Annotated in this window: 41 protein-coding genes (1 of these 41 cut by a window edge); 20 read left to right on the top strand and 21 right to left on the bottom strand. The window is 73.9% G+C overall.

Going from position 1 to position 43669, the window contains the following annotated elements:
* Nucleotides 1–249: 249 nt before the first annotated feature.
* Complete coding sequence (locus ACFY1P_RS18740; protein ID WP_361530123.1) at nt 250–960, bottom strand: 3'-5' exonuclease; 711 nt, start codon at nt 958–960, stop codon at nt 250–252.
* Nucleotides 961–1087: 127 nt separating this feature from the next.
* A complete protein-coding gene (locus ACFY1P_RS18735; RefSeq protein WP_361530126.1) occupies nt 1088–2326 on the bottom strand; it encodes an SAV2148 family HEPN domain-containing protein in 1239 nt (412 codons plus the stop codon).
* 469 nt (nt 2327–2795) lie between these two features.
* Here ACFY1P_RS18735 and glgX point away from each other — a divergent pair, with 469 nt between their 5' ends.
* From glgX to ACFY1P_RS18710, 5 genes are all read left to right on the top strand, one after another.
* Nucleotides 2796–4922: a glycogen debranching protein GlgX gene (gene glgX, locus ACFY1P_RS18730; protein WP_390751164.1), complete on the top strand. Its 2127-nt coding sequence runs from the start codon at nt 2796–2798 to the stop codon at nt 4920–4922.
* 77 nt (nt 4923–4999) lie between these two features.
* Nucleotides 5000–7369 carry a malto-oligosyltrehalose synthase gene (gene treY / locus ACFY1P_RS18725; RefSeq protein WP_390751163.1) on the top strand — a complete coding sequence of 790 codons (2370 nt, stop codon included), beginning with the start codon at nt 5000–5002 and terminating at the stop codon, nt 7367–7369.
* Between the two features lie 158 nt (nt 7370–7527).
* Nucleotides 7528–8439 carry a GNAT family N-acetyltransferase gene (locus ACFY1P_RS18720; protein ID WP_390751162.1) on the top strand — a complete coding sequence of 304 codons (912 nt, stop codon included), beginning with the start codon at nt 7528–7530 and terminating at the stop codon, nt 8437–8439.
* Nucleotides 8440–8539: 100 nt separating this feature from the next.
* Nucleotides 8540–10291: a malto-oligosyltrehalose trehalohydrolase gene (gene treZ, locus ACFY1P_RS18715; protein WP_390751161.1), complete on the top strand. Its 1752-nt coding sequence runs from the start codon at nt 8540–8542 to the stop codon at nt 10289–10291.
* A 122-nt stretch (nt 10292–10413) separates the two neighbouring features.
* Nucleotides 10414–10710, top strand: coding sequence for a DUF3303 family protein (locus ACFY1P_RS18710; protein ID WP_361530141.1), 297 nt, complete (start codon nt 10414–10416; stop codon nt 10708–10710).
* A 58-nt stretch (nt 10711–10768) separates the two neighbouring features.
* On the opposite strand, the gene msrB is transcribed toward ACFY1P_RS18710, so the two are convergent.
* The 4 genes from msrB to ACFY1P_RS18690 form a co-directional block, all read right to left on the bottom strand.
* A complete protein-coding gene (gene msrB / locus ACFY1P_RS18705) occupies nt 10769–11179 on the bottom strand; it encodes a peptide-methionine (R)-S-oxide reductase MsrB (protein WP_361530144.1) in 411 nt (136 codons plus the stop codon).
* Between the two features lie 23 nt (nt 11180–11202).
* The gene (gene murC / locus ACFY1P_RS18700; protein WP_390751160.1) at nt 11203–12597 is read right to left on the bottom strand and encodes a UDP-N-acetylmuramate--L-alanine ligase; all 1395 of its coding nucleotides are present in this window, start codon (nt 12595–12597) and stop codon (nt 11203–11205) included.
* Nucleotides 12598–12685: 88 nt separating this feature from the next.
* Nucleotides 12686–13315: a response regulator transcription factor gene (locus ACFY1P_RS18695; RefSeq protein WP_361530150.1), complete on the bottom strand. Its 630-nt coding sequence runs from the start codon at nt 13313–13315 to the stop codon at nt 12686–12688.
* A complete protein-coding gene (locus ACFY1P_RS18690; RefSeq protein ID WP_390751159.1) occupies nt 13312–14622 on the bottom strand; it encodes a sensor histidine kinase in 1311 nt (436 codons plus the stop codon). Before ACFY1P_RS18690 ends, ACFY1P_RS18695 begins: the two co-directional genes overlap by 4 nt.
* A gap of 173 nt (nt 14623–14795) precedes the next feature.
* On the opposite strand from ACFY1P_RS18690, the gene ACFY1P_RS18685 reads away from it, so the two are divergent.
* Together ACFY1P_RS18685 and ACFY1P_RS18680 are read left to right on the top strand one after the other, a co-directional pair.
* Nucleotides 14796–15860 (top strand): ABC transporter permease, encoded by a 1065-nt coding sequence (locus tag ACFY1P_RS18685; protein WP_390751158.1) that lies wholly within the window; start codon nt 14796–14798, stop codon nt 15858–15860.
* Between the two features lie 32 nt (nt 15861–15892).
* On the top strand, nt 15893–16603 hold the full coding sequence (locus ACFY1P_RS18680; protein WP_390751174.1) for an ABC transporter ATP-binding protein: 711 nt from the start codon (nt 15893–15895) through the stop codon (nt 16601–16603).
* A 15-nt stretch (nt 16604–16618) separates the two neighbouring features.
* On the opposite strand, the gene ACFY1P_RS18675 is transcribed toward ACFY1P_RS18680, so the two are convergent.
* Together ACFY1P_RS18675 and ACFY1P_RS18670 are read right to left on the bottom strand one after the other, a co-directional pair.
* The gene (locus ACFY1P_RS18675; protein WP_361531558.1) at nt 16619–17161 is read right to left on the bottom strand and encodes an indole-3-glycerol phosphate synthase; all 543 of its coding nucleotides are present in this window, start codon (nt 17159–17161) and stop codon (nt 16619–16621) included.
* Between the two features lie 158 nt (nt 17162–17319).
* Nucleotides 17320–18090 (bottom strand): pyrimidine reductase family protein, encoded by a 771-nt coding sequence (locus ACFY1P_RS18670; RefSeq protein ID WP_390751157.1) that lies wholly within the window; start codon nt 18088–18090, stop codon nt 17320–17322.
* Between the two features lie 155 nt (nt 18091–18245).
* On the opposite strand from ACFY1P_RS18670, the gene zapE reads away from it, so the two are divergent.
* Nucleotides 18246–19319: a cell division protein ZapE gene (gene zapE / locus ACFY1P_RS18665; RefSeq protein WP_361531570.1), complete on the top strand. Its 1074-nt coding sequence runs from the start codon at nt 18246–18248 to the stop codon at nt 19317–19319.
* Nucleotides 19320–19338: 19 nt separating this feature from the next.
* Here zapE and ACFY1P_RS18660 read toward each other — a convergent pair whose 3' ends face one another.
* A complete protein-coding gene (locus tag ACFY1P_RS18660; RefSeq protein ID WP_390751175.1) occupies nt 19339–19488 on the bottom strand; it encodes a hypothetical protein in 150 nt (49 codons plus the stop codon).
* A gap of 21 nt (nt 19489–19509) precedes the next feature.
* The gene (locus tag ACFY1P_RS18655) at nt 19510–19638 is read right to left on the bottom strand and encodes a hypothetical protein (RefSeq protein WP_361531552.1); all 129 of its coding nucleotides are present in this window, start codon (nt 19636–19638) and stop codon (nt 19510–19512) included.
* A 162-nt stretch (nt 19639–19800) separates the two neighbouring features.
* Here ACFY1P_RS18655 and ACFY1P_RS18650 point away from each other — a divergent pair, with 162 nt between their 5' ends.
* A complete protein-coding gene (locus ACFY1P_RS18650; RefSeq protein WP_390751156.1) occupies nt 19801–20541 on the top strand; it encodes an aminoacyl-tRNA hydrolase in 741 nt (246 codons plus the stop codon).
* Nucleotides 20542–20556: 15 nt separating this feature from the next.
* On the opposite strand, the gene ACFY1P_RS18645 is transcribed toward ACFY1P_RS18650, so the two are convergent.
* Entirely contained in the window at nt 20557–20757 is a 201-nt protein-coding gene (locus ACFY1P_RS18645) for a hypothetical protein (RefSeq protein ID WP_361531546.1), read from the bottom strand.
* 299 nt (nt 20758–21056) lie between these two features.
* Nucleotides 21057–21269: a hypothetical protein gene (locus ACFY1P_RS18640; RefSeq protein ID WP_361531543.1), complete on the bottom strand. Its 213-nt coding sequence runs from the start codon at nt 21267–21269 to the stop codon at nt 21057–21059.
* 62 nt (nt 21270–21331) lie between these two features.
* Between ACFY1P_RS18640 and ACFY1P_RS18635 the strand changes: the two genes are divergently transcribed.
* Complete coding sequence (locus ACFY1P_RS18635; RefSeq protein ID WP_390751155.1) at nt 21332–21490, top strand: hypothetical protein; 159 nt, start codon at nt 21332–21334, stop codon at nt 21488–21490.
* A 49-nt stretch (nt 21491–21539) separates the two neighbouring features.
* Here ACFY1P_RS18635 and ACFY1P_RS18630 read toward each other — a convergent pair whose 3' ends face one another.
* Both ACFY1P_RS18630 and ACFY1P_RS18625 read right to left on the bottom strand, forming a co-directional pair.
* Nucleotides 21540–22340 (bottom strand): hypothetical protein, encoded by an 801-nt coding sequence (locus tag ACFY1P_RS18630; protein ID WP_390751154.1) that lies wholly within the window; start codon nt 22338–22340, stop codon nt 21540–21542.
* A 53-nt stretch (nt 22341–22393) separates the two neighbouring features.
* On the bottom strand, nt 22394–22915 hold the full coding sequence (locus ACFY1P_RS18625) for a hypothetical protein (protein WP_390751153.1): 522 nt from the start codon (nt 22913–22915) through the stop codon (nt 22394–22396).
* Nucleotides 22916–23051: 136 nt separating this feature from the next.
* Here ACFY1P_RS18625 and ACFY1P_RS18620 point away from each other — a divergent pair, with 136 nt between their 5' ends.
* The 3 genes from ACFY1P_RS18620 (at nt 23052) to ACFY1P_RS18610 (ending at nt 26598) form a co-directional block, all read left to right on the top strand.
* Nucleotides 23052–23729 carry a response regulator transcription factor gene (locus ACFY1P_RS18620; protein WP_361531537.1) on the top strand — a complete coding sequence of 226 codons (678 nt, stop codon included), beginning with the start codon at nt 23052–23054 and terminating at the stop codon, nt 23727–23729.
* A complete protein-coding gene (locus ACFY1P_RS18615) occupies nt 23722–25191 on the top strand; it encodes an ATP-binding protein (protein WP_390751152.1) in 1470 nt (489 codons plus the stop codon). The genes ACFY1P_RS18620 and ACFY1P_RS18615 overlap by 8 nt, the downstream gene beginning before the upstream one ends.
* Nucleotides 25192–25320: 129 nt before the next feature.
* Entirely contained in the window at nt 25321–26598 is a 1278-nt protein-coding gene (locus ACFY1P_RS18610) for a hypothetical protein (RefSeq protein WP_390751151.1), read from the top strand.
* 61 nt (nt 26599–26659) lie between these two features.
* Here the strand turns inward: ACFY1P_RS18610 and ACFY1P_RS18605 are convergent, their stop codons facing one another.
* The gene (locus tag ACFY1P_RS18605) at nt 26660–28684 is read right to left on the bottom strand and encodes a transglycosylase domain-containing protein (protein WP_390751150.1); all 2025 of its coding nucleotides are present in this window, start codon (nt 28682–28684) and stop codon (nt 26660–26662) included.
* 216 nt (nt 28685–28900) lie between these two features.
* On the opposite strand from ACFY1P_RS18605, the gene ACFY1P_RS18600 reads away from it, so the two are divergent.
* Entirely contained in the window at nt 28901–29302 is a 402-nt protein-coding gene (locus tag ACFY1P_RS18600; protein ID WP_361531525.1) for a BlaI/MecI/CopY family transcriptional regulator, read from the top strand.
* Between the two features lie 4 nt (nt 29303–29306).
* Here ACFY1P_RS18600 and ACFY1P_RS18595 read toward each other — a convergent pair whose 3' ends face one another.
* The 4 genes from ACFY1P_RS18595 to ACFY1P_RS18580 all read right to left on the bottom strand — a co-directional run bounded on the left by ACFY1P_RS18595 (nt 29307) and on the right by ACFY1P_RS18580 (nt 34972).
* Complete coding sequence (locus ACFY1P_RS18595) at nt 29307–31112, bottom strand: phospholipase C (protein WP_390751149.1); 1806 nt, start codon at nt 31110–31112, stop codon at nt 29307–29309.
* The gene (gene efeB / locus ACFY1P_RS18590) at nt 31102–32367 is read right to left on the bottom strand and encodes an iron uptake transporter deferrochelatase/peroxidase subunit (protein ID WP_390751148.1); all 1266 of its coding nucleotides are present in this window, start codon (nt 32365–32367) and stop codon (nt 31102–31104) included. Before efeB ends, ACFY1P_RS18595 begins: the two co-directional genes overlap by 11 nt.
* A complete protein-coding gene (locus ACFY1P_RS18585; RefSeq protein ID WP_390751147.1) occupies nt 32364–33506 on the bottom strand; it encodes an imelysin family protein in 1143 nt (380 codons plus the stop codon). The genes efeB and ACFY1P_RS18585 overlap by 4 nt, the downstream gene beginning before the upstream one ends.
* 776 nt (nt 33507–34282) lie before the next feature.
* Complete coding sequence (locus ACFY1P_RS18580) at nt 34283–34972, bottom strand: nuclease-related domain-containing protein (RefSeq protein ID WP_390751146.1); 690 nt, start codon at nt 34970–34972, stop codon at nt 34283–34285.
* Nucleotides 34973–35324: 352 nt separating this feature from the next.
* Between ACFY1P_RS18580 and ACFY1P_RS18575 the strand changes: the two genes are divergently transcribed.
* The 4 genes from ACFY1P_RS18575 (at nt 35325) to ACFY1P_RS18560 (ending at nt 39756) form a co-directional block, all read left to right on the top strand.
* Complete coding sequence (locus ACFY1P_RS18575; protein WP_390751145.1) at nt 35325–36083, top strand: DUF4142 domain-containing protein; 759 nt, start codon at nt 35325–35327, stop codon at nt 36081–36083.
* 6 nt (nt 36084–36089) lie between these two features.
* Nucleotides 36090–37106: a DUF1996 domain-containing protein gene (locus ACFY1P_RS18570; RefSeq protein ID WP_390751144.1), complete on the top strand. Its 1017-nt coding sequence runs from the start codon at nt 36090–36092 to the stop codon at nt 37104–37106.
* Nucleotides 37107–37207: 101 nt separating this feature from the next.
* Nucleotides 37208–38023 carry a TIGR04222 domain-containing membrane protein gene (locus ACFY1P_RS18565; protein ID WP_361530446.1) on the top strand — a complete coding sequence of 272 codons (816 nt, stop codon included), beginning with the start codon at nt 37208–37210 and terminating at the stop codon, nt 38021–38023.
* A gap of 134 nt (nt 38024–38157) precedes the next feature.
* Nucleotides 38158–39756, top strand: a complete 1599-nt coding sequence (locus ACFY1P_RS18560) for an alpha/beta hydrolase (RefSeq protein WP_390751143.1) — start codon at nt 38158–38160, stop codon at nt 39754–39756.
* A gap of 43 nt (nt 39757–39799) precedes the next feature.
* Here the strand turns inward: ACFY1P_RS18560 and hemQ are convergent, their stop codons facing one another.
* Together hemQ and hemG are read right to left on the bottom strand one after the other, a co-directional pair.
* On the bottom strand, nt 39800–40516 hold the full coding sequence (hemQ, locus tag ACFY1P_RS18555; RefSeq protein WP_361530452.1) for a hydrogen peroxide-dependent heme synthase: 717 nt from the start codon (nt 40514–40516) through the stop codon (nt 39800–39802).
* Nucleotides 40517–40526: 10 nt separating this feature from the next.
* Nucleotides 40527–41963, bottom strand: coding sequence for a protoporphyrinogen oxidase (gene hemG, locus ACFY1P_RS18550; RefSeq protein ID WP_361530455.1), 1437 nt, complete (start codon nt 41961–41963; stop codon nt 40527–40529).
* A 164-nt stretch (nt 41964–42127) separates the two neighbouring features.
* Between hemG and ACFY1P_RS18545 the strand changes: the two genes are divergently transcribed.
* The gene (locus ACFY1P_RS18545) at nt 42128–43321 is read left to right on the top strand and encodes a thiolase family protein (protein ID WP_390751142.1); all 1194 of its coding nucleotides are present in this window, start codon (nt 42128–42130) and stop codon (nt 43319–43321) included.
* Between the two features lie 86 nt (nt 43322–43407).
* Nucleotides 43408–43669, top strand: the 5' portion of a protein-coding gene (gene pcaH / locus ACFY1P_RS18540; RefSeq protein WP_390751141.1) for a protocatechuate 3,4-dioxygenase subunit beta. 470 nt of this gene lie beyond the right edge of the window; only the first 262 of its 732 coding nucleotides appear in the window; its start codon is at nt 43408–43410; its stop codon lies beyond the right edge, outside the window.

The raw sequence follows: 43669 nt of genomic DNA, 5'->3' as shown, positions 1-43669 counted from the left end.
GTGCGGGGGCGTTCCCGGGGGCGGGCCCGTGGCCGCCGGCGGCGGGCGGCCCCACGCGCCGGCCGGGCTGGGGTGGGGGGGGGGGCCGGGGGGGGGGCCTCCGGGCTGGGAACCTGGAACGCGGTGCGGGCACCCTTCCGCGTATTGGGTGCCGTCAAGACGCACCGCGTTCCAGAACCCCACCCTCCGACCCCACCCCCTCCCGCCGGAGAGTGAGTGCTGCGACATTCTTTCAGCCCGCCCGGGGCGCTACCCCAGGCGCAAAGGCCAGCGCGGGTCGACGACCGCCTCGGGGTCGCCCTTGCGGCGGAGCCACTTCTCGTAGCCCGTGGCCCACTCCGCGTACCAGCGCACCTGGTCGGCGTGGAGGGACCACGGCGAGGCCTCCGCTATGTGCGGATACCGCTCGGCGACCGCGCAGGCCACCCGCACCGCCGCGAGCGCGTCCGCGCCCGCCTCGTGCGCGCCGTCGAGCACGACGCCGTACTCCCCGCAGACCGCTTCGAGGGTGCGCTTGCCCTTGCGGTAGCGGTCGACGGCGCGGTCCATCGTGTACGGGTCGACGACCGGGCCGGTCTCACGGCCCTCCTCCCCCAGCCGCTCGCCGAGCGGGCGCAGCCCGTACCGCCGCAACTCGGCGGCCAGCAGGGAGAGGTCGAAGCAGGCGTTGTAGGCGACGACCGGGGCACCGGCCGACCAGTGCGTGGCGAGGGTGTCGGCTATCTCCTCGACCACCTCGCGCGCCGGCCTGCCCAGCGCCGCGCGCTCGGTGGTGATGCCGTGCACGGCCGCGGCCTCGGCCGGGACGGGGACGCCGGGATCGGCGAGCCACTCCCGGCGGCCGATCGGCTCACCGCCCTTGGTCTCGACGACGGCCGCTGTGACGATCCTCGCCTCGGCCGGATCCGTGCCCGTGGTCTCCAGGTCGAAACCGATCAGCAGCTCCTGGTGCCACCCCATCGCGGTCCCCCTTCGTGGTGCTTCCCCCGACTGGTTCCCAGCGTCGCACGCACCACTGACAACGCCCCACCGGGCCCGTAGGCCCCACGGGGCGTCATATCCCTTACGGCGTGCCTTTTATTAACAATCAGGACACAGGGCGCGAATCCACCCAGATGCTGTCGAATTCCTCGCGGTAGGTCTCGAAGAGTCCCTGCTCGGGTTCCCGCCCCTCGCGCACCACGTTGCCGCCGCCGCGCAGCACCAGCACCGGCGCCTCCATGCCGCGCGCCTTGCGGAGGTAGGACTGGACCACGGCGAGCCCGTCGGAGCCGTCGCCGTTGACGAGGTAGGCGGTGAAGCGCGGGGTCTCGTCGAAGACCCGGATCTCGAAGGCCGCGGTGTCCCGGAGCCGGTCGCGGACCCTGCGCATGTGCATGATGTTCATCTCGACGGACCGGCTCATCTCGCCCTTCTTGATGCCCAGTTCCCGCTCCCGGCGGCGCACGGCGCTGCTGGCGGGGTTGAGGAAGAGCAGCCGGGCGCGGCAGCCCGCCTCCGCGAGCCGGACCAGTCGCCTCCCCGAGTAGTTCTGCACGAGGAGGTTCAGGCCTATGCCCACCGCGTCGAGGCGGCGGGCGCTGCCGAAGAGGTCCTCCACGGGCAGCTGGCGCTGGAGCCGCACCCGGTCGGGGTGGACGCCCACCACGTCGGCGTAGCGGTCGCCCACGAGGTCCTCGACGGCGTCGACGGGCAGCCGGTCGGCCGACGGGCTGCCGGCGCCGTTGCCGCCGAGGATGTTCAGCAGCCGGGCCGAGGCGCGCTCGGCCTGGGCGAGGACCGCCTCGGAGAGCGCGCGGTTGCGGGAGACGACGTTGCGGGTCACCTCCAGCTCGTCCAGCGCCAGTTCGAGCTCGCGCCGGTCGTCGAGGTACGGCTCGAAGCACGGCCAGTGCTGGACGAGCAGCTCCCGCAGCTGCGGGAGGGTGAGGAAGCTCAGGACGTTGTCGTCGGCCGGGTCCAGCAGATAGCCCTTGCGGCGGCTCACCTCCCGGACCGCCACGGCCCGCTGGACCCACTCCTGCCCGGCCGGTCCGGCCGCGGCGACGACCCACTCGTCCTCGCCGTGCACCGGCTCGTAGACGGGCCGCAGCACGGCGGCGACGACGGCGCGCAGCCGCTGCTCCACGAGGTTCAGCCAGATGTACGCCCGGCCGGCCCGCCGGGCGCGGGTGCGGACCTCGCTCCACGCCTCCGCGTCCCAGTCCAGGGCCGCCCCGATCTCCACGGGACGCGCCAAGGACACCGCGCCGGGTGGTGTGTCGGCCGAACCGTCAACCCCGGGACAGCCGTCCCCAGGGGGCAGCTCCAGCCCGCCCGAGCTCACCAGTGCACCGCCTTCCGCCCCCGTCCAACGATCAAGGCAGACTACTGCGCGGGCGGGACGCGCTGCACCCGGACACGACTGACCCTTGGCCAACTCTCCCGCGCCGGATGGACGTTGCGAGCGGCCCGCGCGGCAGGAGTGAGCCGTTTCATAGCGGCCAGAGGCCCGTCCTCGCCCCGACGCGTCCCGATACGTCCCGGATGCCCCCGGTCGGCGGGCCGCGCGGCGGAACCGGCCATTGCGGGTCCGATACCGGCCGGTCACCCGGTTGGGCGAGCCGAAGAGAGCCGTGGTCGCGCTCCTTTTGGGGAAGATCTGGCGAAAGGGCGGCTCGACGGCCACGGTTGGGCGAGGATGCCGGTTCGGCTCCGCACCGGAGCCCATGGCGGATCCATGGCAGGCTCGTGCCGCCCGCGCGGAGCCCGAAGAGCAGCCCGAAGAACCGTCAGAAAAGTGGAAGAGTCGACTCATGCAGGTCTGGCCGGGACAGGCGTACCCCCTCGGCGCCACGTACGACGGCGCCGGAACCAACTTCGCGGTCTTCTCCGAGGCCGCAGAGCGGATCGAGTTGTGCCTGCTGCACGACGACGGTTCGGAGACGGCGGTGGAGCTGCGCGAGAGCGACGCTTTCGTGCGCCACGCCTATCTGCCGGGCATCATGCCGGGCCAGCGGTACGGCTTCCGGGCGCACGGGCCCTACGACCCGGGCCGCGGCCTGCGGTGCAACTCCGCCAAGCTGCTGCTCGACCCCTACGCGCGGGCGGTGAGCGGCGCCGTCGACTGGGGCGAGGCGGTCTACGGCTATCCCTTCGGGCGGCCGGAGAAGCGCAACGACATGGACTCCGCCCCGCACATGATGACGTCGGTCGTGGTCAATCCGTACTTCGACTGGGGCGACGACCGGCCGCCGCGCACCGACTACCACCGGACGGTCATCTACGAGGCGCACGTCAAGGGTCTGACGATGCGCCACCCGGCGCTGCCGGAGGAGATCCGCGGGACCTACGCGGCGCTGGCGCACCCGGCCGTCATCGAGCACCTGACAGAGCTGGGGGTGACCGCCATCGAGCTGATGCCGGTCCATCAGTTCGTGAACGACCACCGGCTGTCGGACTCGGGTCTGGCCAACTACTGGGGCTACAACACCATCGGCTTCTTCGCCCCGCACAACGCCTACGCCTCCTGGGGCGACCGGGGGCAGCAGGTCCTGGAGTTCAAGTCGGCGGTGCGGGCGCTGCACGAGGCGGGCATCGAGGTCGTCCTCGACGTGGTCTACAACCACACGGCCGAGGGCAACCACCTGGGGCCCACGCTCTCCTTCCGCGGGCTGGACAACGCCTCGTACTACCGCCTGGCGGACGACCCGCGCTACTACATGGACACCACCGGCACCGGCAATTCCCTGCTGATGCGCAGCCCGCACGTGCTCCAGCTCATCATGGACAGCCTGCGCTACTGGGTGACCGAGATGCGGGTGGACGGATTCCGCTTCGACCTGGCGGCGACGCTGGCCCGGCAGTTCCACGAGGTGGACCGGCTGTCGTCGTTCTTCGACCTGGTGCAGCAGGATCCGGTCGTCAGCCAGGTGAAGCTGATCGCCGAGCCGTGGGATGTCGGGGAGGGCGGCTATCAGGTGGGGAACTTCCCTCCCCTGTGGGCCGAATGGAACGGGAAGTTCCGGGACACCTCCCGGGACCTGTGGCGCGGCGAGCCCGCCACCCTGGCCGAGTTCGGCTCCCGGCTGACCGGCTCGTCCGACCTCTACCAGGGCGACGGCAGGCGGCCGCTGGCCTCCATCAACTTCGTCACCTGTCACGACGGCTTCACCCTGCACGACCTGGTGGCCTACAACGACAAGCACAACGAGGCCAACGGCGAGCAGAACCGGGACGGCGAGAGCCACAACCGCTCCTGGAACTGCGGGGCCGAGGGCGACACCGACGACCCCGGAGTGCTCGCCCTGCGCGAGCGCCAGATGCGGAACTTCATCGCCACCCTCCTGGTCTCCCAGGGGGTGCCGATGCTCAGCCACGGGGACGAGTTCGCGCGCACCCAGCACGGCAACAACAACGCCTACTGCCAGGACAACGAGACCTCCTGGGTGCGCTGGCCGGAGCCGTCCGGCGAGGCCGGCGAGCGGGCGCGCCGGATGCTTGCCTTCACCCGCGCCATGGTCTGGCTCCGCCGCGACCACCCCGTCTTCCGGCGCCGCCGCTTCTTCCACGGCCGCCCGGTGCAGGGCACGCACGACGAGCTCTCCGACATCGCGTGGTTCACCCATGAGGGTGAGGAGATGCGGGACGAGGACTGGCACGCCTCCCACGCGAAGTCGCTGACGGTCTTCCTCAACGGCAGCGCGATCTCCGAGCCCGGCCCCCGGGGCGAGCCGGTCACCGACGACTCGTTCCTGCTGATGTTCAACGCCCATGACGAGCCGCTGGATTTCGTCGTGCCGGTCAACCACGGCCGACAGTGGCAGATCGTGGTCGACACGGCCCGGCCGGAGGGCGTCGCCACGGACGGGCCGAAGATCCGCGCCGGGGACAGTCTGACGCTGACGGACCGCAGCCTGGCCGTGCTGCAACGGCCCGCGTAGCCGGGGGCGGGGCCTTCGCCCGGCGACTTGGCGTAGTCCCTGCGGCATGAGCCGCCGTTGTGGGTACGTACGTTCCCATGATGCGAGAGAGCTCAGCGCCGACCGCCACCTACCGGCTCCAGCTCCAGCCGGACTTCCCCTTCTCCGCCGCCGAGCGGGCGGTGCCCCGCCTCGCCGGCCTCGGGGTGTCCCATCTGCATCTGTCGCCGGTGCTGGAGGCCGTGCCCGGCTCCGGGCACGGCTACGACGTCGTCGACCACTCGGCCGTACGGGCGGAGCTCGGCGGCGAGGAGGGGCTGCGCGCCCTCTCCCGCACCGCCCGGTCGCACGGGCTCGGCCTGATCCTCGACATCGTCCCCAACCACATGGCGGTGCCCACGCCCGCCCGGCTCAACGGCCCGCTGTGGGAGGTCCTGCGGGACGGGCCCGCCTCCCCGTACGCGCGCTGGTTCGACATCGACTGGTCCGAGCACGGAGGCAAGGTGCTGCTGCCCGTGCTGGCCGGGCGGCTCGGCGCGGAGCTGGAGCGGCTGACGGTGGCGGACGGCGTGCTGCGCTACGGCGACCACGCCTTCCCGCTGCGGCCCGGCACCGAGCGGCTGCCGCTGCCCGAGCTGCTGGACGCGCAGTGGTACCGGCCCGCCTGGTGGCGGCTGGCCCGCACCGAACTGAACTACCGGCGCTTCTTCACCGTCTCCGAGCTGATCGCCGTCCGGGTGGAGGATCCGGAGGTGTTCGCCGCCACCCACGCCAAGGTGCTGGAACTGGTGCGCGACGGGGTCATCGACGGGCTGCGCGTGGACCACCCCGACGGCCTCGCGGACCCGGCCGGCTATCTCCGCCGCCTCGCCACGGCCACGGGGGGCCGGTGGACGGTGGTCGAGAAGATCCTCAGCGGCGACGAACGGCTGCCCGCCGACTGGCCCGTGGCGGGGACGACCGGCTACGACGCCCTGCGCCACCTCGACGGCCTCTTCGTCGACCCCGAGGGGGCCGCGGAGCTCGGCGCGCTCTACCGCGCGTTCACCGCTCTGCCGCCCGACCGCGGCGGCGACTGGCCGGCGACCGTGCGCCGCGCCGCCTACCGCGTGATCACCCACGAGCTCGCGGCGGAGGTCGAGCGGCTGGTGCGCGGCGCCGTGCGCGTCTGCGAGAGCGCGCACCAGCTGCGCGACCACGCCCCCTGGGCGCTGCGCACCGCCCTGCGCGAGATCCTCGTCAGGCTGCCCGTCTACCGCCCCTACGCCCTTCCCGGCGGCCCCGCCGCACCCGTCGACGTGGTGCTGCTCGACGAGGCCGCCCAGGGGGCGCGTACGGCCTTCGCCCTGCCCGAGGAGGCCGAGGTGGTCGAGGTCGTGCGGGACGCGGCGCTCGGCCGCCTCGGGGACGGGCCGGACCAGCGGGACTTCTGCGCCCGGTTCGCGCAGACGGCCTCCGCCCTGCGGGCCAAGTCCGTGGAGGACACCGCCTTCTACCGCCACGCGCCGCTGCTGTCGGCCACGGAGGTCGGCGGCACACCCGACCGGCCGGCGGTCGCCCCCGCGGACTTCCACGCCTACTGCGCCCGGCTCCAGCGCGACTGGCCCACGACCGGCACCGTCCTGTCCACCCACGACACCAAACGCAGCGCCGACGCGCGCGCCCGGATCGCCGCGCTGAGCGAACGCCCGCGCCTGTGGGCCGATCTGATGGCCCGGCTGGCAGCCGAGCCGTCCGCCGCCCCGCCACCCGACCCGCATGTGGCCTGGGTGGCCTGGCAGAGCGCCTTCGGCCTGGGCGTGCCCGACGCCGGCCGGCTCGTCACCGCGGTACTCAAGAGCGTCCGGGAGGCCGCGCTGCGCACGACGTGGACCGAGCCGGACGCCGCGTACGAGGAGGCCGTACGCGCCTTCGTCACGGCCGGACCCGGCGGCGCCCCGCACACCGCTCTCGCCCCGCTGGAGGAGGCCACCGGAGCGTCCGTGCGGGCCAACACGCTCGGCGCGGCCCTGCTGCACCTGACGATGCCGGGCGTGCCGGATCTCTACATGGGCACCGAGCGGACGTACACCGCGCTGGTCGACCCGGACAACCGCCGCCCGCCGTCCTTCCCGGCCGAGGAGCCGGCCGGCCTGTCGGCCGAGAAGCTCCACCTGACACGCACGGCCCTGCGGCTGCGCCGCGAGCACCCCCACTGGTTCGGCGCCGCGGCGACCTACACCCCCCTGCCCGCCCTCGGCGAGGCCGCCGCCCACTGCACGGCCTTCGTCCGCTCCGGCGAGTCGATCACCGCCGTCACCCGCCTCCCCACCAGGCTGACCACGGCAGGCGGCTGGCGGGACACGGCCCTGGAACTCCCGGGCCCCACCCCATGGCGCGACCTCCTGACGGACCGGCTGCACGAGGGCCGGGTCCCCGTGGCGGACCTGCTGGCCGACTGGCCGGTGGCGCTGCTGGTGCGGTCTTGAGGGAGGCGGATCAGGCTTCGGGGAAGGCCGGCTCACGGCAGAGGTCGACGAAGGCCGCGGCGATCCCGGTGAGGCGGTGAGTGCCGTGGCGGAAAAGCGCTGGACCCGGTGATGATCACCCAACTACCTTGCGGGAGCCGTCCGTCGAAAGGGCATATATGACCGAGCTGGTCGTCCGCGCGCTCGCCGAGCACGAGACCTCTCTCTTCACCTCTCTGCACGACCCCGGCCTCGTCGGTCGCGCCGCCTTCGGCCACGCCTATGTGCCCGTCCACGAGGGCGGTGACTACCGCCCGGAGTGGACCTGGGTCGCCCTGCGCGACGGCGAGGTCGTGGCGCGTGCCGCCTGGTGGGGCGCGGCCGCCGACGAGGTGCCCATGCACCTCGACTGGTTCGACTTCGCCGAGGGCGAGGCGGAGGCGGGCGCCGAGCTGCTGCGCAGGGCCCCGTTGCGGGCGGAGTACGGCCTGATGGTGCCGCCCGGCTGGCGCGAGCGGCCGGAGATACGGGCCGCCGCCGAGGCCCGCGTCGCGGCGGCCCGGGCCGCGGGCATGCGGCCGCTGGTCGAGCGCTTCCGCTATATGTGGACGAGCGAGTGCGGACTGCCGGAGCGCCCCGGGCGGCTGGAGTTCCGGCCGGAGCCGGACGACGACGTCGTACGGGGCGTGCTGCTCGGCGTCATGGAGGACACGCTCGACGCGCACGACCGCAAGATCCTCGAGGAGTCCGGTCCGCAGGCCGCCGTCGAGGACCTGCTGGGCTTCCTGAACTGGCTGCCCTCGCCCCGCGCGTGGTGGAAGCTCGCCTTCACCCCGGGCGGCGATGTGGTGGGCATCCAGATCCCCGCGCACAACCCCTCCGGCCCGTGCGTGGGCTACATCGGCGTCGTGCCGGAGCAGCGCGGTCACGGTTACGCGTACGACCTGCTGGCCGAGTGCACCCACGACCTGGTGGCCGAGGGCGCGACCCGGATCGTCGGCGCGACCGACCAGGGCAACTTCCCGATGGCGGCCCAGTTCGCGAAGGCGGGCTATCCGGTCGCGCAGGAGCAGATCGACCTCGTGCCGTAGCCGGTCCCGGCCGTCCGGCAGGACACACGGCCCGCACCGGTACCGTTCGGCCGCCGTCTGACGGCACCATGGGCAGCACCGCCGTCGAGGGGAGCCGTCAGTGCTGTTCGAGGTGTGGGCGCCGGAGGCCGGGCAGGTCGTGCTGTGCGCGGACGGGCGCGGGCATGCGATGGAGCGCGATCCCGGCCGCGCCGGCTGGTGGCGGTGCGAGGCTCCGGCCGCCGAGGGGACGCGTTACGGCTTCGCCCTGGACGGCGGGCCGGTGCTGCCCGACCCGCGTTCGCGGCGGCAGCCGGACGGACCCGACGGGCTCAGTGCCGTCGTCGACCTCGCCGGCCTGCCCGATCCGGAGGGGTGGCCGGGCGTGCCCCTGCCCGAGGCGGTCCTCTACGAGCTGCACATCGGCACGTTCACCCGGGAGGGCACCTTCGACGCTGCCGCCGAGCGGCTGCCACATCTGGTGGAGCTGGGCGTCACGCACGTGGAGCTGATGCCCGTCTGCCCCTTCCCGGGCACGCACGGCTGGGGGTACGAGGGGGTGTCGCTGTGGGCGGTGCACGAGCCGTACGGCGGCCCGGCGGGTCTGCGGCGCTTCGTGGACGCGGCGCACCGGCTGGGGCTCGGGGTGATCCTCGACGTGGTGCACAACCACCTCGGGCCGTCCGGCAACCATCTGCCCGCGTTCGGGCCGTACTTCACCGACACCCACCACACGCCGTGGGGCGCGGCCGTCAACCTCGACGCGCCCGGCTCCGACGAGGTCCGCGCGTATCTGACGGGCAGTGCGCTGGCCTGGCTGCGGGACCACCGGCTCGACGGGCTGCGGCTCGACGCGGTGCACGCGCTGGCCGACACCCGGACCCCGCACTTCCTCGCCGAGCTGTCCGCCGCGGTGGACGGGCTGGGCGCGCGCCTGGGCCGGCCGCTCTTCCTGATCGCCGAGTCGGATCTGAACGACCCGGTCACCACCGCGCCGCGCGAGGCGGGCGGGCACGGGACGCACGCGCAGTGGAACGACGACTTCCACCACGCGCTGCACACCGCGCTGACCGGTGAGTCCCAGGGGTATTACGGGGACTTCGCCGCCGACCCGGCGTACGCCCTGGCCAAGACGCTGACCGGCGGGTTCTTCCACGACGGCACGTTTTCCTCGTTCCGCGGCCGTCCTCACGGCCGGCCGCTGGAGAGGGAGACGGTGCCCGCGTACCGCCTCCTCGGCTACGCCCAGAACCACGACCAGATCGGCAACAGGGCGCTGGGCGACCGGCTGTCGGCCCGCCTCTCCCCCGGGCTGCTGGCCTGTGCGGCCGCGCTCGTGCTGTGCGGGCCGTTCACCCCGATGCTCTTCATGGGCGAGGAGTGGGGGGCGCGTACGCCGTGGCAGTTCTTCACCGACCACACGGATCCGTACCTGGCCGAGGCGGTGCGCACGGGGCGGCGGCGCGAGTTCGCCGCGCACGGCTGGTCGGCGGCCGACATCCCGGACCCCCAGGACCCGGCCACCCGCGAACGCTCCTGCCTGGACTGGACGGAACCGGACCGCGCCCCGCACAAGGAGCTGCTCGCCTGGCACCGGCGGCTGATCGCCCTGCGCCGCGCCGAGCCGGGCCTGGCGCGGGCCCCGCTCGCCGCGACGGACGTCACCGTCGCCGGTGACCTCACGACAGTGCTGCGCCGGGGCCCTTTGCGCGTCGTCGTCAACCCGACGGGCGCCCCGGCCGCGATCCCCCTCGGCGCGGACGGGGCGACGGCCGAGATCCTGGCGGCGTGGCGGCCGGTGGAACCGCCGGGCGCGGACGGGGTGCTGCGCCTGCCACCGGAATCGGCGGCCATGCTGCGGTGCGGCGGCTGAGGGCGCACGCCGTTGCGGCGGTGCGGGGCCGGAGAGACGCTGGGAGCGGGCGTATCCGTGCCTCAGTGAGCGCGGAGCCGGAGCGCCGGGTACGGTGCGTCGCGCCGAGGGGACGATGAGCCATGCGCACGATGCTCAGGGCCCGGATGGACACCCACACCTCCAACGAGGCCATCAGAAACGGCACCATGGGCGAGTCCATGCAGAACCTGATGGATCTGCTCAAGCCGGAGGCCGCCTACTTCGGCGCCATGGACGGAGGCCGCACCTGCGTGCTCGTCTTCGACCTGGAGGACCCGTCGCAGCTGCCCGCCAGCGTGGAGTCGCTCTTCGTGGACATGGAGGCCGACGTCGAGGTGTACCCGGTGATGAACTACGACGACCTGAAGAAGGGCCTCGCGGCCCTCCGGAAGAGCTGACAGCTCGCTCCACCCTCCCCAGGAGGCCGGAGCGAGCCATGCCATGAGGCCGGAGGGCTCAGCCCTCCGGCGCCGGATCCAGGCGCAGCGAGATCGAGTTGATGCAGTAGCGCTGGTCCGTGGGCGTGGGATAGCCCTCACCCTCGAAGACGTGGCCCAGGTGGGAGCCGCAGCGTGCGCAGCGGACCTCGGTGCGGAGCATGCCGTGGGAACGGTCCTCGATCAGTTCGACCGCGGTGGAGTCCTTCGGGTCGTAGAAGCTCGGCCATCCGCAGTGGCTCGCGAACTTCTCCGTGGAGCGGAAGAGCTCCGCCCCGCAGGCCCGGCAGGAGTAGACGCCGGCCGTCGTGGTGTCGGTGTATTCACCGCGGAAGGCGGGCTCTGTGCCGGCCTGGCGGAGCACCTGGTACTCCGCCGGGGTCAGCTCCGCGCGCCACTGCTCGTCCGGCTTCTCGACCTCGTACGACATCTCGCCCCTTCCGGGCAGTTCGGTCAGCTCTCCAGGCGGGCCAGGATGCGCGGACCGAGGTCGGTCACATCGCCGGCGCCCATCGTGAGAACGAGATCACCGGGGCGGGCCATTCCCGCGATCACCTCGGGCACGGCGGCCATGTCGTGCTCGGGGCGGACGTCGGCGCCCTTGGCGAGGGCGGCGTCGATGATCAGGGTGCTGGTGATGCCGGGGATCGGGTCCTCGCGGGCGGGGTAGATGTCGAGCACGACGGAGGAGTCGGCCAGGGCCAGCGCCTCGCCCATCTCGGTGCCCAGCTCCTGGGTGCGGCTGAAGAGGTGCGGCTGGAAGACGACCAGGAGGCGGGAGCCCTCGGCGGCGCCCCGGATGGCCTCCAGGTCGGCGGCCATCTCGGTCGGGTGGTGGGCGTAGGAGTCGATGACCTGGACGCCGTTGGCCTCGCCCTTGAGCTGGAGGCGGCGCTTGACGCCGGTGTACTTCCCGAGCGCGGAGGCGAGGTTGTGCAGCGGCAGGCCGAGGGCCACGCCCGCGGCGAGGGCGGCGACTGCGTTGTGCGCGTAGTGCCGGCCGGGGACGGAGACCGTGAAGGTGAGCATCTTGCCGTCGATGAGGACGGTGACCTCGCTGGTCAGGCCGCGGGGGTTGACCTTGAGCACGCGGACGTCGGCTTCCTCGGCCTCGCCGTAGGTGACGACCTCGATGTCGTAGCGGCCGGAGACGCGCTCGGTCAGCTCGCGCGCGCCCGCCTGGTCGGCGGCGACGACGAGCGTGCCGCCGGGGCGGATCCGGCCGACGAAGGTGTCGAAGGACTCGTAGATCTCGTCCATCGACGCGTAGTTCGCGTGGTGGTCCAGCTCCACGTTGAGGATGATCGCGACCTCGGGCGCGTACTTGTGGAAGCTGCGGTCGCTCTCGTCCGCCTCCGCCACGAAGATCTCGCCGGCGCCGTGCCGGGCGTTGGAGCCCGGGGCGTCGAGGTCGCCGCCGATGGCGTACGACGGGTCGAGGCCGAGGGCGTCGAGGGAGACCGCGAGCATCGAGGTGGTGGTCGTCTTGCCGTGCGTGCCGGCGACGGCGATCGGGCGCAGCCCGTCCATCAGGCCGGCGAGCGCGTCGGAGCGGTGCACGACGGGGATGCCGCGCTCGGCGGCGGCCGCCAGCTCGGGGTTGTCGGCGCGGATGGCACTGGAGACGACGACACAGGTGGCGTCCGGCGCGAGGTGGTCCGCGGCGTGCCCGATGTGCACGGTGGCACCGAGGGCGCGCAGGGCCTCGGCGGTCGCGGACTCCTTGGCGTCGCTGCCCGCGACGCGCGCGCCGCGCTGCGCGAGGATCTTCGCGATGCCCGACATTCCGGCGCCGCCGATGCCGATGAAGTGCGGTCGGTCCATCGTCGTGGGGACGGCCGGTGCCATGTGCGGTGCTCCCTGGAGGTCGGTGTAGCTACAGGCCCGATTGTCGCACCCGCCGCCGACAGCTCGTCCCACGGCCGCCCGATATCCGTCATACCGGGCGGATCAGGCCCTGGGCCAGGCCCGCCGCGATGGCCGCGGTGCGGCTGTCGACGCCGAGCTTGCCGTAGATGTGCACGAGGTGGGTCTTGACCGTGGCCTCGCTGATGAACAGCCGCCGGGAGATCTGCTTGTTGGCCAGGCCCTCGGCCAGGAGCCCTAGGATCTCGGCCTCCCGCGGCGAGAGTGCGGGCCGTCCCGCCCGGACTCGGCCGAGCAGGCGCGCGGCGACGGGCGGGGCCAGCACCGTCTCTCCGCGGGCGGCGGCGTGGACGGCGGCCGCCACGTCCTCGGGCGGCGCGTCCTTCAGGAGATAGCCGGTGGCCCCGGCCTCGACGGCGGCGAGGATGTCGGCGTCGGTGCTGTAGGTGGTCAGGATCAGCACGGCGGGCGGGTCGGGCAGGGCGGTGATGCGGCGGGTGGCCTCGACGCCGTGCATCCCGGCGCCCATCTGGAGATCCATGAGCACCACGTCGGGCCGGATGCCGCCGTCGAGGAGGCCCAGTGCCTCGGCGCCGTCGGCCGCCTCGCCGACGGCGGTCACCTCGGGCAGCTCGTCGACCATGGCGCGCAGCCCGCGCCGGACGACGGGGTGGTCGTCGACCAGGAGTACGCGGATCACCGGGCACCCGCCTTTGCCGGGTCCGGAGCGGGAGCCGGTACGGGCGTGGGCGCGGGCAGCGTCACGGCGACGGCGGTGCCCTCGCCCGGCGCGGACTCCACCGTGAGGGTGCCGCCGAGCTCGGCGATGCGTTCGCGCATGCCGTGCAGGCCGAACGTCCTGCGCCCGTCGGCGGGGCCGTCGCCCGGGGTGAAGCCGACGCCGTCGTCGTAGACGTCGAGGGTGACCTGGCCGTCGAGATAGGCGAGGGTCACGGCGGCGCGCCCGGCCCGCGCGTGGCGGACCACGTTGGCGAGCGCCTCCTGGGTGAGGCGCAGCAGGGCCACCTCGCTCTCGACGGGCAGCGCGCAGGGCTCGCCGTCGAGGTGGAAGGCGGCGGTGGGGAGGGAGCGCGCGGTGACGCGGCGCAGGGCCTCGGGCAGCGGCGCGTCCTCCAGGGCGGGCGGGGTGAGGGCCTGGACGAAGCGCCGGGCCTCGGCGAGATTGTCGGACGCCGTGCGGCCGACCTCGCGCATCCGGGCGCGCGCCGCGTCGGGAGCGGCGGTCTCGGCCGCGCGGGCGAGCAGGACGATGCTGGACAGGCCCTGCGCGAGGGTGTCGTGGATCTCGCGGGCGAGCCGCTGCCGTTCGGCGAGCCGCCCGGCCTCCCGCTGGGCGGCGGCCAGTTCGTCCCTGGTGCGTACGAGGTCGTCGATCAGGCTCTGCCGGCGGCGGCTCTCGCGGTAGAGGGCGGCGTAGCCGTAGGCGGTCAGGACGGCGACGGCGGCACCGGCGACGGGGCCGATCACCTTGGCGGCGGTGAGGCCGCCGGGCGCCGCCGCCTGGGCCGCCACGACCGCGCCGGTGGCGGCGGCGACGGCGGGCAGGGACCAGCGCGCGGGCAGGGCGTGCAGGAGGAGGAAGAAGAGCGGGAAGGCGACGTAGCTGAAGGTGTGGTCCATGCACAGCAGCACGAGCCACAGCGCGGTGACGGCGGTGAGCCACAGCCGCCCGGCGCGGGCGGAGAACCCCGCCATGCCGGCCGGTGCGCCCCTGTCGACGGCGCCTGCCGTGCGCCCGGGCCGGCGGACGACGGCGAGGCCGTAGACGGCGGCCAGGGCGAGGCCGGGCGCGAGGAGTGCCAAGGGTTTCGCCCCGACGGCGACCGGTCCGAGGGCAACGCCGAGCAGCGCGTAGAACGACCCGTGCAGCGCGAGCCGCACGAGCCGCAGCGAGGGGGTCTCCGAGGCGGGGTGGGGGCGTCCGTCGCCCTCCGCGGAGGCTCCGGGCGGGGGCGCGGCGGCGTCGGAGCGGCTGTTCGGTGTCACCCCATCGAGCGTACGGCTCCCCCGACGGGCCTCCGGTCGCGGGCCGTCAACCGTTCGATTGATTTCCGGGTGCTCCGGACGGACGGTGCGCGGACCGGTCCTTGCCCTGATGGCGGCGGGCGCCCGGTGCGGGAGCGTGGTGGGGTCCTGATCAGGCCTCGGGAGGGTTTTCGTTGTTCGTCGCGCTCCGTGACATCCGTTTCGCCCGAGGGCGGTTCGCCCTCATGGGCTCGGTCGTCATGCTCATCACCACGCTGGTGGTCTTTCTCTACGGTCTGACCGACGGGCTGGCCCGCGAGGCCACCTCGGCCGTCGCGGGCCTGCCCGCCGACCGGATCGTCTTCGGCGCGCCGAAGGGCGCCGAGCCGGAGGTGTCGTTCTCCGGCAGCACCGTCGACGACGGGCAGCTCGCCGCGTGGCGCGCCGCGCCGGGGGTGGCGTCCGCCGAGCCGTTCGGCGTCGCGATGACCCGGCTGACCACGGCCGGGAAGGCGACCTCGGTGAGCGCGTTCGGCGCGTCCGGGCGGCTGCTGCCGCCGCTGCTCTCCGGCGCCGCCCCCGGGGACGGCGCGGTGGCCGTCGGCGAGCGGCTGGCGCGCGAGAGCGGGGTCCGGGTGGGCGACCGCGTCACCCTCGGTGCCGAGGAGCTGACCGTCTCGGGCATCACCGCCGACCGCAGCCACGGGCACGCCCCGAGCGTGTGGACCACGCTCGGGGACTGGCGGCGAGCGGGCCACCAGCAGCAGCCGACCGCGCTGGCCGTGCGGGGGTCCGGCACACCGGACGGTCCCGCCGCCCGCACCACCGAGGCCGTGGGGAGGGACGCGGCGCTGGAGGGGATCGACGGCTACGCGGCGGAGCACGGCACGCTCCAGCTGCTCCAGGGCTTCCTGTTCGTGGTGAGCGCGCTGGTGGTGGGGGCCTTCTTCACCGTGTGGACGGTGCAGCGGCGCCCCGATGTGGCCGTGCTCAAGGCGGTGGGCGCCAGCAGCGGCTATCTGGTGCGGGACGCCCTCGGGCAGGCGGCCGCCGTGCTGCTCGCCGGGGCGGCCCTGGGCGCCGCGGCGGGCGCGGGCGGCGGGGCGCTGGCCTCCGCGGCGGTCCCGTTCGAGCTGAGCGCCGCCACCGTGGCCGTCCCGGTGGGGGCGATGGTCCTGCTGGGGCTGGCCGGTTCCGCGCTCGCCATCCGCCGCATCACCTCCGTCGACCCGCTGACCGCGCTGGGAGCGTCCCGATGAACGTCCCGATGAACGTCCCGATGAATGTCTCGATGAACGTCCCGACGGATGCCTCGACGAACCCTTCTGCCGTTCTGTCGATGGAAGCCGTGAAACTCACCTATCCGGATGGTGATCGCAGGCTGACGGCCCTGGACGACGTCTGCCTGGACGTGGCGCCCGGCGAGCTGGTGGCCGTCGCCGGGCCGTCCGGCTCCGGGAAGTCGAGTCTGCTGGCCGTGGCGGCGACCCTGCTGCGCCCCGACGCGGGCCGGGTGGTCGTGGCCGGGCGGGACACGGCCGCGATGAGCGCGAAGGAGCGTACGGCGCTGCGGCGCGAGCGGATCGGCATCGTCTTCCAGCAGGCGAACCTGCTGCCGTCCCTCACGGCCGAGGAGCAGTTGCTGGCAGTCGCGCACCTGAGGGGCGGGAGCGTACGCGCGGCCCGGCCGCGCGTCGCGGAGCTGCTGGAGTCCGTCGGGCTCGACGCGGCGAAGCGGCGCCGCCGCCCGCACCAGCTGTCCGGGGGCGAGCGGCAGCGCGTGAACATCGCCCGCGCGCTCTCCGGCGGCCCGTCGGTCCTGCTGGTGGACGAGCCGACATCGGCGCTGGATCACGAGCGGGGCGAGCGGGTCGTGGAGCTGCTGGGCGAGGTGACCCGCCGGCATCGCACGGCGACGGTCCTGGTCACCCACGACCGGGCGCTGCTCGGCCGCGCGGACCGGGTGCTGTCGATGGCCGACGGGCGGCTGCGCGAGGGGTGAGCGGGCCCGGGGCCGTCAGTCCTTGTCCTCGGCGGCCCCGGCGGCCCCGGCGGCCCCGGGGGCCTCGGTGGACTCGGCGGCCGAGGCGACGTCCTCGTCGTTGTGGGCGTAGAGCTTGAGCACGGGCACGCCGACCTTGTGGCGGGCACGGGAGGCCCAGTCCCGGTGGAAGAACTCCTCGACCAGGTGCGGGGCCGTCAGCACGATCACCTCGTCGGCGTGCGTCTGGTCGACGACGGACCGCAGCAGGTCGAGCGGGTGCCCGTCGACGAGCTGACCGACGGCCTCGCACCCGGCACCGCGCAGCAGATGGAGCGAGTGTTCGAGAGCGAGTGCGGCGGGCCGCCGGGCCTCCTCCCCCTCGGGCTCGTCGGCCTCGTGGACCGCCTGCTCCAGCTCGCCGAGGGCGACGTCGTCGATGGCGCGCAGCAGCCGGTCCTCGGCGCCTCTGGGCTGCATCAGGACGACGAAGGACATCTGGTCGTCGTGAAGGGTCGTGACGAAGTCGACGTCCGCGGCGGACAGCGGCTGCTCGATCATCAATACGCTCGTGAACACGGTGGGAGCCCTTCTCCTTCGTGGGCCACCGGGCCCAACAGAAACCATCCTGCGCGTGCCCCCCTGGGCCCGCCTGTTCTGATCACGTTCCCTTGCGGGTGCGTCTGACTCAATACTGCCCACCGAGAGGTAACCGGAGTGGAAAATTCCGCCGATTGTCAGACCCTTCGGTACCTCGTGAAGAGAAAACCCGCCTCCTCCAGGACCGAAGCCAGGACGAATCGTTCCGGCACCGCCATCGGTGGACCGTTCACAATGCGCGGCGAGGTGCCGGAAGCGACCAGCGGTGCCAGTGAGAGACACAGTTCGTCCAGTACCCCGGCGGACGCGAACTGACCCAGCAGCAGCGGGCCGCCCTCCGTCAGCAGCCGCGTCAGCCCCCGCCCGGCCAGCACCTCCGGCACCCGGGCCGGGTCCACCCGGCGCCCCTCACCGGCCACGATCACCTCGGCGCCGGCCGCCCGCGCCGCCGCCACCCGGTCCGCGGGCGCCTCCTCGCCGGTCAGCACGACGGTGGGCACCAGCGGCTCGGTGAACAACGGAAGCGAGAAGTCCAGGTCGAGCCCGGCGCTCACGATCGCGATCACCGGCGCGGGCCCCTGCCCGAGCGCCGCGCGCCGCGCCGCGAAAGCCTCCCGGGCCCGCGCGGGCCGGTAGCCCTCCTGCCGTACGGTCTCCGCGCCCACCACCACGGCGTCCGCGAGCCCGCGCAGCGTGCCGAAGATCCGCATGTCGGCGTCCGAGGACAGCGGCTGCGAGCGCCCCTCGTGATGGGCCGCGCCGTCGAGGGACGAGACCATGTTGGCCCGCAGCCAGGCGCCGCCGCCGGGGGCGTCGGGGTAGGCGTAGGCCTCGGCGAGTTCGTCCAGGTCCCAGGTGCGTTCCTCGGTTCCGGACGGGTGAAGCGGGGAGGGGAACAGGCGTCGCATAGGCCGCAGTGTGACATGCCTCGCCTCTCCGATGGCCGGTGCGGGGCGCACAGCGACTACGCTGGACGGTTGTGTCAGCCTCCACCGCATCCGCTTCCGGCGCGGCAGCCCCGGCAGCCTCCTCAGCCCCGGCCCCGGCCGATGCCTCCGGTCCGATAGCCGGGCAGGGCGCCGGTTCGCCGATCGCCCTGACCTCGCGCGCCCCGCACGTACCGGCGGACCGTCTGGTCGCCGAGATGGTGCCGCCGCCGCGCTTCGACGCGGTGCGCTTCGACACCTACATACCCGACGCCAAGCAGCCCAGCCAGGCCGAGGCCGTGCGCGTGCTCGACGCCTTCGCGGCCGGGCTGGGCGGCGCGAGCGCGACCGGCGCGGGCCGCAAGCGCTGGTTCCGGCGCGAGGCGAAGCCCGCCGCCGACGGGCCCCGCGGCGTCTATCTCGACGGCGGCTACGGCGTCGGCAAGACCCACCTGCTGGCCTCCCTCTGGCACGCCACACCGGCCGCGCCGGAGCAGAAGGCGTTCGGCACCTTCGTGGAGCTGACCAACCTGGTCGGCGCGCTCGGCTTCCAGCAGACCGTGCAGACCCTCGGCGGCCACCGGCTGCTGTGCATAGACGAGTTCGAGCTGGACGACCCCGGCGACACGGTGCTCGTCTCCACGCTGCTGGGCAAGCTCGTGGACGCGGGCGTGGCACTCGCCGCGACCTCCAACACGCTGCCGGGCAAGCTCGGCGAGGGCCGCTTCGCCGCCGCGGACTTCCTGCGCGAGATCCAGGGCCTGTCCGCGCGCTTCCGGCCGCTGCGCATCGACGGCGAGGACTACCGCCACCGGGGCCTGCCGCAGGCGCCCGCCCCCTACAGCGACGACGTCGTCACCCGTACGGCGTACACCACGCCGGGCGCCTCGCTCGACGACTTCCCCTCGCTGCTCGACCACCTCTCCAAGGTCCACCCGAGCCGTTACGGCGCCATGTGCGACTCGATACAGGCGGTGTGCCTGACCGGCGTCGAGCCGGTCCCGGACCAGTCGACGGCGCTGCGGCTGGTGGTCCTGGCGGACCGGCTCTACGACCGCGAGGTGCCGGTGCTGGCCTCCGGGCGGCCGTTCGACGAGCTCTTCGGCGAGGAGATGCTGAACGGCGGCTACCGCAAGAAATACTTCCGCGCGATATCCCGGCTGACCGCCCTGGCCCGTGACGCGAAGTCGCTGGCCGAGAAGGAGCACTGACCGAGGACCCGGAGTCCGGTCAGCCGGAACAGGCCGTCCGCTGTGCCTCCTGCCACTCGCAGACGGGGCACAGCGTGATGCCGGGCCGTTGGGCCGGATGCTCGGTGGGCCTGCCGCAGTGCACGCAGTCGGCGAAGCCGCCGTGCCGTTCGTCCTGATGTGCGTCCATGCCCCCATGGTCGCCCATGCCTCACGTCCGCCGGGAGCTCAGCGCGCACGCCACGGCGACGGCCGCTGCCGTGAGCGGCACGGCCCCGGCGAGGGGCAGCAGGGAGAGGTGCACCGTGCCGTCGCGGGAGCCCGGGACCAGCCCCGTCACGGCGGCGTTGGCGGGCCCCCGCGAGGAGCACCAGGAACGCGGCGAGCACGGTGGCGGCGGCCGGCGCGGTGAGCACCGCAGGCCAGGTGCCCCCTTAAGTCTCATGCGGTCACAGTAATGGGCCCTGCCATGCACCCATCAGGCTGCTGGCAGACTGTGCGGGTGACCAGTTCTGACACCGCTTCCGACACCGCGACCGACGCCGCTTCCGAAGCCGGGGAGCTCCCGGACGCGGCGCGGGAGTTCGTCCTGCCGCTCGTCGTACGGATCGAGAAGGACGCTCCTCCGGACCGTACGGACGCCCTGGAGACCTCGGCGCGGGCGGTGCTCACGCTGCTGTCGGACGAGCGGGCCCGGACGGTCGACGGGGCCGACGGGGAGTGGGCGCGGGCCGTGCGGGACTGGCAGGACTCCCGGATCCGCAAGGTGGTGCGGCGGGCGCGGGGCAAGGAGTGGCGCAAGGCGACGACGCTGCCGGGCATCACCGTGACCGGTGAGCGCGCCGAGGTGCGCGTCTTCCCGCCGGTGCCGCTGGACGGCTGGCCCAAGGAGCTGGCGAGGCTCCAGGTGTCGGGCACCGAGCTGGACGAGCTCGAGCCGCCTGCCGCTCCGGACGCCCGGACAGCGGTGATGTGGCTGAACCCGGGCCTGGAGATGTCGGCGGGCAAGGCGATGGCGCAGGTCGGGCACGGCGCGCAGCTGGCCTGGTGGATGCTGCCCGACGAGGAGCGCGAGGTCTGGCGGAAGGGCGGCTTCCCTCTCGCCGTGCGCACGGCCGGCGCGGAGCGCTGGGCGGAACTGACGGCGAGCGGGCTGCCGGTGGTCCACGACGCCGGGTACACCGAGATCGCGCCGGGCTCGGCCACCGTCGTCGCGGAGCACCCCGCCCTTCGCGCGCGCTGACCGGCGGGGCCGGGTTCAGATCTGACGTTCATTCACGGCCCGGTGCCCGGCGGGCGTGTCGGCCCCTCGGCCCGTGGCTGTTCCGAGCGGCTCGGGCTCGTGCAGGGAGCGCAGGAGGAGCCCGCCCAGGGCGGGCAGGAGGATCAGCGGGGCGAGGACGGTCCGCAGCGTGGTGGCGTCGGCGAGTGCTCCGATGAGGGGGGCGAGTCCTCCCACGCTGACGGCGAGACCCGAGGGTGACGCCACTGGCGGTGCCGGCCCGCCCCGGCAGGTAGTCCTGGCCGAGAGTGACGTGCAGGGAGAAGGGCACGTACAGGCCCGCTGAGGCGAGCGCGACGAACGCGTAGAGCAGCGGCCCGGGTGTCAGCACGACCCCTGCGACGGCCAGGACGTTCAACGCGTAGGACCACCGCACGACCGGGAGGCGGCCGAAGCGGCGGGCGAGGCTTCCGCCGGCCACGGTGCCTGCCGCGCCACCGAGGTAGAGCAGCACCAGAGCGGCCGTCCCGGAGCCCTCACCGCCCGCCCGTCCGCCGGCGCGCGTAGAGCGAGATGAACGCGCTCAGGCCGACGAAGACGACCGACCGGCAGACGATGGCCCCGGACAGTCGGAGGAAGGACGCCCAGTCGTCCTTGCCGGCCCGGCCGGCACCGCCGGGCGAGTGCGCCGACGGACGGCGGGAGTTGACGGACGGCGGGAGTTGACCGACCGGCAGGCGGCCACGCACAGGGCGGCTCCGGGCAGGGCGGGGAGGGCCAGCAGCGGCGAGGTCTCTACCACGCCCTGCGGATGCCGGCCGACGGCGAACCGGTCACCGTGGTCGCCCACCGCTGCGGCTGGGCCTCCAGCAGCGCCTTCATCGACGTCTTCCGCCGAGCCTTCGGCTACACCCCCCGGCGCCCACAACCGCCGCCCCTGACCGCACCCCATCGCGCGTACGCGGCGTGAACATGGCCTGCGTTCCGGGGTGTTCGGTCGCCGCGGACGACAGGAACCGTCAGGCCGGTGCTCGCCAAGCGCGTCGCCCGGTGATGCTCAGCCACGCCACGCCCGCCGTGATGACCACCGCGAGAAAGAGGCTGACCGGCCCGGTGCCGAGGTCCAGGCCGCCACGCTCGTGGCTGACGCCGGCCCAGTCGGCGAAGCACGCGCCGAGTGGACGGGTGAGTACGTAGGCCCACCAGAACGTCAGGACCGAAGGCAGGCCGGAGAGGCGACGGGCGAGGGCGGGCAGGGCGATCAGGGCGGTGAACAGCAGCGCGGAAGGCAGATAGCCCCAGCCCAGGGTGGCCGCGGTCAGGTCTCCGACCGCTGTGCCGAGCGCGAAGGTGGCCATGACCGTGCACCAGTAGAAGACTTCGCGGCGGCCGCCCGCGACCGTCTCCACGGCGAGCGTCCCCTCCGTCCGGCGCCACAGGACGAACACCAGGGCGAGCGCCACGGCGAATGCCGTCGCGGAGACGGCGTAGGGCACGCCGAGGGCGACGTGCGCGACGTCGGCGGCCATGGTGCCGAACACACTCACCATGATCACCGCCGCCCAGTACACGGCCGGGACACAGCGGCTGGTGCGGGCCTGCGCGATCAGCGTGGCGGCGAGCAGCAGGGCGGCCGAGCCGACCGCCGGGACGGGCCCGAGTGTCCGGGCGAGGTAGTCGGAGGTGGTCTCGCCCATGCCGGTGGTGAGGATCTTGACGATCCAGAACACCGCTGTCACCTGCGGGACCTTGCTCATGACCGGCCGCGCCGGCACGGCCCGGCGGCGGTGGGCCGCCCGGGTGGATGTCGTGGCGCCCAAGACGACGACGCTCCCTTCTCGTCGGCGCGGCCCGGCCGCGCCCGGTCGGTGGGTCAGCCGCCCAGGACGGTGTTGCCGGTGATCGTGTCGCCGGCTCCGTCGACGGTCACCGCGTGCCGCACGCCGTCGCCGCCCAGGACCACGACCCGCCAGGCCCGGCCGCCGCCCTGCTCGCCGACCGGGTTCAGCGACTCCACCTTGCCGCCGGGCACCGCCGACGCGGCCTTGGCCATCGCGTCGGCCGCGTTCGCCGACGGCAGCGGTGCCGGCGCCGCGTGGCCGTCCCGCCCGCTGTCACGGCCGTCCTCACGGCCGTCCCGCCCGTCGTGCCATCCGCGGTCACCCGCGGCCGTCCTGCGGTCGTGACCGTGGCCGTGCCCCTCCTCGCCCTCGTGGTGGTGGGCCACCGCCGCCGCGCCACCGCCGATCACCAGCACGGCCGCCCCGGCCGCGACCCAGCGTGCCGGCCGGCCGCGCACCAGCCGGCCGGCACGGCCCGCAGCCGTACGCGTCCTGCCCGCGGCCTTCGGCTCTTCCTGCGGCGACGTTCCACCCGTACCCATGGGCTCGTTCATGGGACACCCCGATTCTCGGCAGGCCCGGGCCGTCCCCGGGCGACACCGGCAGGATGTCCGCGCGTTGCTGAAGATCAGCTGAAGACCGGCGGATGCCGTCGGCTGCCCGGCGCGGCGACCTGCGACCCTGGTGCGCATGCGCGTACTGGTGGTGGAGGACGAACGCCGGCTGGCCCTGGCCCTGCGGCACGGGCTGACCGCCCATGGATTCACGGTCGACGTCGCCCACGACGGCCCCTCCGGCCTGGCGCAGGCCATGGACCACGGCTACGACGTGGTCGTGCTCGACGTCATGCTGCCCGGTCTCAACGGCTACCGCGTGTGCTCCCGCCTGCGGGCCTGCGGCAGCGACGTCGGCATCCTGATGCTCACCGCCAAGGACGGCGAATGGGACGAGGCCGAGGCGCTCGACACCGGCGCCGACGACTACCTGTCCAAACCGTTCTCCTTCGTCGTCCTCGTCGCCCGCCTCAAGGCGCTGGCCCGCCGCATCGGCAGCCGCGCGCCCCGGCGCACCGTCCTGGGCGACCTCGTGGTCGACTCCGCCGCCCGCACCTGCACGCGCGCCGGCACCGCCATCCCCCTCACCCCCCGCGAATTCGCCATCCTCGACCACCTCTCCCGCCGGGCCGGCGAGGCCGTCTCCAAGCGGGAGATACTCGACGCCGTCTGGGACAACGCCTTCGACAGCGATCCCAACACGGTCGAGGTCCACGTCAGCGCCCTGCGGCGCAAGATCGACACCCCCTTCGGGCGAGCCGCGGTCCAGACCGTCCGCGGCGCCGGCTACCGGCTGGCGGCCGACGGTGGCTGACCGGACGCGCGTCGGCGCCACGCCCCGCCGGCTGCGCGCGGCTGTGCACCGCCGACTGGCGCGCCACCCGCGCGCCGCGGCCCTCGCCGGCCGCCTGACACCACGCTCGGTCCGCGCCCGTACCACCCTCGCCGCCTGCGCCAGCGTCGCCGTCGTCCTCTCCGTGGCCTCGGCCGCCGTCGTCTTCCTGCTGCGCGTCAATCTGGAACGCACCGTCGAGGCCGATGCCCGCGAGCAGGCCCAGGCCGTCGCCCGCCTCGCCTCCGACGGCCGCCTCGCCCAGCCTCTCCCCCTCGACCACGGCACCGACTTCATCCAGGTCGTCGACGGACACGGCCGGGTGGTCGCCGCCAGTCAGAACCTCACCGGCCGCCCCCCACTCGCCCCCGCCCGCCACCCCCACGGCCACCGCGCCTTCAACCTCGACGCGCGGGGTCACGCTCACCACCAGCGCGTCACCAGCGTCGCCGCCACCACCCCCACCGGGCCGGTCACCATTTACGTGGGCGCGTCCCTGCGCACCGCCGACGCCGCCGAAGACCTCACCACCGCGGCCCTCGTCGCGTTGAGCACGGTCCTGCTGTTCACCGTCGGCGCTCTCACCTGGCGGGCGACCGGCCGTGCCCTGCGGCCGGTCGAGGCCATGCGTGCCGAGGTCGCCGCCATCGGGGACCGGGACCTGAACCGCCGCGTCCCCGGCCCCCGCAGCGACGACGAGATCGCCCGTCTCGCCGACACCATGAACGCCATGCTCCAGCGCCTCGAAGCGGCGGGCACACGGCAGCGGCGCTTCATCGCCGACGCCTCCCACGAACTGCGCAGCCCCCTGACCGTCGTGCGCACCCAGCTCGAAGTCGCCCTGGCCCACTCGGATCCCGAGGTGCGCACGGAGCTGGTGGCCGGTGCCCTGGAGGACACCGAACGTCTGCAAGCACTCGCCGCCGACCTCCTGCTGCTCGCGCGTCTGGACACCACCGACCGCGACCGGCCCGACGACATCGTCGACCTCGCCGACCTGGTGCACACCACAGTCGCGGCCCGCGGCGTCGAAGCCCACCCGGTCGCCGTCCACGCCCCGACGGCGATCACCGTCCCCGGCAACACCCTGTGGCTGCGACGGCTGCTGACGAACCTGCTCGACAACGCCCAGCGCCACGCCCACGGGCACATCACCGTCCGCCTCGGCACCGACCGGGCATCCGGTCACGCCGTCCTGGACGTGACCAACGACGGGCCGCCGATCGAGCCCGCCGACCGCGAGAAGATCTTCGAACGGTTCGCCCGCCTCGACGACGCCCGCAGCCGTGACGACGGCGGTGCCGGCCTCGGCCTCCCGATCGCCCGCGACATCGCGGCCATCCACAAGGGCACCCTCACCGTCCTCGGCGCCCCGGGAGCGACCACCTTCCGCGCCCGGCTGCCCGTCCCACCGCCCCGGGACGTACGGGCCGGCTGCCGGTGATGCCGACATGTCCGCAGCGTCCCGGTACGGTGCCGGCCGCGTCGGGACCCCCGGCCCTGCGAGGCCGCGCGAGCGACCTGTGATACTTGCCGCCAGAACATCTGTTTACGGCGCCAGGGGGTAAGTACCTTGTCGAAAAGGACCTTGCGGGGCGGGACGGCTCTGGTCACCGCGGGCGCTGTGGCCGCCCTCGCCATGGGGCTCGCGGGCTGCGACTCCGGCAAGAGCGACGATGCCAAGAGCTCCCCCTCGTCCGCGTCCGCGCCGTCGAAGGACAAGGCGAAGAACGTCCCGGAGGGCGAGTCCGGGACCGGCAAGAAGCCCGAGGAGAAGTGGGACGGCAAGGTCCACGTCCTCGGTGACGGCTCGACCTCCGACACCGGCCCACAGCCGAACCGGCCCAAGGCGGAGAAGCTCAAGCCGGGCGAGAAGCCCCCGCAGTTCGTGGTGTTCTCCTGGGACGGCGCGCTGGAGGGGGACGACCACCAGCTCTCCCACTTCCGCGAGGTCGCCAAGGAGAACAACGCCCACATGACGTTCTTCCTGAGCGGCATGTACCTCCTGCCGAAGTCGAAGGCCACGCTCTACAAGCCCCCGCAGCACAAGCCGGGCGAGGCGGCGATCGACTTCGCCACGGACCCGCACATCAAGGACACCGTCGAGCAGATACGCGGCGCCTGGCTCGACGGCAACGAGATAGGCACGCACTTCAACGGCCACTTCTGCGGCCCCAAGGGCGGCGGCGACTGGAGCCCGGCCGAGTGGAAGAGCGAGATCGAGCAGTCCTACTCCTTCGTGGAGAACTGGAAGACGAACACCGGCCTGAAGGACCTCCCGCCGCTGCCCTTCGACTACAAGAAGGAGCTGGTGGGCGGCCGCGCCCCCTGCCTGGAGGGGCAGAAGACGCTGATACCGGCGGCGAAGGAATTCGGCTGGCGGTACGACGCGAGCTCGCCCGGCGACTTCCAGATCTGGCCCTCCCAGATCCAGGGCATCTGGAATTTCCCGCTCCAGCTGCTGCCCTACCCCAAGAGCGAGAAGCAGGTCCTGTCGATGGACTTCAACTTCCTCTACAACCAGTCCGGTGACAACACCAAGGGCGATCCCGCGAAGTACGCGGAGTGGCGGAAGCTGACCCGCGACGGCTATCTGAACGGCTTCGAGCGGGTCTACAACGGCAGCCGGGCGCCGCTGTTCGTGGGCAACCACTTCGAGGACTGGAACGGCGGCATCTACATGAAGGCCGTCGAGGACGTCGTGCAGTCGGTCTGCAAGCGGGACGGCGTCCGCTGCGTGTCGTTCAAGGAGCTCGCCGACTGGCTGGACGCGCAGGACCCGAAGGTGCTGGCGAAGCTGCGCGGGCTGGACCCGGCGCAGTCCCCGGACTGGGCGACGTTCGTGAAGTAGGCCCGCCCCTCGGGCGGACCGCGAGGCGCCGGACCCGGACGGTCCGGCGCCTCGCGGCGTCTCAGTCCTTCTGCCCCTTGGTGTAGGCCGACCAGATGTCGATCGGGTACGTGCTGCCGGCCGCGGACTTCGCGGCGCCGCCGAGCCCGTCCAGCGGCAGCAGCTCCTGCGTCTTCGGGTCGATGCGGCAGAGCGAGACGGCGGTCGAGAGCTTGCCCTGGTAACCGACGTACCAGGCCGACTTGTTCTTCACCTCGGTGCCGGTCTTGCCCGCCGAGCCGGGCGCGACCGCCCCGGCGGCACTCGCGCTGCCCTTCCTGACGGCGTCGCGCAGCGCGTCGTCCACGGCCGCGGCGACGCGCTGCGGCAGCACCCGCTCGGCCGTCGGCTTCTCCACGGTGACGGGGTTGCCGTTGCGGCTCAGCTTGTCCACGGAGTAGGGCTCGCTATGCAGGCCCTGGGCGGCGAACGTGCCGTACGCCCCGGCCATCCGGATGGCGCTGGGCGTGGTGTTGCCCAGGGAGAAGACGGGCACCTTGGTGCCGAGGCTGTCGGCGAGCAGGCCGGTCCGCACCGCCGTGCTGCCGACGCGGTCCAGGCCCACGTCCATGCCCAGCTGCATCATCGGGCCGTTGACGGACTGGGCGACGGCGTCCCGCAGGCTGATCTTCCCCCAGGACCTGCCGCCGTCGTTGGTGCTCTTGACGATCTTCCCGGAGCGGTCCCAGTAGGGGCCTTCGGGGGTCATGAGGGTCACCTGGTTGTCGCCGTCGTAGACGGTGGACGGGGAGACCGGGGTGCGGGGCTTGTCGCGTTCGCGCTGGATGCCGTCGCCGAGGGCGGCGGCGTAGACGAAGGGCGTGAAGGCGGTGCCCGCGGGGACGACGGAGGAGTTGGCGTCGTTGAACCCCTGCTTGAGATAGTCCGGGCCGCCGTGCAGGGCCACGATGCGCCCGTCGGTGGTGACCGAGGCCGCGCCGATGCGCACGTCCTTGTCGGCGTCCCGCTTCTCCAGGTCGAGCTTGCCCGTCACCTCCTGGACGGCCTTGTCGAGCGCCTCCACCTTGGGCTTCTCGAAGGTGGTGCGGATCTGGTAGCCGCCGAGGTCGAAGTCGTGGTCGGTGACCTCGGTGTGGGCGCTGACGTACGCCCGTGCCGTCTCCACGAGATAGCCGGTCTGCCCGGTCAGCCCGGCGGGCTTCGGCGGGGCCTGCGGCTCGGGGAAGGTGGTGTAGCGGGCCCGCTCCTCCTTGGAGAGCTCGCCGATGGTGACCATCCGGTCGAGGATCCACTTCCAGCGGTCGACGGCGCGCGCGTGGTTCTTCGCGCCCAGCGACGGGTCGTAGAGCCCGGCGCCCTTGAGCAGCGAGGCGAGGAAGGCCCCTTCGCTCGCGTTGAGCTGGGAGACGTCCTTGCCGTAGTAGGCGTGGGCGGCGCGCTGGATGCCGTAGGTGCCGCGTCCGAACCAGCTGGTGTTGAGGTAGCCCTCCAGGATGTCGTCCTTGGACATCCTGTTGTCCAGCTTGATGGCGATGAACATCTCGGTGAGCTTGCGGGAGAAGGTCTGCCGCTGGTTGAGATAGGCGTTCTTGACGTACTGCTGGGTGATCGTGGATCCGCCCTGGGTGCTGCCGCCCGTCACCATCTTGGAGACCGCGCGCGTCATGCCGCTCACCGATATGCCGCTGTCGGAGTAGAAGGTCTCGTTCTCCGCGGCGAGCGCGGCCCAGCGCACCTGCTCGGGGATCTTCCGCAGGTCGGTGTCCTGCCGGTTGACCTCGCCGGTGCGGGCCATCTCGGTGCCGTCGGCCCAGTAGTAGACGTTGTCCTGCTGGGTGGCGAAGGCGTTGAGGTCGGCGGGTATGTCGGTGCGGATGTACATGATCGCCACGAGCGCGGTGAGCAGCCCTCCGGCGGAGAGGAAGAGCCCCAGGCTCTGGCGCCACGACGGCACCCAGCGCCGGAAGCCCTGCCGCCCCGGGCGCGGGTAGGCCGGACGCAGCCTGCGCTTGCGGGGGGCGGCGCGCCTCCGGCGGGCCGGGGCGGCGTGGGTCCGGGCGTGCGCCCCTTTTCGTCGTTCGAACACCGCTCGACCCTACGACCTCGCGGGGGTCGTGGGTACGAAGGATGTCCGTGGATTCCGAATCAGGCGACCTGTTCGGGTACCGTAACGTTTCTACACCCTTGTAAAAGCAGTGGATCTTGGGCCTCCGGTCCGCGCGAAGTGACCGCGCGGAGCTTCGGGAAACAGCGGAGCTCCGGGAACAGCGGCCCGGGAACAGCAGAAGGAATCACCACCCGCATGGAAACAGCCACACCGACCTCCGTGGTGCACCGCGGCCGCCGCCGCGCGAACGGAGCGCTGGAGGGCGAGGTGCTCGCCGCGTTGCAGCGCGCCGAGGGGCCGCTGACCCCCCGCGAGGTCCAGAGCCGGCTGGCCGGTGAGCTGACGTACAGCACGGTGGTGACGATCCTGTCCCGGCTGCACGGCAAGGAGGTGCTCTCGCGCACTCCGCGGGGGCGGGCGTACGCCTATGCGCCGGTGGCCGACGAGGCGGGGCTGGCAGCGCGGCGCATGCGCAGGGTCCTGGACGGCCTCGCGGACCGCGAGGCGGTGCTGACGCGCTTCGTGGCGGAGCTGCCACCCTCCGACGAGGCCCTGCTGCGCTCGCTGTTCACGAGCTCCTTCCCGGCCGTGCGCTGACCGCTCAGCCACGCCTGCGGCGGCGCCTGCGCAGCAGGACCGCCGTGACACCCGTGGCGGTGACGGCCGCCCCCAGCACCACGCCCGCCGGCATCCCGGACCGCGGCCCCGGCGAGGCCGGGGCCGCGGCGGCCTGCGAGCCCGGCTCCCCCGCCGGCACCTGGGCCGCCGCGTCCCCCTCCTCCCGCACGGAGCCGTCCCTGTCGAGCAGCACCGGCCGCACGTGCGGGTGCTCGAAGTCGAAGAGGTTCAGCAGCGACCCGGCACGGGTGTCGAAGGACGCGCCGCCGATCGGGGCGGTGTGCCAGTTCCACTCCACGAACCTCAGCACCGAGGTCTGCTCGGTCGGCGTGTGGTCGACCGTGCCGGCCTTGCTGTACGGCGAGATCACCAGCAGCGGCTGCCGGGGGCCCGGCCCGCAGCGGTCGGCGAAGCCCCCGGCGGGGGCGGGACCCCTCCGGCAGGCCGGGCTGTCGACGGCGCGTCCCCTGGGGCCCTTGCCGCGGTCGAGGGAGCCGTTGAGCGGCTTGGCGTAGGCGTGGTCGTACCAGCCGTCGGAGTCGTCGTAGGCGATCACGACCGCGGTGTTCCGCCACTCCGGCGCGCTCTGGATCTTGTTGATCCACTCCACCAGGAAGTGCTGTTCGTCGAGCGGACCGGAGTATCCGGCGTGGCCGTCCTGGAAGGCCGCGGCCTTCAGGAAGCTCACCGCCGGCAGCCGTCCGGCGCGCAGGGCCGCGTCGAAGTCGGTCAGGTCGTACTGGTGGTTGGCCGGCCCGTCGTGGCCGATCTCGGCGACGGAGCGCGGCGGCAGGTGGTGCGGGTTCGCGGTCGACTCGTAGAACTGGAACGGCTCGTGGTGCGGGCTGTAGTCGACGACCCGCGCGCCGCCGGTGTTGGTGTGGGTGCTGCCGGAGCACTTCGCGTAGTGGCCGCGGCGGCCGTCCCAGGCGGTGCTCGGCCGGAAGCCGCCCTGGAACCAGCCCCAGGACACGCCCTCCTCGCCGAGCCGGTCGCCGATGTTGGGCCCCTTGAGGGCGGCCAGGGGGCTGCGGCCGGTGTGGTCGTTGCCCGAGCAGTCGTCGTACGCCGGGTCCGGGTCGCCCACGATCGTGCCGACGCCGTCGGCGCCGGGCGAGGCCACGGCGTACGGGTCGGGCTTCGGTGTGCGCCGCGGGTGCTCGGTGCCGGACGCGGGGTCGGTGGAGACCACCCCGTGGGTCTGGCCGGAGATCAGGTTGATCGCGCCGGGTGTGGACGGGCCGTAGGTGGTGCCGAAGGAGCGGTCGCTCATGCTGAAGTGCTGGGCGTAGTTCCACAGCGCGGTGACGGTGTTGCCGTCGTAGTAGTCCATGACGAGGCCGGGCTCGCCGTAGAGCTTGCCCGAGCACTTCCCGGAGTCGGTGTTCTGGACGTAGCGGTCGGCCCGGCCGCCGGCGGCGGCGTACTGCTCGGGGCTGTAGGAGTGGTTCTGGTCGCACGTCATCGCCTGCCGCGGGCCGAGCCGCTTCGGCGGGTACTGGTTGGGGTTCTTCTTGAGGAGGCCCGCGGTGCGGAGGTTGTCCACGCGGGGGGTGTCGCGGGCGGCGGTGAAGCGGGTGCCGTCGGTGTTCGCGGCCTCGGGGTAGGTGGCGAAGTAGTGGTCGAAGGAGACGTTCTCGTCGAAGACGACCACCAGGTGCTCGACGGGCGACGCGGTGTCCGCGGCCCGCGAGGGGGTGGCCGGTGCCATGGCCAGCGCGGCGGCGCCGAGCGCGGCGACGAGGCCGGGGCACCGGGTGACTGTGCCGGCATGGGCGTTACGGAGCATGTGCGGTCCCACTCTCGTCCATCAGGGCGCGGCCGTAGAAGTCCGCGCGGTCGCGCACCCCGGGTAGCGCGAAGAAGTACCCGCCGCCGAAGGGGGTGACGTAGTCGGTCAGCGGCTCGCCCGCCAGGTCGCGCTGCACGGCGGCGAACTGCCGCTCCGGGTCCTGCTGGTAGCAGCAGAAGAGCAGCCCCATGTCGAGGTTGCCGTTGCGGTCGGTGCCCCGGTCGTAGTTGTACGAGCGGCGCAGGAGCCGCCGGTGCTCCGCCTCGGGGGTCCGCGGGCCGGCCAGCCGGATGTGGCTGTCCAGCGGGATCACCTCGCCCTTGGGGTCGAGGGCGTAGCGCGGCGCGTCCGACTCGCGGTCGCCGTCCAGGGGGGCGCCGGTGTCGCGGTCGCGGCCGAGGATCCGCTGCTGCTCGGTGAGGGGGACGCGGTCCCAGAACTCGACCAGCATCCGGATCAGGCGCACTACCTGATAGCTGCCGCCGGCCGCCCAGCGGGGCTCGCCGCCGTGGGCGCCGGTCCACACGAGCCGGTCCATCAGGCGGGTGTCGCGGGGGTCGGGGTTGGCGGTGCCGTCCTTGAAGCCGAAGAGGTTGCGGGGGGTGCCGGAGGGGCGGGGCGGGGCGGTGAAGCCGTCGGTCCGCCAGCGGATCTGGAGGCCGCCGCGCGTGTGCCGGGTCAGGTCGCGCAGGGCGTGCAGCACGGTGTCGGTGCTGTCGGCGCACAACTGGACGCTGAGGTCGCCGTGGCACCAGGCGGGGTCGAGGTCGTCGTCCGGGAAGGCCGGCATGGTCCGCAGCCGGCGCGGGGCGCTGCCGGACAGCCCGAAGCGGTCGTCGAAGAGCGAGGAGCCGACGGCCACGGTCACGCGGAGCCCGCCGTCGGCGGGGACGCTCGGGCCGAGGAGGCCGGAGTCGGAGGGCGGGCCGGTGATGCCGACCGGTGGCGGGGTGCCGCCGGCCGTCAGGAAGCGGGCCCGCGCGGTGAGGGTGCGCAGCAGGTCGGTGAGCTCGCCGCGGCCGTCGGCTGTGACGTCGAAGGCGACGAAGGCGGTGCTCCGGGCGGGCGGGGTGAGCACGGCCGCCTGGTGGGTGCCGTGGAAGGCGGCGTACGGCGCGGGGGCGGTGGCGCCGGTCTCTCCGGTGGGCAACCGCCGCGGCCCGCCGCCGCGTTCGAGCACGCTCCCGGCCACGGCCCCGCCGAGCCCGAGGGCGGCGCCCCGCAGGAGACCGCGCCGCCGCGGCCACGTCATGGTGCCCTCCGGGGTTCGCACAGGGCCGCGACGGGGGCCAGGCGTTCCACGAGGTCGGCGACGGCGGCGTCGACGCGCTCGCGGTCGGCGCGGGTGAGCCGGGCGAGCGGGGTCCAGCGGGGGTGGCCGGGGCGGGGGCCCTGGCGGTCCAGCAGGGCTGCGGCGCGGTTCAGGTGCCGGTCCAGGCCGGCGAGGTCCGGGTAGCGGCCGCGCAGGAGCGGCCGGAGGCGGTCGAGTACGGCGCGGGTGCCGTCGAGGTTGGCGCGGGCGGTGGCGAGGTTCGTGCCGCTGCCGTGATCGGTGCGGCCGGTCAGCTCGTGCTCCAGGGTGTCCTCCAGGATCTCGTGGGCGCGCAGGCCGAGTTCGGCGGGGTCCATGCGCGTCCGCTCCCAGGTGTCGCGCAGGGCGCGGACGTCGGTGGCGAGGCGGCGCGCGGCCCGGCGCGGGGCGGGTCCGCGCTCGCCGTGCCACAGGCCCTGCTCGACGCGGTGGAAGCCCGTGAACCCCGGATCGCGCACGCCTCCCGGGAGCCCGGCGGCGGTGCCGTCGACCGCGCGGCCCGCCTCCCCGAAGGCCCCGTAGGCGCCGCCGAGGCGCTCGTAGGCGAGGTGGGCGGGCAGCCAGGCCGCGCGGGCGGCGGCCCGGTCGCCGCGCTCGACGGCCGCCCGCAGGGCGTCCGTCGAGGTCACGAGGGTGTCCATCCGCTCGCCGACCCATCGCTGGTAGTCCAGGGCGGCCGGGACGAGGTCCTCGTTCGTGACGGGGACGGCGGCGGGCCCGCCGCCGCTCCCCCGGGCGGGCCCGGAGATCCGCACGGTGGGCCCGGTGACGGCGTCCGCGTCCTCGGGCAAGCAGACGAAGGCGTACGCACCGGGACCGAGCCGGGCGCGCAGCGCCCTGTGGGTGCCGGGGGCGAGGGCCTCGGCTTCGGCGTGGACGGCGCCGGCACGGTCCACGAGGCGGGCCTCGGTCGCGGTGGCGGAGGTGTTGTGCAGGACGAAGACCTGGGTGCCGGGGCGGGGGTGGGGCCAGACGGTGCCGCAGGCGCCGGGCGAGATCTCGACGGAGGCGGGGGGCCGCGGGGGCCGGGCGACGGACGGCGAGGCGACGGCGAACACGGCGACGGCGGCGAGCGCCACTCCGGCCAGCCGCCGCGTCCGGGCCTTCAGCGGAGGAGCGGCGGGGGTCGGGTAACTCCCGGGTACGGTCGCGGACTTTACGGCGGGATCCCCGGCCACGGGAGGAGGCGAGCCCGGCTCGGTCCCGGCGGGCGCTGACGGCGGCGGCGCGGCTACGACAAGAGCCGGACCTACCTCGCACTCGCCAGGCCCCGCCGCCAGCTCCGCGAAGGGCGACGTCACCCCTGCGCCAGCACCGCACCCACTCGCGGCCACGGGAAGAGGCAACCCCGATTCGCGTCCAGCGGGCGCTGACGGCGGCGACGCCGCCACGGCAGAAGCCCGGCCCACAGCAAGAACCGGACCCGCCTCACACCCACCAGGCCCCGCCGCCGACTCCACGAGAAGCGACGTCACCCCTGCACCAGCGCCGCACCCGCTCCCGGCCACGGGAAGAGGCAACCCCGATTCGTATCCAGCAGGACTCACCGGCGGCGGCGCACCACCACTGCCCCCGCACCCGCTCACGGACTTCACAGCCGGATCCCCGGCCACAGGAGAGAGCAGGTGCGGGCCGCCTCCGGCAGGGCTCGGCGTCGGACCCGTGCCGCCGTCGCGTCCCTCGGGCGTCGGAGGGTGGTCAGGGCCCGGTGCTGGCACTGCGACGGCTCCCTACGGCAGGCGGACGGATCGAGCGCGCGCGTCCCGCCCATGCTGGCACCGGCCCGGTCACCTGCGGCGGGTCACCGCACCGTGCGCCCCGAAAGAGGCCGAGGATTCACCCGGGCGGTGACCTCTCAGGCCCACAGCCAGACGCGGCGGTTGCGGGCCACCGTGTGGACGCGGTCGGCGCGGCGCGGGTGCAGCACTCCGCCGCCGGCGCCGAGCGTGGCCGCCGCCGGGTCCTCCAGCACCAGCACGTCCTCCAGTGACGGCGCCACCTCCACGTGTTCGGCTCCCACGAGCACCAGGACCGGCCGCACCTGGACGAGGAAGCCGCAGCCCTTCGTCAGGACGAGCGAGGCCCGCGCGCAGTCGTGCCGGATCTCGCGGACGTAGGGCAGCGGGTGGCGTTCGCGGGACATGCGGACCGAGGTCTCGCCGACCTGGACGCGGGCCTTGTGCGCGGCCTTGGAGGCGACGCCGAAGACCCCGCCGGGGCCTATGAGGAGGTGCGCCATGACGGCGTCGCCGGGCAGGACGATCGAGTGGACGACGTCCCAGCCGCCCGCCGTCAGCTCGTCCAGGGCCGCGCCGACGGTCTGTTCGGCCGCGAGGGCGCGGCGCCAGACGTCCTCGACGGGGCGCCGGCCGAGGCAGCGGGCGAGCGCCAGGGCCACGCGGCCCGTGCCGGAGGCGTCGAGCCGGGCGCGGAGCGTCTCGCCGGGCCGGTTGGGGGCGAGGTCGTCGTCGGGGGGCAGGAACAGCCGCTCAGGGTCGTACGGCTTTCCGTTGGCGCTCGTCTTCCCGTCCGGCCGCTCACGCACGACCATCACCCCCCACCCGCCATATTGCCGCAGATGCGGGGGAACCAACCCGGTCGACCGTCCGTTTGAGACGGTGAGGCCCCGCGACATCCCCCCGATCGCGGGGCCTCACCAGCGCCCGGGGCCTCGCGGGAGTGCGGCGCGGAACAGGTCAACGTACCAACCGCCCCACCCGCCACGGGCAGCCTCGCCTCCTTAGTGACGCAGACCACATCCGCGGGCCGGATTCCGGAAACGGGTGAAGGTCCAGGCCACGCCCCGGTCCGGGGCGGCCCCCGGCGGCCGGGCTCGCGGAAGTCCCTTGCCGATCAGCACGCAGGGCCTACGGTGCGGTGCCGCACGAGGAGGCATCATGCGATCGTTCACCGGCACCGGCCTGGTCGTCACCGCGCTCACGGCGACCCTCGCCGCGCTGTTCTTCCCTCTCTGGTCCTACCGCGACCGCACCGGCACCGGGGCCGTGGACCTCACCGCGGGGTCCGTGGCCACGCCGTTCGGGCCGCTGTCCGCGCTCGACCGCGACTTCGTCGGCCGCGTCCGGCAGGCCGGGCTCTGGGAGCTGCCCGCCGGGCAGCAGGCCGAGGAGCGCGGCACCACGGCCGCCGTGCGGCGGGCGGGCGAGCATCTCGTCGAGGGCCACACCGCGCTCGACCGGCACGTCCGCGACGTCGCGGCCCGGCTGGGCCTGGAGCTGCCGAGTCAGCCGAGCGCCCAGCAGCGGCAGTGGCTGACCCGGCTCGGGGCGGCGCAGGGCGGCCGCTACGACCGGGAGTTCACCAACATCCTGCGGCTCGCGCACGGCACGGTCTTCACGGTCGTCGCCCAAGTGCGGGCCACGACCCGCAATTCGGCGGTGCGGGAGCTCGCCGACGATGCGAACTCCACCGTCCTCGACCACATCAAGGTGCTGGAGGACACGGGCCTGGTCGACTTCGACGGCATCGCGGCCGGCACGAAGCTCCAGCAGCCGCCCCCGCCGACCGCGATCCCGACGGGCATCCGCCCACCCAGCCCCTTCCCGCTCCCCCCGGCCGCCACCCGGCCCGAGCCGGCCCCCGGCAGCACCACGCCTTCCGCGACCCCCTCGTCCCCCGAACCCTCGGAGAAATGAGTTCCCGTGTCCGTACGTCACCGGCGCCGGCTCGGCGCCAAGCACCTCGTCCTCATCGCGTTACTCGCGCTGCTCGGCTCGGCGGGCACCTTCGCCGCCGTCACCGGCAGCGCCTCCGCCCACCCCGAGCCTTCGGACCCGCACGCCCACGCGGGCCCGTCCGCCGCGGACTTCGCCGACATCCGCACCGCGCGGCCCGCACCCCGCGAGCCGCGGAACGGGCCGGACGCCTCCACGGGCTCCTTCACGACCCGCTGCGGCCGCAACGAGAACGGCCACCGCAACCCCGACAACTTCATCGTCACCCCGGGCGTCACCAACGGCGCCCACCACCTGCACGACTACGTCGGCAACCGCTCGACCGACGCCTTCTCCACCGACGACTCGCTGCGCGCGGCGGGCACCACCTGCGCACAGGGCGACAAGTCGACGTATTTCTGGCCGGTCCTGCGCGTCCTGACCCGCGGCGCCGAGGGGCACGGGGCGGCCGACCGGGCCAACCCCGGGCGCGTGCTGACCGCCGACAGCGTCGCGCTCACCTTCCGCGGCAATCCGGCCGCCCGCGTCACCGCGATGCCCGACGCGCTGCGGGTGATCACCGGCGACGCGAAGGCCCTCACGAACGGGACGGCGAACGCCCGCGCGCGGTGGACCTGCACCGGCTTCACCGACCGCGCCTTCACGGACCGGTATCCGCTGTGCCCGTCCGGCAGCCGGGTCGTGCGGCTGCTGGACTTCCCCAGCTGCTGGGACGGCCGGCACACCGACAGCGACGATCACCGCTCGCACATCGGCTTCCCGGACACCTCGACGGGCCGCTGCCCCCGTGGCCGCACACCTGTGCCGCAACTGCGGATGACGCTGACCTACGCCGTGCCGCCGGGCCCGGTCTACGCGGTCGACAGCTTCCCCGAGGAGCTCCGCAAGCCGGTCACGGACCACGCCGACTTCGAGAACGTGATGCCGCGCGGCCTCATGGCGACCGCCGTGCGCTGCGTCAACACCGGCCGCCGCTGCGGCTGACCGGCTCCCGGCGGACCGATGACCGTATCCGGACGGAATAACCGTCCGGATGTCGGTCCGACCGATGGCGGGATCACGGGGCGGTCGAGTACACATCCTGTATGTGGGTCATCCTCCTGCTCGTCGCCTGGGCCGCGGCCTTCCTCACCTGCGGCCGTCTCTGCCTGGCCGCGGCCGCCGCCGGGCAGGCCCCGGAGCCCGCCCCGGGCGGCGTCCGGCTCCGGACGCTGACGCTCTACGAGGCGGCGTTCCTCGCCGGCGGCCCGCACCGGGTCACCGACCTCGCGCTGGTCACCATGGGCCGGCAGCGCCGGCTGCTGCTGGCCCACACCGGCTGGGCGACGGTCGTCGACCCGGTGGGCCGTGACGAGCTGGAGCGCTCGGTGATCACCGCCATAGGGCCGGAGGGCCAGTCGCCGGTGCCCGAGGTGCGCGCCGCGCACGCCGCCGCCGACGCCGTACGGGCGCTGGCCGACCGGCTCACCGCCGCCGGGCTCGCGGTGCCCGCCCCGGCCCGTACGCACATGTCCGCCGCGGTGCGGCAGGTCCGCGGGGCCTGCTTGCTGATCGTGGTGACCGGTGGCACGGCCGTGCTGCTGGCGGCGCCGGGCACGGACCAGGGGCAGGTGGCGGCCTGGTTCTCGCTGCCGCTGCTGCTGACGGGCGCCTGCCTCGCGATCGCCAGGATCGAGATCCACCCCTATACGAGCTGGGCCTCGCCCGCGGGGCAGGAGCTGCTGGGACACCTCTCCGGCGGGCTGCCCCGCCGGAGGCTGCTCCCCTCCCGCGCGGCGGCCGGCGCGTCGGGCGACGAGACGGGCCTGCTCACCGCGCTCGCCATAAAGGGCCGCAAGGCGCTGACCGATCCCGAGCTGCGCTCCGCCCTCTCCGAAACCCTGCGCGACCACCGTTACTGACGCTCCGTCGGGCCGGGCGCCGTCGCTGAGCCCATCGTGCCCAATGCGTCCGACACCGGGCGTGGGTGCTGTACTTCATCCACTGCTGAACCAATTATCCCTTTAGTCGGATTAGCACCGCGAAGGGATGGCCAGTGAGATCAGCAGCCTTGTACGGAGCCCTCGGCTCCCTGGTCCTCACCGCGCTCGCCGCGGCCCCCGCACCCGCCCACGGCTCCGGTCAGGCGCCGCCCGGCGGCCGCGCCGAGGCCCACGGGGTGGAGCTCGCCGCCCGGCAGGCCGCCGCGAAGGGCATCCGCTTCGGTGCCTGCCCCGCCTCGGAGCAGCTGCCCGCGCCCGTGCAGTGCGGCATCGTCTCCGTACCCCTGGACTACGCCCGCCCCGACGGCAAGCACATCGGCCTCACCGTCAGCCGCGCCCGGTCGCTGGGCACCCGCTCGCAGCGGCAGGGCGCGCTCGTCTACAACCCCGGCGGGCCCGGCGGATCCGGCATGTTCTTCCCGCTGCTCACCGCGGTCAAGCAGTGGCAGAGCACGGCCAGGGCCTACGACTTCGTTGGTTATGCGCCCCGCGGCGTCGGCCGCTCGGCCCCGCTGTCCTGCGCCGACCCGGCGCGCTTCACCAAGGCCCCGAGCCAGGCCGAGGAGCACCCCACGGCCGCGTTCAAACGGCAGCGGCTCGCCGAGGCCAGGGCGTACGCGCAGGGCTGCGCGCGCAGGGCCGGGCAGGACCTGCCCCACTACAACAGCCTCAACAACGCCCGCGACCTGGACGTCCTGCGCGCGGCGCTCGGCGAGAAGAAGCTCAACTACATGGGCGCGTCGTACGGCACGTACTTCGGCGCGCTCTACGCCACGCTCTTCCCCGGTCACGCGCGCCGGATGGTCTTCGACAGCGTGGTCGACCCCACCCGTAGCAAGATCTGGTACGACAGCAACCTCACCCAGTCCGCCGCCTTCGAGCGGCGCTGGGGCGACTGGCGCCGCTGGGTGGCCAAGCACGACGCGGTCTATCACCTGGGACGCACGCCGCAGCAGGTGGCCGCGGCCTACGAGCGGGCCCGGCAGCGGCTGGCCCGGCGGGCGGCGGGCGGCAAGGTGGGCCCCGGGGAGCTGCACTCGGCCTTCCTCCAGGTCGGCTACAGCGACAGCCACTGGGCCCGGAGCGCGGACGCGCTGTCGGCGTATCTGCGCGGTGACGACAGGGCGTTGCGCACCCTCGCGACGCCCGACCCGGCGGCCGCGCGGGCGAGCGAGAACTCCAACGCCGTCTACACCGCCGTCGAGTGCAACGACGCCCCCTGGCCGCGCTCCTGGTCGGTGTGGGACCGGGACAACACCCGGCTCGCCCGCCGGGCGCCGTTCGAGACCTGGCAGAACGCCTGGATGAACCTGCCGTGCGCCTTCTGGAGCGCGCACCAGCAGCGTGCGCTCGACGTCGGAGCGGCACCCCGCGCGCTGCCGCCGACGCTGCTGCTGGCCGCGGAACGGGACGCCGCGACGCCGTACGAGGGCGCGGTGGAGCTGCACCGGAGGCTGCCGGGCTCGTCCCTGGTGACCGAGCGGGGCTCGGGCACGCACGGGATCGCGTACGGGCCGAACGCGTGCGTCAACCGGCACGTGGAGAAGTACCTGCTCACCGGCGCGGTGCCCGGTCGGCACGCCTACTGCGGCCCCCGCCAGGAGCCCGTGGCGACGACGGGCGCGAAGGCGACGGCGGGCACGGTCGGCTGAGGCCCGGCCGGGCGGGCCGGAGTTCCGGCCCGCCCGGGCGGAACTACGCGAGACCGGCGACGAGCTCCGCGACCGCCTTGCGGCGGCCCGTGTAGAACGGGACCTCTTCGCGGACGTGCATGCGGGCCTCGGAGGCACGCAGGTGACGCATGAGGTCGACGATGCGGTAGAGGTCGTTCGCCTCGAAGGCGAGGATCCACTCGTAGTCGCCCAGCGAGAAGGACGCCACCGTGTTGGCCCGGACGTCGGGGTAGCCACGCGCCATCTTGCCGTGGTCCGCGAGCATGCGGCGGCGGTCCTCGTCGGGCAGCAGGTACCAGTCGTAGCTGCGGACGAAGGGGTAGACGCTGACGTAGTCGCGCGGCGTCTCGTCGGCCAGGAACGCCGGGATGTGCGACTTGTTGAACTCCGCCGGGCGGTGCAGGGCCATGTTCGACCACACCGGCTCCAGGGTGCGGCCGAACTTCGTGCGGCGGAAGCGGTTGTACGCGTCCTGGAGGGCGTCCGAGGTCTCGGAGTGCCACCAGATCATCACGTCGGCGTCGGCCCGCAGGCCCGAGAGGTCGTAGGTGCCACGCACGGTGACGTCCTTCTCGGCGAGCTGCGCGAACAGCTCCTCCACCTCGTCGGCGTAGCCGGAGCGGTCCTGGGGCAGGACGTCGCGGAGCTTGAACACGGACCAGAGGGTGTAGCGGATGACCTCGTTGAGGTCCTTCGCCTTCTTGCCGGCGTTCTGGATCTTCTCGGGGGCGTCAGTCATGTCCCTATTGTCACTCGCCGCTTCCGGCGCCCTGGACCAGGGGGGTCAAGGCCGCCAGGATCTCGTCGGCGGCCCGGTGCGCACTGGCGACGCAGGCCGGGATGCCCACCCCGTCGTACGCGGCGCCGCACACCCGCAGCCCCGGCACGGCGGCCACGTGGTCGCGGATCCGGGCGACGCGGCCGAGGTGCCCGACGGGGTACTGCGGCAGGCCGCCGTGCCACCGGTCGACGCGGGTGGCCACCGGGGCCGCCGCGAGGCCGACGGCGTCACCGAGGTCCTTCAGCGACATCGCCACCAGCTCGGAGTCCTCGCGCTCCAGATCGGCCTCGTCGCCGAACCGCCCGATCGAGGTGCGCAGCACGAAGGTGTCCGGGCCGGCGTCCGCGATCCAGCCCCACTTGTTGCTCGCGAAGGTGGACGCCTTGATCTTCCGGCCGTCCACGGGCGGCACGAGGAAGCCGCTGCCGGAGGGCAGCCCGGCGACGTCGGAGCGGCGGAAGGCCATGGTGACCAGGGCCATCGAGGCGTACTCCACGCTCGCGAGCTCCGTGGCGGCCGCGCTCGCCGTGCCGTCCAGGAGGCGGGCCGCGGTGCCCGCCGGGGTGGCGACGACGACCGCGTCGGCCGTCAGCCGCTCGGTGCCCAGGGCGATCCACCAGCCGTCGGCGTCGCGGCCGATGGCGCTCACGGGGGCCTTTGCGCGGATCTCGCCGCCCGCCGCGCGCACCGCGTCCGCGACCGCGAGCGGCAGCCGCCCGATCCCGCCGTCGATGCCCATGAAGACCGGCCCGGCCTGCTGCCGGGCGGCGGCCCGCTGCTGGACCTCGCGCACGCCGTCGATCAACGACCGGTGCGTGCGGGCGAGTTCGAAGAGCTGCGGCACGGCGGCGCGCATGGAGATGCGGTAGGGGTCGCCCGCGTAGACGCCGCCGAGCAGGGGTTCCACGAGCCGGTCGACGACCTCGCGGCCCATGCGGTCCGCGACGTAACGGCCGATGGCGACGTCGTCACCGACCTCGGTGGGCGGCAGTTCGGCGTCGCGGGCCACCCGGGCGAGGCCCTCGTCGGAGAGGACCCCGGAGGCGGCGAGCGGGGCGAGGTCGCCGGGCACGCCCATCATGTGGCCCTTGGGCATCGGGCGCAGGCTGCCGCGCGTCCAGATGCCGGCCGTGGCGGTGGCGGGCGGCTGGAGGCGCTCGGCGAGGCCGACCGCGCGGGCCAGTGCGACCGCCTCCGGCCGCCGGGCCAGCATCGATTCGGCGCCCAGGTCCACCGGGACCCCGGCGATCTCACCGGCGTGGAGCTTGCCGCCGAGCCGCGCGGACGCCTCCAGCAGCGTGACCCGCGCGCCGCCCGTCACCAGCCGGTGGGCCGCGGCCAGCCCGGAGATCCCGCCGCCGATGACCACCACGTGACGACCGGGCCGCCTGGGAATGTCGCTCATGCCCCCACTCTCTCAAACGCTCCTCCGGCGCCGGGGGCCCGGTCCGCGGACCGGGCCCGCCGGGCGTTGACAGCGTGAGCGCCGCGCCCCGAGACTCGTCGCGAGTTCGATCAGGAACGGGAGTTCGCCGGGCGAACGCCCTCCGGGAGCGCCGAGGAGCAGCCATGAACGACCGGATCCGGGATGTGTTCGTCGTGGACGCCGTGCGCACCCCGGTGGGCAAGTACGGCGGGGCGCTGTCCGCCGTGCGCCCCGACGACCTCGCGGCGCACGTCGTCGGGGCCGTGGTCGGCCGGTCGCCCGGCCTGGACCCGGCCCGTGTCGACGACGTGGTACTCGGCAACGCCAACGGCGCCGGCGAGGAGAACCGCGACGTCGCCCGCATGGCGGTGCTGCTGGCCGGGCTGCCGGTCTCGGTGCCCGGCGTGACCGTCAACCGGCTGTGTGCCTCCGGTCTGGAGGCGGTGGTGCACGCCTACCGCGCCATCGCGCTCGGGGACGCGTCGGTGGTGGTCGCGGGCGGCGTGGAGTCGATGAGCCGGGCGCCCTACGTCCTGCCGAAGCCCGAGCGCGCCTTTCCCGCCGCCCACCAGGAGATGTACTCCACGACCCTGGGCTGGCGGATGACCAATCCCGCCATGCCCAAGCGGTGGACGATGCCGCTGGGCGAGGGCGCCGAGCTGATCGCGGACAAGCACGGCATCAGCCGGGAGCGGCAGGACGCCTTCGCGCTCGCCAGCCACCGGAAGGCGGCGCGGGCGTGGAAGGAGGGCGCGTACGACGCCGAGGTCGTGCCCCTGCCGGACGTCGTGCTGCCGCGTGACGAGACCATCCGGGACAACACCTCCGCCGAGGCACTCGCCCGGCTCAAGCCGGCCTTCCGCAAGGAGAACGGCACGGTCACGGCGGGCAACTCCTCGCCGCTGAACGACGGCGCGGCCGCGCTGCTGCTGTGCGACGAGGAGGGGCTGCGGGCCACCGGCCGCGAGCCGCTGGCGCGCGTGCGGGCCTCGGCCGTCACCGGCATCGAGCCGGATCTCTACGGCCTCGGGCCGGTCGAGGCGGTGCGGCGCGTCCTCGCCAAGGCCGGCCGGACGTTCGCCGACGTGACGCACTTCGAGCTCAACGAGGCGTACGCGGCACAGGTGCTGGGGTGCTTCGCCGAGTGGCCGGAGCTCGATCCCGGGGTGGTCAACCCGCGCGGCGGGGCGATCGCGATCGGCCATCCTCTGGGGTGTTCCGGTGCCCGGCTGGTGGGGTCGGTCGCCCATCAGCTGGCGGCGGCCGGGTCGGGCGTGGGGCTGGCGGCGCTGTGCATCGGGGTCGGGCAGGGGCAGGCGCTGGTCCTCGAGCGCTGAGTCGGCACTGGCCGGGAATCACGCACGGGCGGCACCCGGCGGGCGGCCGGGGATCACCGGCCAAGGCGCCGGGGTAGGGGTCGCCCATGGCATCGGAATCCCTCCAGGAACAGCTGAGCCGCCGGATACCCCTCCTCCCGGCCGTGGACCACGCGCCCGGTCCGGTCCCCTACCGGGGCATCGCGCCCCGGCAGCCCGCCCGGCCTCCCGTACCCGTCGTCGCGCCCGACGCCGTCGAGCTGACCGGTCCCGTCTTCGGGCGGGCCGACGTCGGACCGCTGGACAGCGACCTGACCCGGCAGCACCCCGGGGAGCCGCTGGGCGAGCGCATCACCCTCTCCGGCCGGG

The organism is Streptomyces sp. NPDC001407 (genome assembly GCF_042895325.1).
Lineage (GTDB): Bacteria > Actinomycetota > Actinomycetes > Streptomycetales > Streptomycetaceae > Streptomyces.
Note: the sequence above shows the minus strand (reverse complement) of the source record. Positions and strands in the feature narration are given on the sequence as shown.

Coding starts and splice junctions, on each gene's coding strand:
- ACFY1P_RS18740 (WP_361530123.1), bottom strand. CDS start 960: ATGGGGTGGCACCAGGAGCTGCTGATCGGTTTCGACCTGGAGACCACG.
- glgX (WP_390751164.1), top strand. CDS start 2,796: ATGCAGGTCTGGCCGGGACAGGCGTACCCCCTCGGCGCCACGTACGAC.
- treY (WP_390751163.1), top strand. CDS start 5,000: ATGATGCGAGAGAGCTCAGCGCCGACCGCCACCTACCGGCTCCAGCTC.
- ACFY1P_RS18720 (WP_390751162.1), top strand. CDS start 7,528: ATGACCGAGCTGGTCGTCCGCGCGCTCGCCGAGCACGAGACCTCTCTC.
- ACFY1P_RS18710 (WP_361530141.1), top strand. CDS start 10,414: ATGCGCACGATGCTCAGGGCCCGGATGGACACCCACACCTCCAACGAG.
- msrB (WP_361530144.1), bottom strand. CDS start 11,179: ATGTCGTACGAGGTCGAGAAGCCGGACGAGCAGTGGCGCGCGGAGCTG.
- murC (WP_390751160.1), bottom strand. CDS start 12,597: ATGGCACCGGCCGTCCCCACGACGATGGACCGACCGCACTTCATCGGC.
- ACFY1P_RS18680 (WP_390751174.1), top strand. CDS start 15,893: ATGAACGTCCCGACGGATGCCTCGACGAACCCTTCTGCCGTTCTGTCG.
- ACFY1P_RS18670 (WP_390751157.1), bottom strand. CDS start 18,090: ATGCGACGCCTGTTCCCCTCCCCGCTTCACCCGTCCGGAACCGAGGAA.
- ACFY1P_RS18660 (WP_390751175.1), bottom strand. CDS start 19,488: ATGGACGCACATCAGGACGAACGGCACGGCGGCTTCGCCGACTGCGTG.
- ACFY1P_RS18635 (WP_390751155.1), top strand. CDS start 21,332: ATGCCGGCCGACGGCGAACCGGTCACCGTGGTCGCCCACCGCTGCGGC.
- ACFY1P_RS18625 (WP_390751153.1), bottom strand. CDS start 22,915: ATGAACGAGCCCATGGGTACGGGTGGAACGTCGCCGCAGGAAGAGCCG.
- ACFY1P_RS18620 (WP_361531537.1), top strand. CDS start 23,052: ATGCGCGTACTGGTGGTGGAGGACGAACGCCGGCTGGCCCTGGCCCTG.
- ACFY1P_RS18600 (WP_361531525.1), top strand. CDS start 28,901: ATGGAAACAGCCACACCGACCTCCGTGGTGCACCGCGGCCGCCGCCGC.
- ACFY1P_RS18595 (WP_390751149.1), bottom strand. CDS start 31,112: ATGCTCCGTAACGCCCATGCCGGCACAGTCACCCGGTGCCCCGGCCTC.
- efeB (WP_390751148.1), bottom strand. CDS start 32,367: ATGACGTGGCCGCGGCGGCGCGGTCTCCTGCGGGGCGCCGCCCTCGGG.
- ACFY1P_RS18575 (WP_390751145.1), top strand. CDS start 35,325: ATGCGATCGTTCACCGGCACCGGCCTGGTCGTCACCGCGCTCACGGCG.
- ACFY1P_RS18565 (WP_361530446.1), top strand. CDS start 37,208: ATGTGGGTCATCCTCCTGCTCGTCGCCTGGGCCGCGGCCTTCCTCACC.
- hemQ (WP_361530452.1), bottom strand. CDS start 40,516: ATGACTGACGCCCCCGAGAAGATCCAGAACGCCGGCAAGAAGGCGAAG.
- hemG (WP_361530455.1), bottom strand. CDS start 41,963: ATGAGCGACATTCCCAGGCGGCCCGGTCGTCACGTGGTGGTCATCGGC.
- ACFY1P_RS18545 (WP_390751142.1), top strand. CDS start 42,128: ATGAACGACCGGATCCGGGATGTGTTCGTCGTGGACGCCGTGCGCACC.